The organism is Pseudomonas sp. stari2 (genome assembly GCF_040760005.1).
GTDB lineage: Bacteria > Pseudomonadota > Gammaproteobacteria > Pseudomonadales > Pseudomonadaceae > Aquipseudomonas.
Window position 1 is genome coordinate 3,265,810 of record NZ_CP099760.1, and the last position, 57,671, is coordinate 3,323,480.

The following is a 57,671-nucleotide window of genomic DNA, read 5'->3' on the forward strand; positions in this document are numbered from 1 at the left end:
TGAAGGGCTTGCCGTTCTTGCGAAATGCCACCGTACCTCCGACCAGAATAGTGTTGCCGGCCTTCACGGCTCTGCAGTAACCGGCGAGGCGTTCCCAAGGTGCTCCGGAATAAACACGTTTGAATTTCATGGTTAAGACTCCTGTCCCAGATCGACCGGAAGCGTCTTCAAACCCCGGAATTGCAGGTTGTTGTTTCGCCACGTGCCAGGCCGGCGTGCGATGAGGTGCAAGTGGGGAAAACGTTTCAACAGCGAGGTGAACACGATCTCGGCCTCAAGCCGGAACAGCGCCGTGCCCATGCAGAAGTGTTCACCTCTCCCGAACGTCAGGTGTTCGTTCCTTGGTCGACGTATATCGAAGTTATCGGGATCGGGGAATTTTGTCGGGTCACGATTGGCGGCGGCCCGGACCAGATAAACCAGCTGTCCCTTTTTCATCGTGACGTCGCCGATGGTGACGTCCTCCATGAGCACCCTATGGCTCAGAGAACCGGCAGGATCGAAGCGCAGCATTTCTTCAATGAATGAGCCAATCAATGTCGGGTCTGCCAACAGAGTCTTGAGTTGTCCGGGATGCTTCAGCAAATGCAACAGGCCGAGGCTCAACTGGTCTGCGCTGGTGGTGTAGCCCGCCACCAGAATGAACACGATCTGTGCCAGCACTTCATCGAGACTGGCGGCGCTGTTCTGACCACTCTCCAGTACCCGGCTCACGAGATCATCCCTGGGTTGCCTGCGCCGTTGTTCAATGAGAACAGCGAACCAGGCGTACATCTCCTTGATACCTTCCATGGCCTGCTCCGGTCCTTGATCCGCGTCCTGGCTGCCGCCAAGGAACATCACGATGTCTCGTGTCCAGCGCCGAAGATTCAACGCCTCGTCATCTTCCATGCCATACAGCCTGGCCAGAATCAGTGCCGGAATCCGGTCAAAAAACCCGGTTTTCAAATCGGTCTGCCCGTGTAAACCTGACAGTTCTCGATCAGTGATGTCTTGAATGACCGTCCGCAAGGACTCGATGGAGCGCGGTGTGAAGGCATTACCCAGTAACTGACGGCTGGCTTTGTGAAACTTGCCATCCTGGGAGTACATCCATCCGGACGCCAGCTTGATGAATTCGGTTACGTGCATGCGTTTGTTTCCAGGCACCCGGGAATCAATCAGTTGTTGCATGCGGTCTGAAGAGAATCGCCGGGAATCGGCCTGTGCGGCGAAGACATCGCTATAGCGGGTCAGAAACCAGGCGTGCAAATGTTCGCACCAATAGACCGGCCGATTTTCCCGTAGCCAGGCGTAGGCCTTGTAAGGATTGCGAATCGTATTGCGGTTCGAGAAATTCGGCTCATTGTCGTACAGCGGTTTTGTGAAGCGCTTTACGTAATCCTTTTTGCCGATGGGGGCGCTCACCAGCTCTGACGGTGGTTTGAGCAGCTTGTTGATCAAGAGCAATTGAGCTTTGGTGGAGTGTCGCTCCAGCTCGGTGCCTACGACGAGCCCCCAGTCATAAAGTTTCGAGGAAAAGACACCGACGATGTCCTGAAGTGTCTCGGCTGACACTAGCGAATGGCGTTTGCCTTCTTCGATTATCAGATCCAGCGCGCGGGCGCAGGTGAGCGCAACCGCCTGGCGATGGGTGAACTCACCGGCATTGCGGCACTGATCGACAATCTGCGATTCAATCCGTTGGGCGATGTTTTCGCTGGCAAACCGTGGCCGGTTTATGGCGTCCCGTGCAACCTGACAGCACAGGACGTTGTTATCGCCTGCGAAGGTCGTGCTGATCTCGTGATCCATGCACAAGGTGATGATTTGATTGTCATGGTGAAATCCCTGCGAACCACATAATTCTCTGCATGCCCTCATGACCTCAAGTCCCAGCCATGTGCCGGTGCTTTTGACGATGGCCGCGAGGATATGCAGCTCTGTTCTGCGGGACGGCTGATGCCAGCACGCTTCGAATCGCGCCAGCACTGCATGCTCCAGCAACCTCAAGGCCAAGACTTTGAGTTGCTCGACATAAAGTCGCTGTCGAAACAGAGGCCTGGTGAGGAGAGGTTGGTTGTTGTCGTCAGCCCTGACCAAACGATGGCAAGCGAAGCGGTACGTCAGATAAACACACATACCGGCGGCACCACGTGCGCCAGCGATAAGGAAAAGTCGCTCCTGAATGAAGGTCTGCATCGCACATGTCAGGCGTTCCTTTCGTGGAACCTCACTGGTGAAAACACCGTCGGGAGATAACCTGGCATAGCGTTGCATCATCGCGTCCGGCGATAGCTTCATTTCAGAAAAACGGATGCCGGCAACTTGATTGGCGTGAATGCCACCCTTGGGATCGCAGGAGGTAACGCTGACACCAGGCAGGAGTGGACCGTTCGCTTTCTCGCGAATTCGTACCCGGAACCAATGCAACCCCTCGTCCACGTCATTGACGATCAGACGTCCCAGCACCATTACCACCCCTGCTGCGTGCAATGCGTTGCCGATCCAGAATTTGCAGGACTGCGGTGTGGGAGAGTTCAGAATCAGGCAATGGTTTTGCGGGTCATAGGTGATTGTGGTTTGCAGGTTGCCGACATCGGAGCCGCTGACGATCTCCGTGCAGCCGAAAGCGTAGACCGCACCCAACTCGCAGATTTCTTGGTGGTACTGCGCGGTCTGAAGCTGACTGCCGTGGGCAAACAATGCATCGCCGGCAATGAAGTGGTCGACGATGCAGGCAAGCAATGAATAGTCCCAGGCGCCGATAAACGCTGCTCGCTCAAGCATCAACCTGAAAGCGGACTTATAGCGCTGGCCCAGCCACATGTCATTGGTCATGAGCCCATTGCCGATGATCGCGCGCATACGATCGATATTCAGATCCATGTATGCGCGCAGCGACAGGCGATGACGCTTCCCGGGGTCGAAAAGGGGTGTTTGCAGTAAATGCAGTAGTGGGTCGCTCATGAAACGTTCCTCTCGCAGATTTCGAAACCATGGATTCGAAAACCACCAGATTCGCGGAGCTGGCGAAAAACACACTTGCCCGCCTGCTACAGGCGGGGCATTTGGGCGGACTGCTGATTACGCAGAAATGCGGTGTTTGAGGAAAATAACGGTTCAGTCAAAGCGCAAAGCCAGCTCGCTTCTCAACGGCATTGAGCGTTTTCCTATAGCCAGACTACCGATGTCATCGCTACTGGACATTACAGCGGGCCAGACTTCAAAGTGAAAGGCAGACAGATCTGTGCGGTACAAAGTTGAAAGGTAGTCGTTGGTCATGTCTTGGCAAGGACGTTCGATAACCTTCGGTCGGATCACGTTTTACCCGCGACCACTAAGCACTTCACTGATGCTCCGCCGCTTGGCATGCAACTCACTGGCATGAATCAACTGCTCCAGGTCCTCCGGCGTGACATCGATGAATGCTTCCATGTCGGCCAGCGCCCGTTTCAGGTCTTCGGCGGTGATGGCCTGATTGTCGACCGGCGCCACGGCCGGCGCAGGTTCGGCGGGGCGCTTCGGGTAGCGGATGCGGGTCAGGTTGTTGTAGGCCAAAGCGGCCAGCAGCATGCACGCGGCGCTGAGCATCACCGGTTCCAGGGCTTTCCAGTCCATGGCGATGGTCATCGGATCGGCCAGCACCATCGTCAATGCCACCGCGCCGGCCGGTGGATGCAGGCAGCGCAGCCAGCACATCAGGATCAGCGCCATGCCTGCCGCGAGGCACGCGCTGCCCAAGGTTCGTCCGAGGACGTGGGCCACCAGCAACGCGACGACGCCCGCACACAGGTAGCCGCCGATGATCGACCACGGCTGGGCGAGGGCGCCGGAGGACACCGCGAACAACAGCACCGCCGAAGCACCCAGCGGACCGATCAGGTGGTAGGCCACTTCAATGCCGAACACCTGACTGCATGCCCACACACTGAACAACGTGCCCAGGGCCATGCCGATCGCGGCGCGGCTCCATTCGGTGGGGCGGGTGTTGATGGCAGCGGGCAACCAGCGAGCGAGCATGAAGAACCGATCCTCTTGGGGAAACCGAAGGCAAAAAAAAGGACTTGTCCGTCAACCCGGAAAGTCCTTCGAAGCGTTCCAACTATTGGGGGAGGAACGTGCACAGTGTGCCAAGCAATCATGATGCTGACAAATTCATATAAATGCATCTTCAGTGCATTATTTGTGAAGTAAAGCCACCCGCTGCCCGCTCATGAAGCACAGAAACCCGCCCATCGCGGTCAGCGCGCTGAGCGCGTAGAACATGGTAGGCGCCGGCGTGTGCATCAACAGGAAGCCGCAAATCACCGGGCTCAACGCGCCGCCAAGCGCTGCGAGGTTCTGCGCGCCGTAATAGCTACCACGCAGTTCTTCCGGGGCCAGGGTGTCGACGAACAGGAACTCCGACGGATAAATGATCATCTCGCCAAGGGTGAAGATGAACATCGCGATGCACCACGTCACCAGGCTGTCGGCCAGGCTGAAGCCGATCAGGCCGAGGATGAACAGACTGGTGCCGGCGGCGATCCAGTAGCGCAGTTTTTCCCGGTTGAGAAAGCGGCCGATCTGGTATTGCAACAGGATTACCGCGATGGCGTTGCAGGCGAGCAGGGCGGCCATGGTTTGCAACGCGCGTTGCGAGTCTTCGACCACCAGCAGGTATTGCGACAGGTACAGCGTGAAACGCCCGTGAACCACGGTGCTGAGCAAACAACCGAAGGTGAACATGATCAGCGTGCGGTCGTTTTTCAGGGTAATCAGGGTTTTCAGGAAGCTTTGCGGCTGGCTGATGGCGGCAACCGGGCTGGCGTCCCTGGGAATACCGATCATCAGGAAGATGCTGCCGAAGGCTATGCCGGCGGCAATCAGGAACGGCGCAATCGGGTATACACCGGCGATCACCACACCCAGCATCGGGCCGGTGGCGTAGCCGATGTTGGTCAGGGTGTAGCGCAGGGAAAACGCCTTGGCCCGCTGACCCATGGGCAGGTTTTCACTGAGGATCGCCTTGGACCCGATCAGGAACAGCGCCGAAGCGGTTTCGGTGATGACCAGGGTGGCGGTCGTCAGGTACAGGTCTTTGGCGAAGGTCAGCAGCACGAAGCCGATGGCGCTGGAGAGCATCGCCAGAATCAGCAACCGACGCTTCTCGAGTCGATCGATGATGTAGCCGCCGTACAGCGCAAGCAGGGTGGCGATGAACACCGCGATGCCCAACAACAACCCGACGTCCTGTTGGTTGAGGCCGAGCTTGTTGCTCAAAAACAGCGTGAGCAAAGGGCTGGTGATGGCACGGCTGACGACGATGGTCAACGAAACGATCATCAGACGGCGGATAACGAGCGAGTAGGTGGCCACGGAAAATCAAATGTCCTTATTCGGTTAACAGGTGCTCGAGATCGCGCACGGAATCCAGCGTTTGCAGTTGCCACAGCTGCGCCAAAAGCGGTTCGGCCTTGACCGGTGAAATCACTCGCAACGCCAGACTGAAAAACTTTTCCTCCAGCGCCGCCTCGCTCAGCGGATTGCCCGGCGCACCCAGCGGCACCTCGACGCACAGGCTCGCCTCACGCCCGTCGCGGGTTCGAACAATGACCACCGGCTCGCCATCCTCCGACAGTCGCTCATCCACTTCAAGGCGAATGCGCGTCAGCCATTGAGCGATGCGCGGATCGTTGCGCGGCTGCTCATCGTAAGCCTCGAGTCGACAGTGCCCGTGCACCAGTCGCGCGGCGAGGGCGTAGGGCAGGCTCATCTGCGCGGCGGCGAGGCTGCGGGTGTCGCGACCGCCACACATGTCGAGCAGAAACCCGCACAGGTTCACCTGGACGTCTTCCACCTGATCGGCGCCGACCTGCAATTGCTCCAGCAACAAACCGAGCGCATCGATCGCCGAATGGGTGCCACGGCAGGCGGCGTAGGGTTTGATCGAACAGCGCGCGAGTTTCCAGACCTGTCCCAACCCGGCGTCCAATGCATCCGGTTGCGCGCTACCCGGCGCGAGAGTCTTGAGAAATCCCCCCCAGACATCATCGAACAACACCGACGGCCCGCTGACGCCTTCGCGAGCAAAACGCGCCGCGAGCAGACCACCTTCGGCAGCGCGTCCGCTGTGCAGTTTCTTGCTTTGCGAACCGTCGTGGATGAACGCCCACAACCCGCCGCTGAAACTGCCGGCGATGCCCAGCGCCGACACCGTTTGCCCGACATCCAGCGCAAAGATCCGCGCACAGGCCGCGGCCGCGCCGAACACGCCGCAGGTGGCGGTGGAGTGCCAACCGGCGCTGTTGTGCGCCGCATAACTGCCGCAGGCTTCCAGCACCCGCCGGCCGATTTCATAGCCGATCACCACAGCAGTGATGAACTCGCGACCGTCCACCGGGCGATCCACCAGTGACAGCGCCGCCATCACCGCCGGCAGCACCACCGCGCCGGAATGATCGCAACCGCCGGTGTCGTCCAGTTCCAGCGCATGGGCGGCGATACCGTTGAGCAATGCGGCGTGCCCCGCACCGACGCCCAGTGTTGTACCCCAGACCAGTGCGGTGCCCGGTTCGGCGCCGAACACCTGCCGAGCCTGGAGCGCCACCGCACTGTCGGCCCCGGCCAGCGCTGCGCCGAAGGTGTCGAGAATGTGTCGCTTGGCCTGTTCCACCAACGCTGGGGGCAGATCTTCAAACCGGGTCTCGGCGCAAAACTGTGCCAGCCGCTGCATGCGTTCGGTCATACGAGGTAGTCCCGATAGTGGCGTTCATACACTGACGCTGGGTGATCCTGCGCGACCGGCGCCGCCGTTTGCGCCCACCACTGCGCGACTTCGGCGCCGGTGGCGATCCACACGTCGTCATGCTGCTGAATGCCTTGCAGCAATTCGCGCAGCACGCCGATGCGCCCCGGCGTGGCAATGATTTCCGGGTGCAGGCGCAGCACGTAGCACAGTCCGAAGCGGTGAAATCCGGCGAAGTCCATTTGCAGGTTGCCCAGGGTGTGGCTGTAGGAGGCGATCCGCGATTGCGCCGGCGGCACGGCCGGGCTCAGGTTGAAGGCGAAATAGGGTTCGTCTTCCAGTTCGTAATGCAGCGGCAACTCGACGACTTCAGGCGCGGTTGGATGAAGGAACGGCAGGTCATCGCCGCGCCATGAGGACGACCAGTGGATGCCGTGATCCTTCAAGGCTTCGATGAATCCCGGTGCGCCGTTACCCGCAGGAATCCGGAAACCGGTCGGACGCACGCCGGTCATTGCTTTCAGCGCTGCGCAGCCTTTGGCGATTTCCGCGCTTTGGGCTGCCAGATCCAGCGTGTCGTAATCCTGATGGCGGTAGCCGGCGCAGGCGATTTCATGGCCGTCAGCCTGGATCGCGGCGATATGCTGCGGGTTTTCCTCGGCGACGATGCCGGGCACGAACCAGCTGCTGCGCACCCCGAGTTCCCTGAACAGGCCGAGCAATCGCTCTACACCCCGTTGTGTGCCGTAGCGCCACACCGACAACGTCTTGTCGCGCCCGGCAACTTCCGGGGCCTGGGTGAGAATGCCGTGGATGTCGTTGTAATCGACGGTCAGCACCACCGCGCAGCGTTTGCGGGCGGGCCAGAGATTGTCAGCGTCAGCCATGGTGATGCTCCTTCAGCCACCAGCGTGCTACGTCGCGACAGGTGGCGAACCACACGTCATCGCGCTGGCGCATGTGTTCGAAGAGTTTCTCCAACAACAGGATGCGTCCCGGTTTGCCGGTGATTTTCGGGTGGAACAGGGTGGTCAGGCACAGGCCTTCGTCCATCGCGCCGTCGTACTCGCGCTGCCAGTTGTCGAGGGTCAGCTCGTAGCTGGCGGTGCGGTCGAGCCCGGAAGGAAAGTTCGGTGCGCGGGTGTAGGCGAGGGAGGCGTAGTCGTCCATTTCCCAGCGGCCGGGGATTTCCACCAAGGGCGTGTCGTGGCCGGGGACGTTGACCAGATACGGGCGATCATCGCCGCGCATGCTGCTGGAATAGATGACGCCGTTGTCCGCCAGCATCGCTGGCGTCTCGGCACGCCAGTCGCCGGACGGAGTGCGAAAGCCCTCGGCGCGGATGTGCAGGTATTGCCAGAAGACGTCGCGGGACTTGTTCATCACGGCCTGCTGCTGGTCCAGCGTCAGGGCGTAGAAGGATTCGTGTTTGTAGCCGTGGTAGGCGACCTCATGGCCGCGCTCGACGACGGCCTGGCACTGTTTCGGCCAGTTTTCCACGACCCACGCGGGGACGAAGAAGGTGGTCGGGATCTTGAAGGTGTCGAGCAGATCCAGCAGGCGTGGCAATGCGCGGTAGGGTCCGTAGCCGCCGAAGCCGAAATACTCGGGTTTGTGCCAGATCGAGTTGTTGAGCATGGCATCGCCGGTCGGGCCGTCGAGGTCGAAGGCCAGGGCCAGGCAGGCTTTGTGCTGGTCGGGCCAGGTGGGTTGCAGGGAGGACATCAAAGGCGCTCCGGCTGTTCATGAAAAAGGCGCCGACCGGTTGGGTCGGCGCAGACCGGTTTACTTGCCGGCGTTAATGGTCACTTCCTTGATCGCACCCAGTTCCAGATCCCACTTTTTCAGGATCGCGTTATAGCTGCCGTCATCCACCATGCTCTGCAGCGCGACTTTCACGGCTTCACTCAGCTCAGGCTTCTTCTTGCTCACACCCAGCCCGGTGAACTGCACGGAGATCGGCTGGCCGACCGTTTTGTACATGTCCTTTTCCTGGGTCTTGAGGTACGACAGGGTTTCGCTGCCCTGCATCGCCGCATCGATCCGGCTCTGACGCAGTTGGGCACGGGCGTCGGCCGAGCCTTCGGTGCCAATCACGTTGATCGCAGGTTTGCCTGCGGCCTCACAGTGTTCCTTGCTCCACGCGGCGATTTCTGCCGGGAACGTGGTGCGGCGGCTGGTGCCGACTTTCTTGCCGCACAGGTCGATGATCTCGTTGGTCGCGGTGTTTTTCTGCAAGGTGTAGAACTGCGGGCCGCTGGTGAAGTAGTCGACGAAGGTCACGCTGGCCTGACGCTCGGCGGTGTCGGTCATGCCCGACAGGACCATGTCCACGCGGTCGGTGGTCAGGGCGTTGATCATTTGCTCGAAGCCGGTTTCCTGCCACTTGATCTTGATCCCGAGGCGCTCGGCCAGGGCGTTGCCCAGGTCGTAGTCCAGACCGGTGAGCTTGTTGGTGGCCGGGTCCTTGAAGTCCATCGGCGGGTAGTTGGGCATGATCGCGACGACGATCTCGCCTTTCTCCTTGATGCTGGCCGGCAAGTCGGCGGCCACGGCGAAACCGCAAGACATGAGGGAGGTGAGTACTGCTGGGATAACGAAGTTCTTCATGGACGTTCTCTTATGTGTGTTGTGAAGGCCAAAGGGGCCTCAGGTTCGAACGGCAGAAATGAAGCTTTGGGTGCGCGGGTTTTGCGGACTTATTAGTATTTCTTCGGGGCTTCCAGCCTCCACGATCTGCCCGCCGTCCATGAACACCATGCGGTTGGAAACCTCACGGGCGAAGCCCAGTTCATGGGTGACGACGATCATGGTCATGCCGGTCTGCGCCAGATCGCGCATCACCGACAGCACCTCACCGACCAGTTCCGGGTCGAGTGCCGAAGTGGGTTCATCGAACAGCATCAGCTTGGGTCGCATAGCCAGGGCGCGGGCAATCGCCACCCGTTGCTGCTGACCGCCCGACAGTTCAATCGGGTAGCTGTCGCGCTTATCGGCCAGGCCGACCCGGGCCAGCAGTTCCAGGGCTTCTTCGTGCGCCTCCTTGGGCGAACGCTTGAGGACCTGACACGGGCCTTCGATGATGTTTTGCAGCACGGTCATGTGCGGAAACAGGTTGAAACGCTGGAACACCATGCCGGTGGCCAGGCGCTGGCGGGCGATCTGCGACTCGTTGAGTTCGTGCAGCTTGTGCCCGACGACGCGGTAGCCGACCAGTTCGCCGTCGACCCAGAGGCCGCCCTTGTCGATCTTTTCCAGCTGATTGACGCAGCGCAGCAGGGTGCTCTTGCCCGAGCCGGACGGGCCGATGATGCACAGCACTTCGCCTTGCTCGACCTCGATGTTGATGTCCTTGAGCGCGTGGTACTGGTCGTAATATTTGTTCAGGCTCACGGCCTTGACGATGCTTCTCATGACGGATTCCTCAAGAACGCTTGCCGGCGCCGCGAGCGAAACGACGCTCCAGACGGCTTTGACCAAAGGACAGGACGGTGACGGTGGCCAGGTACCAGATACCGGCGACGATCAGCAGCTCCATGACTCGGGCGTTGGCGTAGTAGATGTTCTGGGCGTTGTAGAGCAGTTCCGAGTACTGGATGACGCTCGCCAGCGAGGTCATTTTCACCATGCCGATGAATTCGTTGCCGACCGGCGGAATGATGATCCGCATGGCCTGGGGCAAGATGATCCGGCGCAGTGCTTGCAGGCGCGGCATGCCGATCGACTTGGCCGCTTCGTACTGACCGGTGTCCACCGACAGCAGACCGGCACGCACCACTTCTGCGGTGTAGGCACCCTGGTTGATGCTCAAGCCGAGCAGGGCGGCCACGAAGGGCGTCATCAGGCTCACCGTGTCGAGTTGGAACAGGCCGGGAATGCCGATGGTGGGGAAGATCAGCGCCAGGTTGAACCACAACAGCAGTTGCAGAATCAGCGGCGTACCGCGAAACAGCCAGGTGTAGGTCAGCGCCACGTAGCGCAGGATCGGGTTGGCCGACATGCGCATGATGGCGGTGATGACCCCGAACACGATGCCCAGCGCCATGGCCAGCACAGCCATGATGATCGTGTTGAACAGGCCCCACATGATTGCTTCGGAGGTGAGGAACTGGCCGATGTACGACCATTCGATCTTGCCTTCGGCGAAGGCCCGCACCAGGCCGATGATGGCGATGACGATCACGGTGGCGAAGAAAATCCGCCCGTAATAGCGCCGTGGCACGTGCTGGTACTGGGTAATGTCGAACTGGTTTTCCGCCAGTTTACGCTCCGCCTGGAGTCGTTCTGCCTGAGTCTGGCTCATGGTGTTTCTCCGTACACTGTACTTTTCGATCACCCCCCTCCCGGTGGGAGGGGGACCCGGCTCAGAGGCGGAAGCCCTGGTAGTTTTCGGTCCACTGTTGCTGTGCGGCGAGGGCGGTTTTCAAGCGGCCGATCTGCTCGCGCACCTGTTGTGGCGCGGTGCCGCCCCAACCGCTGCGGGCAGCGATGGCGGCTTCCAGGGTCAGGCTGTCACGCACGTCTGCCGTGAGGCGCGGGTCGATCTCGGCCAGCAATGCCGGCGAGGCTTCCCACAATTCGAGGTCGTGTTTTTCGCAGGCTTGCACCAGCGCTCCGGTGATTTCGTGGGCTTCCTTGAACGGCACACCGCGCACCGCCAGCCAGTCGGCGACTTCGGTGGCGAGGGTGAAACCCAGCGGCGCCTGACGCCGCAGTTCCTCGACGTTGACGGTCATGGTCGCAACCATTCCGGCCATGGCCGGCAGCACCAGCAGCAGGGTGTCGACGCTGTCGAGCACGCCGTTCTTGTCTTCGCTCAGGTCGCGGTTGTACGACAGCGGCAGGGATTTGAGCGTCGAGAGCAGGCCGGTCAGGTTGCCGATCAGGCGGCCAGCCTTGCCCCGCGCCAGTTCGGCGATGTCGGGGTTTTTCTTCTGCGGCATGATCGAACTGCCGGTAGCGTAGGCGTCGTCGAGATCGACCCAGCGGAACTGGCGCGACGACCACAGGCAGAACTCTTCGGCCAGACGCGAGATGTTGATCCCGAGCATGCTGGCGATAAACAGGAACTCGGCGACGTGATCACGGCTGGCCACGGCGTCGATGGAGTTTTCGCAAACCCCGGCGTAGCCCATTTCCTTGGCCGATTGCTGCGGCTGGCGAGCGATGGCGGAACCGGCCATGGCCGCAGCACCGAGGGGCGACAGCGAAGTGCGAGCGTCCCAGTCCACCAGGCGCTGCACGTCGCGCAACATCGATTGCGCGTGGGCCAGCAGGTGATGGGCGAACACGATCGGTTGCGCCTGCTGCAAGTGGGTGAAGCCCGGGCAGATGCTTTCGACGTGCTGCTCGGCCTGATCCACCAGCGCCGTTTGCAGGGCCAGCACTTCCACAGCCAGGGTGCGCACGTGATCGCGCAGGAACAGGCGCAGGTCGTTGGCGGTCTGGTCGTTGCGCGAGCGGCCGGCGCGCAGCTTGCCACCCAGTGCGCCGAGGCGCTCGGTCAGCAGGCGCTCGATGAAGGTGTGAACGTCTTCGTCGTCCATCGTCGGGGCGATGCGCCCGGCAGCGAAATCGGCACCGATGCCGTCCAGGGCTTCGATCATCGTGCGGGTTTCCTGCTCATCGAGCAGGCCGGCACGTTGCAGTTCCCCGGCGTGGGCTTTGGAACCGGCCAGGTCGTACGGCGTCAGGCGGAAATAGCGCTCGGGGCAACGGGACAGGGCCGCCAGGGCTGCGGAAGGGCCGCTTTTGAAACGGGCACCCCAGAGACGGTCGGTGGTTTGAGACATTTGTTGTTTTCCTCGTCGGTAACGCGAACTGAAATCGGTGTGCTGGGCCCTGAAAATCGCGCTGACTATTTAGCGGACAGCAGCGGACAGAATCAGGCCAAAGCAGTTTTCAAGAGGGCAGTTGCAAAGAGACAAGAGCTGATCGAAGTGTCAGCTTTTAATGTTTTGCGATCAGTGAGTTGGCACTGATGTTCGGGATTTTTTGGCGGTTGCCAAGGCCTGTTTTCTGTGGTCATTATTATTAGTCGGCGATGTTTTTGTTGTTGGACACAGATTGTTGAACATTGCGCCAGAGGTAAATCAGCATTATGGAAACCCCACTTTCCAATTCCGGAAACCCGCCGCTGAAAACGGCTCACCGAGCGCCACTGGCCCTCAGCGGACTGGATTTCAAACTGCTCAAGGTGTTCAAGGCCGTGGTCGAGGCGGGAGGCTTCAGCGCCGCGCAAAACGAGCTGAACGTGGGCCTTGCGGCCATCAGCAAGCAGATCTCCGACCTGGAAATCCGCATCGGCATGCGCCTGTGTACCCGGGGGCGCGAGGGGTTTCACCTGACCGAGGAAGGGCGTCTGGTGTATCAGGCGTCGATTGATCTTTTCGCGTCGGTTGACAACTTTCGGGATCGGCTTAGTTCAGCGCAGAATGAACTTATCGGCGACCTTGGAGTGGGCGTTATTGATAATACGATCAGCGACCTTAATTCGCCGTTAGTTGCTGCGCTTAAAAAGATAAATGAAGAATCTCCGAAAGTAAGATTTCAACTTCAGGCCACCCAGCTGGATGAAGTGGAAAGAGGTGTGGTAGAAGGGCGCCTGGTAGCGGGAATAGTGCCGGTCTATCAAAAGCGCGAAGAGTTTGATTATTACCCGTTATATGAAGAACGTTCGGAGGTTTACTGCGCTGTGGGCCATCCGTTGTTCGACATGCCGGAAGCACAAATGAACAGCGACGTGCTGCAGGATTACGAGTGCATCAACCACCGCTACGCAATCCATCGCGACAAGCTCAACTTTGCCCGCTACGACAGCTTTTCCGCCTCGGCGACCCAGGTCGAAGCTGTGGCGCTGCTGATCAAGACTGGGCGCTTCGTAGGTTTCCTGCCCCAGCATTACGCAGCCACACTGGTGGCGGCGGGGCAGTTTCGTGCGGTGCTGCCGGAGCGAATCAACATCGCCACGCCGTTCAATCTGATCCTGCGTCACAACACCGTGCGCAGTCCGTTGGTGAAGGCATTCGCTCAGGCGTTGGGCGTTGATCTGAAGGCGCCGCTGTAATTCAGCCGAGCATCAATCGCATCGCGCAACGTCGCTCACCGGGCAAACCGTAGGCGATTTCGTCGTTGAGTACTTCGATCAAACGCGGTCCGGCGTCCACTTCGTTCAATGGGATAAAACCCATGCGTTGATAGAACGGCGCATTCCACGGCAGGTCGCGGAAAGTGGTCAGGGTGATTGCCTCAAGTTGCTGCCATCGCGCACGTTCAATCACGCCCAACAGCAACTTGCGACCGATGCCCCGGCCCTGAAAGTCTTGACTGACGGACAGTTCCTCGACGTGTAACTGGTTGTCGATTTCGACTGCCCTTAAAAAACCTGCAAGTTGTCCGACAGTAGTGTCTGCAACCCATACATGTCCCTGCTCGATGGCCTGTAAATGCTGCGCGGCGTCGGGTACATCGCTGTCGGCCAGCCAGGCCAGGTTCGGGTCGAGACGAAACAGTTCGGCGGCCGAACGTTCGATGGCGGGGAGGGCGGCCGCGTCAGCGGGCCGGGCGAGGCGAATAATGAATGTCATGCGGGAACTGCCGAAGGCTGTGATCCTGGGAAAATCCGCAAGATCGCAGCCTTCAACGAGGTCTACAAGGGTTTCAGGTACAACAGTACGTAATCATTCTTGTCGAAACGCCCGCTCAAGACCGGTTGCAGGCTGGCCAGCGGCGTACCTTGCAGCGATTGCAGGTCTTTGCTGTCCATGATCAGCCAGGCCGGGCCATCGAGCGCTTCCAGTTGCTGAACAGTTTCGGTGAACTGCGGTTGCAGGTCCTGTTCGACGTTGACCATGAACTTGATCGCCTTGGCGTCCTTGCCCATGCCGTGCAGCACCAGTGGCGCCGGGTTCTGTTGAATCTGAGCGAACGCAGCACGACTGAAAGAACGGGTGTCATAAAGCGCGCGTTCCACCGGCTCGAATACGGCGGCATAGACCGTCCACAACGCCAGTACCGCGCTCAGGGCCAGCACCTCGGCGCGCCCGCGTGGCTTCCACAGTCGTGACAACGCCAGCAGTTGCAGCAGGCCCAGCACGATCAGCACCGGCATGACACCGGTCAACAGCTCCGGGAACTTGCGTCGCGCAACCAGCAGGGCAACGATCAACAACAGTGGCGTCAGCAGCCACAGGGCCTGAATGATCCCGCGCAGCCAAGCGAATATCCGTCCGTGAGCCACCTGGAACGGATACGCGGCGATGATCGCTGCCATCGGCAACATCGGCAGCAGGTAACGCGCCTTCTTCGCCTGTGGAATCGACAGGCCGACCATGACGATCAACCCGGCTGCCGCGCAATATTGCACCAGCCGCAAGGCCGGCCCGCGCTGATGCGGTTTGCTCAGCCATGCCGCCGCCAGCACCAGCAGCGCCAGTGGATAGGCCAGCGCGTAGTTGCCCAGTGAACTGGTGAAGTAATACAGCGAACCGCTGACGCCCTCACTGCCATCCATGCGCCCCATGAACTGCATGCGGATCACGTCTTGCAGAAAGGCCTCTCCACCGCTGAGCTTGGCCAGCAACAACAGTAGACCGACGCAGGCGGCGAGCAGTATCGACGCCAGTGCACCGAACACCAACAGCCGTGTCCACTGACGGTTGAGCAGGTAGTAGCTGCAGAGCATGCCGGTCGGCACCACAAGGCCGATCGGCCCGCGAATACCGAAACCCAGTAACAACAGGGCAAAGATCAACGGCCAGCGTCGGCCGGAACCGAAATGGTCGTGGGCATAGCCCAGGTAGAACACCGACAGCGCCACGGCGGCCAGCATCAGGTCTTGCGACACCGCGCGGACTTCAGTGATGAAGGTGCTGGTGAGCATCAGCAGCGCAATGCTGATCAATGCCCATCGCTGCGAATGCACCGCCAGCAAGCGGTACATCAAAGTCACGATCACCCCGCCGGCGATGGCGCTGGGCAGCCACGCGGTCAGGGTATTGATCGCGCCGAAGGGCAGCGACAACAGCCAGATGAACAGCGTCGAAACGGCTGAGTAATCGGCGTACGGCTGGCCATACGTGGTCGGGAAAACCGTCGGCCCGTGTCTCAACATCTCCTGGGCAAACAGTACAAAGCGTGAATCAAAGCCAATGGGTGCCTGTCCGTAAACCCCGGCGACAAACAACAGCAGTGCCAGCAGCCCTGCGATCAGGGACTGCCGGCGGATGGCAGGCGACAACGTAATCAAGCGACGTCCGCGGAGTTAGGCCATTGTTGCAGCGGGATCGGCAGCTTGCGCGAATCCCCACGGCCGATCGGGAAGTACTTGAAGCCATTGCGCGCCAGACGTTCGGCGTCGTAAAGGTTACGGCCGTCGAAGATCACCGGATCCTTGAGGCGTTGCTGGATCAGGTCGAAATCCGGCGCCTTGAACTGCTGCCATTCGGTGCAGATGATCAGCGCGTCGGAACCGGACAGCACCGATTCAGGGGTGCCCATCAGCATCAGTTTTTCTTCGTTCGGGTACAGATGCTGGGTTTCCTGCATCGCTTCCGGGTCGAAGGCACGAACGCTGGCGCCGGCGGCGAACAGCGAATCAAGCAGAACGCGGCTTGGCGCATCGCGCATGTCGTCGGTGTTCGGCTTGAACGCCAGGCCCCACAGGGCGAAGGTCTTGCCGCGCAGATCACCTTTGTAGAACGCATTGATGCGGTCGAACAGTTTGTGCTTCTGGCGTTCGTTGATCGCTTCGACCGCTTGCAGCAGGTCGCTGGAGCAATGGGCCTGTTCGGCACTGTGGATCAGCGCGCGCATGTCTTTGGGGAAGCACGAGCCGCCGTAGCCGCAGCCCGGGTAGATGAAGTGGTAACCGATGCGCGTGTCGGCGCCGATGCCCTGGCGTACCGACTCGATGTCGGCGCCCAGGTGTTCGGCCAGTTCGGCGATCTGGTTGATGAAGCTGATCTTGGTCGCCAGCATGCAGTTGGCGGCGTACTTGGTCAGCTCGGCACTGCGCAGGTCCATGAACATGATGCGGTCATGGTTGCGGTTGAACGGCGAGTACAGGTCGCGCATCACGTCGCGCACTTCATCGCCTTCACAGCCGATGACGATGCGGTCCGGACGACGGCAGTCGGAGACCGCCGAACCTTCCTTGAGAAATTCCGGGTTGGAGACGATATCGAACTGCAGCGCGCGACCGGTCTTGTCCAGCGCGGCCTGAATATGGGCGCGCAGGGTGTCGCCAGTGCCGACCGGTACGGTGGATTTTTCCACCAGGATCAGCGGTTGCTCGCGATGACGGGCAACGGCGTCGCCTACCGACAGCACGTATTTCAGGTCGGCCGAGCCATCCTCGCTGGACGGTGTGCCCACGGCAATGAACGCCACGCGACCGTGAAGTACGGCGGTCTTCTCATCGGAAGTGAAGTGCAGACGACCGGAATCCAGGCCTTCACGGACCAGGCTCGACAGGCCCGGTTCGAAGATGCTGACGTGACCCTGGCTGAGCAGCTCGACCTTCTTCTGATCGATATCCATGCACACGACATCATGGCCGACCTCGGCCAGAACCGCGGCTTGCACCAGGCCGACGTAACCGCTTCCAAATACTGTGATTTTCATGGAGCACTCCTCAAATCGGGCGCTTGTGCCGGACGAGTGTTGATAGTGATGACACCGAGCATGACCAGTGCCACGCCCAGTGATTTGGTGAAACTGAAGGATTCGTTGAAGAGCGGCAGACTGGCCGCCAACAGGTACACCAGCGCATAGCTGATGCTCAGCAGCGAATAAGCACGGCCCAGCGGCAGGTCGCGCAGGGCGGCGAGCCAGCAGAGCATCGACAGTGCGTAGGCGAGAATGGCCGTGACGACCACCGCTAGCGCTGACAGATCGACGCTGCCGCCGCTCAGGGCTGACAACCATTGTTCAGGCTGCGGAAGGCGCGTCATGCTCCAGCGCATACCCAGTTGGGCGCCGCTGACCAGCAATACGCTGCCCAGGGCGAAGCCGATGCCGCGTCGCTGGCTCATGATTGTTGCCCCAGCAGTGCCACGCCGCCGATCACCAGTGCGACGCCGATCCAGTGCTGGCGATCGATCGGTTCGCGAAAGACGAAACGCGCGATCAAGGTGATCAGCACAAAGTTGAGGCTGAGCATCGGATAAGCGATGCCCACTTCAAGGCGTTGCAACACCAGCAGCCAGACCAGCAGGCCCGAACCGAGTGCGAACAGCGCCAGCCACAGCCACGGCGAGCGCAGTTTGTCGGCCCAGGACGAGTCGACACCACGCCAGCTCTCCACGGCGTACTTCTGTGCAACCTGGCCCAGACACGTCAGCAGACACGCCGTCAGCAACAGCAACCAGCTCATGACGGATCCTTGGGCAGGACGATGATCACCAGGTTGCCTTGCTCATAACGGGTGCCGTCCTTGGGCAGCAGGTCGACTTCATGCAGCTCGTCGTCGCCCTTGACCCGCATGACCACGCCGACCGAGCCGGTGCGGCGGGCATCGCGTACCCACTGCTGGACTTCATCGGTGGTGATCCGCTGTTCGGCGCCTTCGGGATAGCTCAGGCCATACTTCAGCTCGCCCACGGTGTTGTACAACGCCACCTTGGGTTGCTTCAGGCGCCAGGCCAGTGCCGAAGCGGCACCGAGATCGTTGCTCAGCATGTGCGTGGTGCCGGACAGTTCGTCGAGGTGATGCAGGATGAACTGGTCCGGAGTCTTGTTGGCCACCACCGACTTCGGCAGTGCGGCCGGCAGCACGCCGATCAGCAGCAGACTGCCGAGCGCCGGAGCGGCCCAGCACTGCAGCGGTAGAAACGCTTGCGCAAGGTTGGCGATGATCCAGCCGATCAGGGCAATGAACACCAGCACCATGCTGTGCAGCTCATGGTCGTACACCGGTTTTTTCAGTTGCAGGTAAACCAGTGCGATCAGCGTGACGACACCCAGCACCAGGTTAAGCAAACCGTTGATGCTCAAGGCCCGGCCTTGTTCCAGACGCAAACGGTCGGCCAGGGCATGACCCAGCAACAGCGCCAGCGGCAGCAGACACGGCAGGATGTAGGTCGGCAGCTTGCCGTTGGCGGTGCTGAAAAACGCCAGCGGCATCACCAGCCACAGCAGCAGGAAGGCGATGCCCGGTTGGGTACGGGTCTGCCAGGCTTGCTTGAAGGCCGGCACCAGCATGCCGACCCACGGCAGGCTGAAGGCAACCAGCAATGGCAGGTAGAACCACCAAGGCGCGTCGTGTTGGGCATCGTCACCGGCAAAACGGCGGATGTGTTCGTGCCAGAAGAAGAACCGCCAGTAATCCGGTTCCTGACTGTGCACGGCCAGCACCCACGGCAGGCTGACGACGATCGCCACGGCAACCGCCACCGGGCCGTAGATCAGCAGCTCACGCCAGCGTTTCTGCCAGAGCATCCAGGGCAGGGCGACCAGCACCGGCAGCAGCCAGGCGAGAAACCCCTTGGTCATGAAGCCCATGCCGCAGGCTAGCCCCAGGACCGCCCAACTGATCACGCGTTGTCGGGTGCTGCGACTGTCGACAGCAAACCACAGGGCCACGAGGCTCAGGTTGACCCAGAAGGTGAATTGCGGATCGAGGTTGGCATAACCAGCCTGGCCGGCAACCACCGTGAAGCTCATGTAGAGGAGGGCGCAGATGAAGCTTTTGCGCGGCTCGTTCCACAGGCGACGGGCAACCAGGAAGCACAACAGCACACTCAATCCGGTGCTGAGGGCCGAGGCGAAACGCACACCGAACAGGTTCTGCCCGAACAATTCCTGACCGAGCGCGATCATCCAGTAACCGGCAATCGGTTTCTCGAAATAACGCAGGCCCATGAAATGCGGGGACACCCAGTTGCCGCTCAGCAGCATGTCCTGGCTGATCTGGGCGTAACGGGTTTCATCGGGAATCCACAGACCATGGGTGCCGAGCGGCAGCAGGTAGGCAAGCAGAAACAATCCGATCAGCAGCGGCAATGCCCAGCGTTTGCTCATGCCCCTTGCACTCCCAGCCAGCCTTCACGGCCTTCGAGGACGCCACGCTGCACACGGCCGACAGGCAATGTGTTGAGAAACTCGGGCAACAGATCGCCCAAAGGCTTGAACTCGATTTCTCGCTGGCGTGCATCGGCCAGCAAACGGCGAAACTCTTCGGCCATCAGAATCCCTTCTACTTCGGCATGAATGGTGTAGTTGTTGAGGTTGTCCGGGCGGAACCGGTCAAGAATGAAGGCGTTGAAGTCCTTCGCCGCCACGGTCGGGCCGACCACTTCGTCGAAGGTCGGCATGTCCACCGGAATCTGCGGCGCACCCACTGAACCATCGGCCAGCAGTGGTCGAAACAGCCGATTCCCGCGGCAGTCGCTGTTATAGCGAAAACCGAAGGTCTCTTTGGCTTCGACCACACGCTCGTCCGCGCGCCATCCGGCGGCGGCCGAACACTGGATTTTCTCGCCGATGATGTCGCTCAGGGTGTCGACGCCGCGACGGATCTGTTCGATCAGTTGCGCGTCGCTCCAGGTGCCGGCATTGGCCTGCCAGCCGTGGTGATCCCAGGCGTGCAGGCCGACTTCATGGCCGGCGTCCCGGGCCTGACGCATCAGGTGCCCGAGGTCGCGACCGATCGGTTTGCCCGGCCAGGCTGTCCCGGCCAGCAGGATGTCCCAGCCATACAGGCCGGCGGCGTTGGAACGCAGCATTTTCCAGAGGAATTGCGGGCGGATCAGGCGCCACAGATGTCGGCCCATGTTGTCCGGGCCGACACTGAAGAAAAACGTTGCCTTGACCTGCGCTTCGTCGAGGATTTCCAGCAACCGGGGCACCCCTTCACGGGTGCCTCGGTAGGTATCGACATCGATACGAAGACCTGCCTGCATTAACGCTTGTCCGCGATTTCGAGCATGGCTTCACGCAGGAAGAAGTCCAGGGTGTTGCCGATGGTTTCGCGCATTTCCACGGTTGGCTCCCAGTTCAGCAGGCGCTTGGCGTTGGCGATGCTTGGCTTGCGGTGTTCCACGTCCTGGTAACCGGCACCGTAGAACGCCTTGCTTTCCACGTCGCGGAAACCGGCGAACGGAGGGAAGTTGCTGCGCAGCGGGTGAGCTTCGAACTGACGCAGCAGTTCTTCGCCCAGCTGACGGATGCTGGCTTCGTTTTCCGGGTTGCCGATGTTGATGATCTGGCCGTTGCAGACATCATTGTCGTTGTCGATGATGCGGGCCAGCGCCTCGACGCCGTCGGCGATGTCGGTGAAGCAGCGCTTCTGCTCGCCGCCGTCGAACAGACGGATCGGAGTGCCTTCCACCAGGTTCAGGATCAGTTGGGTGATGGCGCGGGAGCTGCCGATACGGGCCGAGTCCAGACGGTCCAGACGCGGGCCCATCCAGTTGAACGGACGGAACAGGGTGAAGTTCAGGCCTTTGGCGCCGTAAGCCCAGATCACGCGGTCCAGCAGTTGCTTGGAAACCGAGTAGATCCAGCGCTGCTTGTTGATCGGGCCGACGATCAGGTTGGAGCTGTCTTCGTCGAAGTTCTTGTCCTGGCACATGCCATAGACTTCGGAGGTCGACGGGAAGATCACGCGCTTGTTGTACTTGACGCAGTAGCGAACCAGTTTCAGGTTCTCTTCGAAGTCCAGTTCGAACACGCGCAGCGGGTTGCGGGTATATTCGATCGGTGTGGCGATCGCCACCAGCGGCAGGACCACGTCGCATTTCTTGATGTGGTACTCGATCCACTCGGAGTGAATGCTGATGTCGCCTTCGACGAAGTGGAAGCGTGGGTGGTCGCGCAGACGGTCGATGGCGTCGGAACCGATGTCCAGGCCATAGATCTCGTAGCGGTCGTCACGCAGCAGGCGCTCGGACAGGTGGTTACCGATGAAGCCGTTGACGCCCAGGATCAGCACGCGGGTGCGACGTGGCGCACGGCCGGATTCAGCACCGCGCAGCAGCGAACCGTCTACCAGACCCAGTTCATTGGCCAGTTGCGGGCCGCTCAGGTACAGACCGTTGTCGTTGCGCTGACCGGCGTTGATCACCAGCGAATCTTCACCGCAGGCGATGCGCAGCGGATCGACGCTGATCACACGGCCAGGGGCCTGGCCTTCGTTGCCCTTGACGACTTCGGCGCTCCAGACGATCAGCTTGTGTTCGCCTACGGCGCAGAAGGCGCCGGGGTACGGACGGGTCACGGCGCGAACCAGGTTGAACAGCTGCTCGGCCGGTTTGGCCCAGACCAGTTTGCCGTCCGCCGGCGTACGACGACCGAATACGGTGGCCTTGGATTCGTCTTGCGGGGTTTCGGTGATTTTGCCTTGCAGCATGTTCGGCAGGGTGTCGCGCAGCAGGTCGCTGGCGGCAGTGCGCAGTTTGGCGTGCAGGGTCAGACCGGTATCGCTGCGCTCGATGGCAACGCGTTGCTGGGCAACGATGGCGCCGGCATCGGCGCGCTTGACCATGCGGTGCAGGGTGACGCCGGTTTCGGTTTCGCCGTTGACCAGCACCCAGTTGGCCGGGGCGCGGCCACGGTAGCGTGGCAGCAGCGAGCCGTGCAGGTTGAACGCGCCTTTTTTGGCCAGTGCCAGCAGCGGCTCGCTCAGCAGGTTGCGGTAGTAGAACGAGAAAATGTACTCAGGGTCGAGCTTGGCGATGCGCTCGATCCACAGCGGGTGGTTGGCGTCTTCCGGGGCGTGGACCGGAATGCCTTTGCTGGCGCACAGCTGTGCAACCGAGGCGTAGAAGGCGTTTTCTTTCGGATCGTCGGCGTGAGTGAACACTGCTGCAATGTCGTAGCCGCTGTTAAGCAGGGCTTCAATGCCGGCGCAGCCAATATCGTGGTAAGCGAAGACAACAGTTTTTGCACTCATGAGAGAACCTGATCGGAAGTGGAATTGGAAGTAAGGCCGTCAACGGTGACCGCAGGTGCCGGGGAGGCCGGCTGGCTGCGCAACACCTTTTCAATGAAGAAGCGCGGGCGGGCGCGCACGTCGCTGTACATGCGTCCCAGGTATTCACCCAGCAGACCCATGCCGATGAACTGGCCACCGGTGAACACGAACAGCACCGCAAACAGTACGAATGTGCCGTCACCGGCCCAGACTGCACCGAACGCCAGGCGCAGGACGATCAGCGCAACGGCGAACAGTGCGCCCAGGCCTGCCATCGCGAAGCCGACGATGCTCAGCAGGCGCAGCGGCGTGGTGGTCATGCACGTGACCAGATCGAACATCAGGTTGATCAGGCGCATCGGGCTGTACTTCGAGTCGCCGTGTTCACGCTCGGCGTGGGCCACGACGATTTCGGTGGTGTGGCGAGCGAAGCTGTTGGCCAGGATCGGAATGAACGTGCTGCGTTCGCGGCAGGCGAGCATCGCGTCGATGATGGTGCGGCGATAGGCACGCAGCATGCATCCGTAGTCGCTCATGGCCACGCCGGTGGAGCGTTGCACCGCCAGGTTGATCAGCTTCGACGGATAGCGGCGCAACGCCGAATCCTGACGATGGCCACGCACGGTGCCGACCACGTCATAGCCTTTCTCCGCCTCGGCCACCAGGCGCGGAATTTCTTCCGGCGGGTTTTGCAGGTCGGCGTCGAGGGTGATCACCACGTCGCCCTTGCACTGTTCGAAACCGGCCATGATCGCGGCGTGCTGGCCATAGTTGCGGTTGAGGATGACGGCTACGAACGGACTGTTTTCACGCCCGGCGGCTTCCTCGAGCATGTTGGCCGACTCGTCGCGACTGCCGTCGTCGACCAGCACGATTTCGTAGTCATGTTTGAGCTGGGCGCAGGCTGCCTCTGTGCGCCGAAGCAGCTCAGGCAGACTGTCCTGTTCGTTGTAGACCGGGATGACGATCGACACGCATTTAATCGGGTAAGGTCTCACGAGCGTTTGTCCATAAGGGTGGCGATGGCACCGACAACACGATCCAGATCCTGGTCGGTCATGTCGGGGAACAGCGGAATTGAGCATAGCCGCGCCGAGTTCCATTCGGTGTTGGGCAGATACAGATCAGGGTCACGCTGGCGGTACCAGGTGTGCAGATGGGTGGCAATGAAGTGAATGCCGGTGCCGATACCTTGCTCCTGCAGGCCCTTCATGAAGGCCTCGCGATCCATCCCGCAGCGCTCGCTGTCGATGCGCAGGATGAACAGGTGCCAGGCGTGTTGCTGGGCGTATTGCTGTGGCACGGCCAGCGGCTGCACTGGCAAGCCTTCGAGCTTTTGCAGGTACTGACCGGCCAGCTCGGTGCGGCGGGCATTAATGGCGTCCAGGCGCTCCAGTTGCACCAGGGCAATGGCGGCGTTGATGTCGGCCAGGTTGTACTTGAAGCCCGGCTCCATGACCTGAGCTTGCGGCTTGCGGCCACCGGTCAGACGATCGTAGGCATCGACGCCCAGACCGTGGAACTTGAGCATGCGTACACGGCTGGCCAGGGCTTCGTCGTCGGTGACGAACATCGCGCCTTCGGCGCAGGTCATGTTCTTGATCGCGTGGAACGAGAAGATCGCCGTGCCGTGGGAACCGACGTGGCGGCCCTTGTAGCGGGTACCGGCAGCGTGAGCGGCGTCTTCGATTACGGCGATGCCGTGCTTGTCGGCCAGGGCATACAGCGGATCGAGATCGAACGCGGCGCCGGCGTAATGCACGGGAATGATGGCTTTGGTGCGCGGCGTGATGGCCGCTTCGATGCGGGCCGCGTCGGTCATCAGGGTGTCGCGGTCGACATCGACGAACACCGGTGTGGCGCCCAGCAGGGAAATCATGTTGGCGGTGGAGACCCAGGTCTGCGACGGCGTGATGACTTCATCGCCGGGACCGATGCCCAGGGCCAGCAGGGTGATGTGCATGCCGCCGGTGGCGGAGGAGAGAGCAACGGCGTGCTTGCAACCCACGTACTGCGCGAACTGTTCTTCAAGTGCCTGGTTTTTCGGCCCGGTGGTTATCCAGCCCGAACGCAGTACCTGCTCGACGGCCGCAATTTCTTCATCGCCGATACTCGGGCGAGAGAAGGGGAGAAACGCCTGACTCATGGACACCTCATTGCGAAAAAAATGGACAGATCCATCTGTTCATCGGATCCAATCCCAGCGTAGCTACAAAAAACGGGTTTTGCATCAACGAGTTGCTTGGTAAGCATGACGTCGGGGTTTGGTTGACTTTTCAGGCGTTGCCCGGCAGGTTGGGCGGTACCGACTGAGGACCTATCTAGCTAAGGTTATTCCCGATTTTGTGAAAGGAATATGAAAAACCGGTCGGCGAATCGTTTATCTGAAATTCATACAGCCGCTGTTCAGACTTCCGCGGCTTTTGTTGGAAAAGTCCTACTAAAAGACTCTTCTTTATATCAAGTTCATTGCAGTTGTTAGTTGTTGTGCTGGACTGTTTTTACTCAAGGCCTTTCGTTTGAGCAGCTTATCCGTTACCCCTTCAGAATCCATCAGAAGTAATCCGTTGTCCTTGTATCTGGCGCGTTTGGCACCTTCCAGCCAACTCACCATGCGTTACGTTTTGCAGGATGCCGCCGACCGTCTCGGCTTTGAAGACATGAATGTCGAGGACATTCCGTGGCATGCCTTACAACCCGAAGATGTTGTGGCGTTAGTCGCAGCATTGCGTGCAGACAACTATGCCCCCAACACCTCTTCACTTTATGTAAATGCCATTCGCGGTGTGATGAACGAAGCCTGGCGCATGAGCCTGATCACTCAGGATCATCTTTTGAAAATGCGTTCGGTCAAGGGCATGGCCGGCACGCGACTGTCTCAGGGGCGCAATCTCAAGCGCACGCTGATTCATGAACTGATGGAAGTCTGCGCCGCCGATCCGCGCCCGCAGGGGTTGCGTGACGCGGCTGTGATTGCGCTGTTGTACGGCACCGGCATGCGTAAATCCGAGTCGGTGGATCTGGATTTGAACCAGGTGGACTTCACTGAACGCAGCCTGTGCGTCACCGCCAAGGGCAACAAGCAACTGATCAAGTACGCGCCGGCCTGGGCGTTCGCCAAGCTGAATGCCTGGCTGGAGTTTCGCCGTTCAGAACTCAAGGAAGGCGAAAGCGACGATACGTTTCTGTTCAACCGCATTCGCCGTGGCAGCCACATCACCCGCGAGCGCATCACCAAACACGCGATCTATTACATCGCCCGCCAGCGCGGCACGCAGGTCGGGGTGAAGATCATGCCCCATGATTTCCGGCGCTCATTCATCACTCGGGTCATCGAAGAACACGATCTGTCGATTGCCCAGAAACTGGCGCATCACAGCAATATCCAGACGACCGCCAACTACGACGTGCGCGACGACAATGAACGGCGTCGCGCCGTGGATCGTTTCGATCTGTAGCTGAACGTCAGGATGCCTCGAAAACGTGGGCGGCCCCGAGTATCGACAGTTGCACCGCGCTGCCCGCCGGTGGCGCGTGCATTCCGGTACTGCGCACCAGTAGCGAACGGCCGGCTTCTTCATTGATGCTGGCGCGCAGTTCAACCGTCAGGGTGCAGGTATTGCCACCGAAGTCGCGTTCGGTGACGACAGCATTGCAGCCCCGTTGATCGGCAGGCGCATCGGACAGCTGAAGCTGTTCCGGGCGCAGCATGATCTGCGCCGGCCCGGAGAAACCGTTGCTGTTCACCGCGATCCGTCCAAGATCGCAATGGGCCCAGCCGGCCGCGATTCGCGCCGGCATGACCACCGCTTCGCCGAGAAAACGTGCGGTCTGCTCGTCGTCCGGATAACGGTAGAGGTCCATCGGATGCCCCGATTGCACGAGTCGTCCGTCACGCATGACCGCCAGTTGATCGGCAAACGACAGCGCTTCGCTTTGGTCGTGGGTGACCAGAATTGTGGTCACGCCGGCCTCTTCGAGCAGGCGGGCGACCATTTTGCGCATGGCGCCGCGCAGGCCGGTGTCGAGGGCGGAAAAGGGTTCATCCAGCAGCATCAGGCGTGGTTGTTGGGCCAGTGCCCGGGCGAGCGACACCCGTTGCTGCTGGCCGCCGGACAATTCATGAGGCCAGCGTGCGGCCATGCTGGCGTTCAGGGCCACGCTGTCCATCAACGCCTGAATGCGTTCAGTTCGAGCGCTGCCGGTTTCGCTCAGTCCGAAACCGATGTTGTCCGCCACGGTCATGTGTGGAAATAGCGCGCCATCCTGCGGAACATAGCCGATCTGCCGCTGGTAGGCGGGCACGGCGTGGGTGCTGTCGACCAGCGTCTGGCCGTTGAGCATCAGGCTGCCGGCGTCGGGAAACTCGAATCCGGCGATCATCCGCAGTAGCGTGGTCTTGCCGGAGCCAGACGGGCCGACGATCACGGTGCGACTGCCGGTCGGGACGGACAGGTTGATGGTGTCCAGCGCGGTTTGCGCGCCGAAGGATTTGCTGAGATTGATGATGTCGAGAGCGTTCATCGGCCGGCACTGCGCCTGGATTGGTGATAGAGGATGGCCGTGAGCGGCAGCGAAAGCACTACCATCAACAGCGCGTAAGGCGCTGCGGCGGCGTAGTCGATTTCGCTGGTCATGGCCCAGAAACCGGTGGCCAGGGTGCGCGTGCCGTTGGGCGCGAGCAACAGGGTTGCGGTCAATTCATTGGTGATCGCCAGGAACACCAACGCGGCACCTGCCGCTGCACCCGGCGCGGCCAGGCGCAGAGTGATCAGCCACAAGGCGCGCAGGGGTGAACGGCCGAGGCTTTGCGCGATATTTTCCAGTTCCACCGGCGCCTGGGCGAAACCGGCACGCAGGCTGACCAGCGCCCGCGGCAGGAACATCAAAAGGTACGCCAGCAGAACGGTGATGGTGGTCTGATAGATCGGACGGGCGAAGTGGATCGTTACGGTGACCAGCGCCAGTGCCACGACAATCCCCGGCAGCGAGCTGGTGATGTAGTTGCAGCCTTCCAGCACACGTTGCAGCTTGCCGGGGGCGCGAATCGACAGCCAGGCAATCGGAATCGCCGCCAGACTGGTCAACACTGCACCGGCCACGCCGAACGACAGGGTCTGAAGCAACGCTGGCAACAACTCTTCGCCTTGCCAGACTTCCGCGCCGCCGGCGATCAGCCATTTGCCTAGAGTCAGCATCGGGACGCCGAGAGCCAGCAGGCAGGTCAGAACTTGCAGGCACAGGCCCAGCGCGGCGGTGCCACGTTTGAGGCGCACGGTCCGCTGTTCGCGGGCGCTGCCGGAACCGACCCGGGCATAACGCGCGTGGCCACGAGCGGCGGATTCCACGGTCAGCATCGCCAGACAGCACAGCGCCAGAACACTGGCGAGCATGTTGGCTGCCGGGCCATTAAAGGTGGATTTGAACTGATCGAAAATGGCCGTGGTAAAGGTGTCGAAGCGGATCATCGCGTACAGGCCATATTCGGCCAGCAAGTGCAGGCCCACCAACAGCGCACCGCCACAGATCGCCAGGCGCAATTGCGGCAAGACTACCCGGAAGAACACGGCCCACGGTTTCAGTCCGAGGGATTCGGCCACGTCTTCAATTGCCGGGTCGAGGCGACGTAACGTCGCCGCAATCGGCAAATAAAGAAACGGAAAGTAAGCGATCACAGACACCAACACACCGGCCGGCAGTCCATTGATCGACGGAACCAGACTGACCCATGCATAGCTGTGCACGAACGCAGGCACGGCCAGCGGTGCAACCGCAAGCACTGACCACAATCTCCGGCCGGGCAGGTCGGTGCGTTCGGTCAGCCAAGCGAGGGTCATGCCAAGCACAATGCAGATTGGCAGGGTGATCAATACCAGCAATACGGTGTTGATCAGCAGTTCGGCCACCCGAGGGCGGAAGATCAAGGCTTCGATGGTCGCCCAACCGGTGTACCACGACACGCCGATGACAAAGCCGATCGGCAGTAACGACAGCAGTGATACACCGATCGCTAGCACGACCACCCAAGGGCTCCCGCGCCCATTGAGGGCGCGGGGTCTGCGTGAAAGGTTGGCGGAGGGCGCCGCAGCGATCCCCGCCGGCAGAGTTTCTGGCATCAATTAAAGCAGTCCCGCCTGAGTCATCAGTTCAACGGCTTTCTTGCTGTCGAGCTTCGATGCGTCGACTTTTGGCGCGTCCAGATCCTTCAACGGCACCAGTTTCGGGTTGGAAGCCGAGTCCTTGCCCACGGCGTACTCAAAGGAGTTGCCGGTGCGCAGCACTTCCTGGCCTTGTTTGCCGGTGATGTACTGGAGGAATTTCTGTGCTTCTTCCTGGTGTTTGCTGGACTTCAGCACGCCACCACCGGAGATGCTCACGAACGCGCCCGGATCCTGATGCTTGAAGTAGTGCAGGGCGGTGTTCTTGCTGTTTTCGCCGGTCTTGGACTGATCGACGAAGTAGTAATAGTGATAGATCACGCCGCTGTCGATCTGCCCGGCATTGACCGCTTTGAGCACGGAGCTGTTGCCACGGTAGGCGGTGAAGTTGGCTTTCATGCCCTTGAGCCACTCAAGGGTGGCAGCTTCGCCTTTCTGTTCCAGTACGGCGGCGACGATGGCCTGGAAGTCCGCACCGGCAGGGGATGCGGCCCAGCGGCCTTTCCAGGCTGGGGAGGCGAGGTCCGTCAGGGATTTTGGCAGGTCTTTTTCCGCCAGTTTAGCCGGGTTGTAGACGAATACGGTGGAGCGAGCGGCGATGCCGACCCATTGGCCGTGCGCCGGACGATAGGCTGCGCCCACTTGTTCAAGGGTCGCCGGAGCGACTGGGGCGAACAGCTTGGCATTGTCCACCAGCACCATGGCCGGGGAGTTTTCCGTCAGGAACACGTCGGCCGGAGAGGAAGCACCTTCCTGCACGATCTGGTTGCCCATTTCAGTGTCGTCGCCGTTACGGATCGTGACCGGGATCCCGGTTTCTTCGGTGAAGCCGGCGACCCACGCCTTGGTCAGGGTTTCATGCTGGGCGTTGTAGACCACGATACCAACCGAGTCGGCGGCAAACACCTGGCCGGCAGCGAGCAGCGCCGTCGCCAGAGCAGCGTGCTTCAGAAAGGACGGGATGGATGAACTCATGACGGGGCAGCTCCTGTTTTTTAGACGTTATGGGCAACAGATCGCAGGGTTTTCAATGCGAATGATTTGCATATGTTGGCTGGCTGGCAATGTAGAGAGGCAAATGAGAAAAAAACGTCAAACAAACCGTTAATACATGTCATTGTCATTCAGGTTAGCAGTCACTTGGCGGGGACGCCGGGCGAACCCGGCGTTGTCTTTCAGGAGCCTTGGGGCAGGTAGGCGACGCTTTGATCCTCGCGGCCATGGAACACTTGTTCGCCGCGGGTCGGGGTGGTCGTGATGACTTGATGGTCTTGACCGAGCCTGGAGAGCGGCACGGGATCGCCGGTGCGGTACTGGGCGACGAAGATCGTACGCTTCGGATCCCAGTGCTTGCCGCTGGTGCGTTCCAGCCATTCGAACATCGCGGCAGCATCGCCGTCGCGAGGGAAATCACGGGTTTCCGGCACGTAGTAGAACGGTTCGCCGCCGGTCTGCAGGTACATCGGGACCTTGTTGTCCACCTCGACCATGACGAAGTGCCATTGACTCAACGGCGCGCGCTGGCTGGCTTGCAGGCGCACAGTCTCGCCGAAGCGGATCGCGCCGCCACCGCTGTTGGTCCAGGGATAGAGCACGCCGAGAATCCCCAGCAGCAAGACCGTGGTCACGGCAAAACCGATTTTCAGGCCGCGCCCGCCAAACGGACTCTCGGCATTGCGCGCAGCCATGCGCCGGGTGATCCACCAGGCCCCGAGCAGTTGCGCGAACGGCACCAGTGGCAGCACGTAGTAACTGCGTCGGCTGCCGCTGGCGGTGAAGAACAGCATCAACAACCCGAGGCCCTGGATCAGCCAGCGGGTGTCCGGTTCGATGTGTTTCCAGTTTCGCGCGGCAACCCACAAGGCGATGATCCAGCACGGCGCCCAGGGCAGGGTGTAGACCGGCAGGTACAACAAATAGGTGTAGATCGGGCCGATGTTGTCGAACGGCTGGAAAAACCGCACGACGTTTTCCCGCAACACCAGTCCCAGCCCGCTTTCCCCGTAGTTCGGCGCGCCGTAGAGGTGGGACAGCAGGAACGGCGTCATGTAGAACGCGCCGGCAATCACCAGCGCCGCGAGCAGGCGCAGATTCAGATGACGTTTCCAGCGGCTTTCATTCAGCAGGTGCGGCAGCAGCACCAGCCCGGGCAGGATGAAGCCGATCAGGCCTTTGAACAACGAGGTCAGGGACAGCAGAACGCAGAACACCAGATAGCGCGAAAACCGCGTGTCGTCCGGCCCGCGCCAGTACCACCAGACCGCTGCCAGCACGCCGCAGACCGTCAGGATGTCGGCCGTGGCGACCCGCGCCCAGAACACGAAATAGAAGGTGGTCGCCAGCATCCAGCCGGCGATCAGCCCCGTGCCTTTGCGAAACAACTGCTCGCCCAGCAGATACACCAGCCAGACACTGAGCCACGCGGACACCACCGAAGACAGGCGCAGCGACCAGTGATCCAGACTGCCGGTCAACCAGGCGGTCGCGGTGATCAGCCAGTACGACAAAAGCGGCTTGTCGTAGTAGGGATCACCCTTGAGGTACGGGTCGAAGTAATCGCCGCTTTGCATCATCTGCAACGCGATGTTGGCCCAGCGGGTTTCCGCGCCCCACAATTCGCGGCTGCCCAGCCCGAGCAGCAACATCAGGGCGCTGGCCGCCAGCAGGAGCAGCAGGGCGCCCCGGTCGTTATTGCGCAAGGTCATGGCTGGCGCTGCGGGAAGATGAAGATCTGCAGATTGCCGCGACGATAATGCTTGCCATCTACCGGCAGCAATTCGACTTCCTGCTCTTCCTGCGTACTGTTGACCCGCAAGACCACACCGACCGCGCCTTTCTTCCGCGCTTCGGTCATCCACTGGCCGACGCCGTCCATAGTGACTTTACGTGCTTCCATGGCCGGGTCTTCGAGGCCGTACTTCAGTTCACCGATGGTGTTGAACAGATCCACTTGCGGGCGCTTCAAGCGCCACGCCAGTGCCGAGGCTGCGCCGAGGTCGTTGCTCAGCAGCGAAGCGGTTTCACTCAATTCCTGTTGATGTTCGGCAATGAACTGGTCGGGCATCTTGCTGTTGACGATCTGCCCCGGCATGGCCGCCGGCAGCAACGCCACGAGCAGGCCGATACCCAGCGCCGGCATGGCCCACAGCGTCAGCGGACGCAGCACTTGCAAGGCGTTGGCGATGATCCAGCCCACCAGCACGATATAGGCCAGCGACAGGTTGAACATCTCTGTGTTTTCGTAGATCTCCTTGGTTGCCTGCAGATAAAGCAGCGCCACCAGCGCCGCAGTAGCGATGACGGTGTTGATCACGCCGTTCAGGCGCAGGACACGGCCACTGTTCTGATCCAGCCAGTTGACCACGGTCTGCCCCATCAACAGGGCGATTGGCAGCAGGCACGGCATGATGTAGGTCGGCAGCTTGCCGCTGCTCAGGCTGAAAAAGGCCAGTGGCAGCAGGAACCACAACGCAAGGTAGGCGGTTTTAGGATCACGCTTTTCACGCCAGGTGCGCAGGAGCGTCGAAGGCAGCAGCACAGCCCACGGCAGGGTGGAGGCAAACAGCAACGGCAGGTAGAACCACCATGGGCGAGCATGTTGCGCGGCATCGCCGGCGGCAAAACGACGGATGTGTTCGTGCCAAAAGAAGAACCGCCAGAAATCGGGTTCCCGGTAATGAACAGCCAACACCCACGGCAGGCTGATCAGCACACAAACCACCACGGCAACCAGTCCGTAACGCACCAGTTCGCCGAAACGGCGTTGCCAGATCATGTAGGGCAGGGCGATCAGCACCGGCAACAATAACGCCAGGAATCCTTTGGTCATCAGGCCCATGCCGCACGCGACACCGAGCAGCGCCCAGCCTCCCAGACGGGTGCGAGGGGTCTGGCTGTCGATGGCAAACCACACGGCGACCATGCTCAGGTTGACCCACAAGGTGAACTGCGGATCGAGGTTGGCGTAGCCGGCCTGGCCGGCAATCAGCCCAAAGCTCATATAAAGCAGGGCGCTGGCGACGCTGATGCGCGGGTTGTTCCACAGCCGGCGGGCTATCAGGTACGTCAGCCAGACGCTGACACCGGTACTCAGGGCTGAAGCGATACGCACGCCGAACAGGTTTTCACCGAAGATCGCCTGGCCGATCGCAATCATCCAGTAACCGGCGATCGGTTTTTCGAAATAGCGGATCCCCATGAAATGCGGCGCGACCCAGTTGCCGCTGAGCAGCATTTCCTGGCTGATCTGGCCGTAGCGGGTTTCATCGGGGATCCACAGACCGTGAGTCATCAACGGCAACAGGTAAAACACGACGAAAGCCAGAATCAGGCCGGGGATGGCCAAGCGTTCGAAAGTCGTGGTGGGGGAGGAATGACGGGCAGCGTGTCGCAGCGGGTTGTTTTCAGACGTCATGACAAAGCCTTGGTGCCAAACGAAGTTCTTGTGTCGATGGCCTGCCCGGCGTGTTCCTGAGCGGGCGGATCATCGTGTTGAATGAATGCAGGTGTGCGATCGGGGGACGGGCGTTTCCTGTATCCAGAGAGCTGCCGTACCTCCAGGCCGGAGTTCTCGCACTATAGCCAAGCTTAAAAAAAACCGTTGTCCAGTAAATCGGGGGGCAGATACATCTTTCATTACAAATTAATGAACCCCGTCCCTGGTTAGTTAAAAAGTGCAAACTTGCCGGTCCGCCCCAACTAAAGCATTAATGACTATTGAGTTGTGACCATGCATCGGCATTCATGATGCCCAACACTTTAAGTTGGCCCTTGTCATCGATGCGTGCAAACAGGGTACTGCCATATTCGGCGGCGACCGCGTGAGGAAAACCGGTCTGCTTTTCGAAATCACTGATGCATCCGCTGTGGGTGACCAGCACCAGATTTCGCTTGGCAACCTTGTGCGCCACCACGTCGTTGCGCAGAGAAGAACCGCAGGATTCGAGCCAGGTCTGGGTCGTGGCGTCCTGACCGAACATGGCGCGCGCGGTCTGCACGGTACGGGTCAACGGGCTGGTGAACACCTGCGCCTGCTTCATGCCCAGCCCCACGAAGCCTTTGCCTACAAGCGCTGCAGAGTCGTTGCCGGCCTGGGTGATGCCGTCGGCCGGGCCCAGGCAGAGGTTGACGGAGCGGTCGCAACGTTCGGCATGACGCACCAGCGCTACTACTTCACCAGCCTGCCAGGCCTGGGTCCAGTCAGCCCGGGCGGCCTTGCCGGCATGGCCCAGATCAACGGGCGAGCGGGTCACCCAGACGAAGCCGCTGACCAGCCCGATAGCGACCACTACACCGATGCCGGTCAACAGTTTTCCAAGTCGCAAAGTACGGCGTTGTTTAAATGTCGCTGTTAATTGCATCTGTCGCTCCACGGCATGCCCCTTGACGTCGCAGGCGAGTTGGGCCGGCGATTTAACCAACTTTTATAGTTATGTACTTGAATAATGGCTGAACATTACGTTCGTGCACGTCGGGGGGCGGTGAAGAACATGTGAAAATTTCGCGAGAGTCGATAAAGCACAACTAATCCAGTGTTTGATAACCAGACTCAAATACCCTTTTTTTTGGGGTCAGTCTTAACAAATGTTTATGTTTGCGGTGAAGCTGCGCAGGTTCGGTCAATATCGCGGTGCTCGCCTGTTTTTGACCGTGAAGTCTGAATTCAGCAGTGGAGTCCTTGACCCGAATGGATCTCAAGCAAAGCCTGACGAAACGGATCGTCATCGTGTTCGCTTTGATGAGCGCTCTCGTCGCCGGGGTGTTTGCGCTGGGCATCGTTGCCGCTGTGCATGTGGTCGAACACAAACTGGCCACCAGCACCCTGAGTGGCGGTCTGCATCGCTTGCTGGCGATGGATGACATCAATCGCTGGAGTCATCAGCCGGAAAAGAGTGAACTGTTTTTCTTTGAAGGCGGGCCCGGGCCCATGGCACTGATTCCGTCACTGGCTGCGCTGTCACCCGGCTTCCAGGAAATCATGTTCAACGGCGACGATTTTTTTGCGATGGTCGAGGTGGTCGGCGGGCGCAAATACGTGCTGCTGCGTGATCAGGAAAGCCTTGAGCAACGCGAGCGGTTGCTGTTCATCGTGGTCACGGTCGGTTTTCTCCTGAGCATCCTGCTGGCGATCATGCTTGGCCGATTGCTGGCTCGACGGGTAATGGCACCGGTTATTCGACTGGCACGCCAGGTTCGCCACCGCGATCAACTGTTGGTGCTGGCGCCCCCGCTGCACCCGGATTATGCGGCGGATGAAGTGGGGGAGCTGGCGTTGTCGTTCGATCAGACGCTGGGTCGTTTGCGCGAAACCCTGAGCCGCGAAAAACTGTTCACCAGCGATGTCAGCCATGAACTGCGCACGCCGTTGATGGTGCTGGGCGGCGCCTGCGAATTGTTGCTCGCCAATCCGTCGCTGGATCCCCGTTCGACCGCACAGGTCAATCGCATCGCCCGGGCCAGCCATGAGATGCGCCAACTGGTGGATACCTTCTTGATGCTGGCTCGCGCAGAGGATGATGTCGGAAATGATATTTGCGTCACGCTCAAGGAAGTCGCTGATGCACAGTGCGAGATCTGGGGCCGGCTGATTCGTGAAAAGGGACTGGAGTTTTTCTACGAGGTGGAGCAGCCCTGTATGGAGCGTTTCAACCTGACGTTCCTGCAATCGGTGATGGGTAACCTGCTGCGCAATGCCTGGCATTACACCGATCAAGGGTTCGTCCGGCTGACCCTGACAGGCAACGGTTTTGTGGTGGAAGACAGCGGCATCGGCATTCCGGAGGAACAACGTCAGGCGGTGTTCCAGCCGTTCGTGCGCGGCGATGAGGGCCGTGGTGAAGGCCTTGGCCTGGGGTTGTCGCTGGTGCAGCGGATCTGCAAGCGCCAGCACTGGCGGGTGCAATTGAGCAGCGGCCAGTCCAGCGGCAGCCGCTTCAGCGTTGAATTGAAACCGGCGACTCAGGACGGCGGGCAGCTGCGCGCATTGCCGGCGGCCTGATGGATCAGCGCCGCGAGACGTTTGACGTTGTTCTGCTGAGCGTTCACCAAATCGTCGATGCTCGATCCGGATGGCGTCTGCAGAATCGAGCGGCAGGTGAGCAGACCGCTATCGCCCGCATCCGCCGGACGCAGGCGCCATTTCACGTCCATCAATCCGTATTGCCCGGGAACCGAATCAAAACGCTGCACATCGATGCGCACCGATGTTTTGCGCGGGACTCCAGCGTTGCTCAACTGATCCACCAGTGCGCTGCGCAGCTCATCGCTGAGGCTGGCAGCCCACCACTGGGTTTCCAGAATCGCCAGGCCGCTGTTGCCCTGGCGGATGACGATTTGCGGGCGGTCGACCTGGGGCGGCACGCTGATGCTTTCAATCGCGATGTCCTGTCCGGATCGGCCAGGCATCGGCTGTGCCGGGGTCAAGGTGTGGAAGCTGATCGGGTCGCTGCGACAGGCACCCAGCAACAGGCATGCGGCGAGCACGGTGAACTTCAGCGGTAAGGCCATGGCAAAGCTCCTGTGCTCAATTGCGCGGCGGTCCCTTGAGATCGAGTGGCGCAGCGTTGTCGGGGCGACCGCGAATCAGCGATTCCGGATGGCGTCCGAGGTAATCCGACAGCTCACGCAGCGAACGCGACATGCGCCCGAGTTCGTCGAGCGTCTGGGTGAGCTTTTCTCGCTGCGGCGAATCTTCGGCCAACGTCGAATTTGCCGATTGCAGGGTCTTGCTCACGTCCGCCAAAGTGTTCTGAACAGCGGGCAGAGTCTTGGCATTGAACTGGGTCAGGCTTTTGCGCAGTTCAACGAGATTGCCGTCGAGATTGCCGGCAATGCGTTCCACCGGCAGTTTGTTGAGCTTGTCGACCATGGCCTCGAGTTTTTCCTGCAACTGTTCGAGGCTGCCGGGAATGGTCGGAATGACGATCGGACGCGCCGTCGGATCAAACGCGACTTTCTCGGCTTTCGGGAAAAAATCCAGAGCGATATACAGCTGACCGGTCAGCAGATTGCCGCTGCGGGCCTGGGCCCGCAGACCGTTGTCGATGAAGGTGCCGATCAGACGCACGGCGGCGGCTTCGTCTTCCGGGTTGTGGTTGAGCACCTTGAGCATCTTCTCGTGGGCCCGTCCCAGACGTTGCGGGTAGATCACAATTCCGACGTTGACCGGGAAGCTGCGTTTCTTCTCGTCGTAGTCCAGGTTGATGCTCACCACACGGCCGATTTCCATGCCGAGGAATTCGACCGGCGCATCGACCTTGAGGCCGCGCATGGCCTGATCGAAACGCAGGCTCAGGTACTGCGGTTTGCCGGCGGGCGGGGCGAGGGCGGTCTGCTGGTCGTCGAACAGGTCGAAGGATTTTTCATCCGCTGCCGCCACATCGTTGGGGCTGTAATCCGGCGCGCGGAAGGCAATGCCACCGACCAGCAGGGTCGAGAGCGATTCGGTCTTCACCGCAAAACCATTGGCGCCGACGTTCACGTCTATACCGCTGGCGTTCCAGAACCGGGTGTTCTCGGTGACGAAGGCATCGTTCGGCGCGTGGATGAACACTTCGATATTCACCCCTTTGCCATCGGGATCCAGTGCATAGGCCACGACCTGGCCGACCGGGATCTTGCGGTAGTAGACCGGGGAACCGATATCCAGCGAACCCAGGTCCGAGGCGTGCAGGTTGAAACGCCTGCCCGGTTCGCCGTAGGTAATGGGGGGCGGATTTTCCAGGCCTTTGAAGTACCTGGCGCGATCTTTCGATTGGCCGATATCGGCACCAATGTAGTCGCCAGAAAGCAGCGTATCGATACCCGACACGCCGCCGGCACCGATTCGCGGCCGGACTACCCAGAACTTCGAATCTTCGCGGGTAAAGGTTTCGGCCTGCTTGGCCAGCTTGATCGTGGCGTTGACGCTCTTCTGGTCGTCGCTCAGTTCGACATCCGAGACCTGGCCGACCACCACGTTGCGGTATTTGACTTCGGTCTTGTTGGCCGTCAGACCGCTGCCGGTCTTGAAGGTAACGACGATCGTCGGGCCTTCCTGCATCAGGTTGTGCACCACCAGCGAAATGCCCACCAGCACGGCAACAATCGGCACAATCCATACCAGCGAAATGTTGAAGCGCCGGGTCTTGATCGGTGCCTGGCCGGGTGCTCGCGGTTGATCGGCGGCTGACGACTCCATCCATGACCTCCAGAGTGTGTTGGGCACTGAGCGTCAGGAACGCAAAAGCACTTCATCAATATAGAAGTGCTTTGCGATAGAGCAAATGTGCAGGTCGCTTCAACCCGCGAGATTCAGCCGAGTATTTCCCGCAGGCGATACCAGAACATGCCCAGTGCCAACAGCGGTGAGCGCAACGCCGGGCCGCCGGGGAAGGTCATGTGCGGCACGCCGCTGAACACGTCCAAGCCCTGGCTGTGGCCTGCGTGAATCGCTTCGCCCAGCAATTTGGCGCACCAGTGCGTGACGTTCAGGCCATGGCCGGAATAACCCTGGGCGTAGAACACGTTCGGGTGCTGCTTGAGCCGTCCGACCTGCGGGAAGCGGTTGGCGGTGATGCCGATCTTGCCGCCCCATTGGTAGTCGATGCGCATATCCGCCAGTTGCGGGAAGACTTTGAGCATCTTCGGTCGCATGTAGGCAGCGATGTCCGCCGGGTCTCGGCCGGAATAGTGGCAGGCGCCGCCGAACAGCAAGCGTCGGTCTGCCGAGAGCCGGTAATAGTCGAGGCCGACTTTCTGGTCGCAGAGCGCGAGGTTTTGCGGGATCAGTTCGGCGGCGCGTTCTTTGGACAAGGGCTCGGTGGCGATGATGTAGCTGCCGGCAGGCAGGACTTTACCGCTTAGCTGTTGCTCGAGTTCATCGAGGTGCGCGTTGCAACCGAGTACCAGACTGCCGGTCCGCACAGTACCAGAAGCACAGCGCACCTGAACCGTGGCGCCGTGGATGATTTCCAGCACCGGGCTCTGCTCGAAGATCCGCACCCCGAGCGACGCCGCCAGTCGCGCTTCGCCCTGCACCAGATCGAGCGGGTGCAGGTGGCCCGAGCCCATGTCGATCAGGCCTCCTTTATAGACACCCGAATTGACAACTTGCCGACGCATGTCTTCAGGGCCGACCAGTCGCGTTTCATGGGCATAACCCGAGGCCGCGAGACTCGCCTGTTCAGCCTTGAATGCCTCGAACTGCGCCGGGGTGTTGGCCAGTTCGCAGAAGCCCCAGCGCAGGTCGCACTCGATGGCGTTGTCTTCGACGCGCCGGCGCACCAGTTCCACTGAGTCGACGCCGGCCTGTTGCAGATAGCGCACGCCTTCGGCGCCGACATGACGGGCGAAGCCCTCGACTTCATGGCCGATGCCACGGATCAACTGGCCGCCGTTGCGCCCGCTGGCGCCCCAGCCGATGCGCCGGCCTTCGAGCAGCACCACCGAGAGGCCGCGCTGGGCCAGCTCGATGGCGGTGTTGACGCCGGTGAAGCCGCCGCCGATCACGCAGACGTCGGCGATCAGGCCGCCTTCAAGCGTTGGGTAGGTTGTGCTCGCCCGAGCCGATGCGGCGTAGTAGGAGCGGGCGTGTTCCTGGGTGTACTGATTCATTTGTTCGACTTCACTTTGCTCCAGGAACGGGTCATCAGACGCATGATCGACTGGGGCGGGGTGGTGGAAATGTAGAGTTTGTCGAGCACTTCCTGAGGTGGATACACCTCTGGATTGCTGACCAGTGCCACGTCCATGTATTGCTTGGCCGGCGGGTTCGGGTTGGCATAGCCGACCGAGGCGCTGACCTTGGCGATCACTTGCGGATCGAGCAGGTAATTGATGAAGGCGTGGGCCTCTTTGGTGTTGCTGGCATCGGCGGGAATCGCCAGCAGGTCGAACCACAGGTTCGCGCCTTCCTTGGGAATGGCATAAGCGATGTTCACGCCGTTCTTCGCTTCCTTGGCGCGGTTGGCGGCCTGGAATACGTCGCCGGAGTAACCGAAGGCTACGCAGATGTCGCCGTTGGCCAGGTCCGACACGTATTTCGACGAGTGGAAGTAGGTGATGTACGGACGGATGCTCAGCAGTTTGGCTTCGGCTTTCTTGAAGTCTTCCGGGTTCTCGCTGCGCGGGTCCATGCCCATGTAGTTGAGGATCGCCGGGAACACCTCGTCGGCCGAGTCCATCATCGACACGCCGCACTGGGTGAGCTTCTTCAGGTTCTCCGGTTCGAAGAGCACGGCCCAGGAATCGATGTGGTCGACGCCCAGCACCTGCTTGACCTTATCGACGTTGTAGCCGATGCCGTTGGTGCCCCACAGGTACGGTACCGAGTGCTCGTTGCCCGGATCGTTTTTCTCGAGCAGGGCCAGCAGTTTCGGATCGAGGTTCTTCCAGTTCGGCAGTTGTGAGCGGTCCAGTTTGAGGAACGCCCCGGCCTTCACCTGACGGGCCAGGAAGTGATTGGACGGAACAACCACGTCGTAACCGGTGCGACCGGCGAGGAGTTTGCCTTCGAGGGTTTCATTGGAGTCGAAAACGTCGTAGATCACCTTGATACCACTGCCGGCCTGAAAGTCGGCGAGGGTGGTTTCGCCGATGTAATCGGTCCAGTTATAGACGCTGACCTGGGGTTGGGCTTGCGCACCGGCGCTGCAGGCCAGGGCCAGGGCGGCGGGGATCAGGGATTTCAACAGACGCATATCGACACCTCTTCGAGTTGGATTTTTTTATGCTCGTAAAGTCGGTAGGGATCGCTCCCGGACAGTGTCCGGGAGCGATCAGGTCGCAGGCTTAAACGCTCAACAACAGGAACTCACGCTCCCAGGAGCTGATCACGCGCTTGAAGTTTTCATGCTCGGCGCGTTTCACCGCCACGTAGCCGCGCACGAATTTGCTGCCCAGATACTCGGCGACGGTGTCGCACTCTTCCATCTGGGTCAGCGCTTCTTCGATGGTGATCGGCAGGCGTAGATTGCGGCGCTCATAGGCGCGGCCTTCGACGGCGGCACTTGGCTCGATGCCTTCGACCATGCCGATGTAACCGCACAGCAGGCTCGCAGCAATCGCCAGATACGGGTTGGCGTCGGCGCCGGGCAGGCGGTTTTCCACGCGCATTGCTTCAGGGCCGGACGTTGGAACTCGCAGGCCGACGGTGCGGTTTTCTTCGCCCCATTCGACGTTGACTGGCGCCGAGGTGTCGGGCAGGAAGCGGCGGAACGAGTTCACGTTCGGCGCGAACATCGGCAGCACTTTCGGGATGAATTTCTGCAGACCGCCGATGTGATGGCGGAACAGGTCGCTCATGGTGCCGTCGGCATTGGCGAAAATCGGTTTGCCGGTGGCGATCTCCACCACGCTCTGATGCAAGTGCATGGCGCTACCGGGCTCGTCGCCAATCGGCTTGGCCATGAACGTCGCGGTTACGTCGTGCTTGAGTGCGGCTTCACGCAGGGTGCGCTTGAACACGGTGATCTGGTCGGCCAGATCCAGCGCGTCGCCGTGACGGAAGTTGATTTCCATCTGCGCCGGGCCGTCTTCGTGGATCAGCGTGTCGAGGTCCAGGCCTTGCAGCTCGCACCAGTCGTAGACGTCTTCGAACAGCGGATCGAATTCGTTGGCGGCATCGATGGAGAACGACTGACGACCGCTTTCAGCGCGACCGGAACGACCCAGTGGTGCCTTCAACGGCAAGTCCGGGTCTTCGCAACGCTGGGTCAGGTAAAACTCCATTTCCGGCGCAACGATCGGCTTCCAGCCCTTGTCGGTGTACAGCTGCAAGACTTTTTTCAGCACGTTGCGCGGCGACAGTTCGATCGGGTTGCCGAACTTGTCGAAGGTGTCGTGGATCACGATGGCGGTCGGCTCGATGGCCCATGGCACCACGTACACCGCGTCGCTCACCGGTTTGCAGACCATGTCGATGTCGGCCGGGTCGAGCAGGTCGTAGTAGATGTCGTCGTCGACAAAATCCCCGGTTACCGTTTGCAGCAACACACTTTCCGGCAGGCGCATGCCTCGCTCATGCAGGAACTTGTTGGTCGGTGCAATTTTGCCGCGGGCGATGCCGGTCAGGTCGCTGACCACGCATTCCACTTCGGTAATCTTGTGATCTTTCAGCCATGTGAACAGCTGATCGAAAGGGGCATTCATAAAGACCTCGTCGTTGGTTTTATTGACGCGGGGGAAGTGCGATTTCATCTTTCGCAGGCTTCCCCTGTGGCGCGTTGACGACTATCTTGGGCGGGCCTTGCCGTTCCATCTATCCACTTTCAGCAGCACCAAAGCGCACCAAAAGAGTGCGCAAGGTCTCCCATGACAACGTGTAATCCGCTACAGGTTCAAGCTTTCAACACCGCCGATGTCGCCGAGCAGATCCGCGCGACACCGGGCTGGGTCCAGCATTACCAGCAGATGTCGCCGGGGCATTTCGCCGGGCAAATCCGCTATCTGGACCTGGAAGGCGTGGAGGTCTACGAAGAACAGATGAACACCCGTGTGGAGCAGAATTTCAGTGCACCGTCGGGGTCTCTGGCGTTCTGTTTCGATCGCAGTGACAACGCGCTCTATCTGCTGAACGAAGAGAGCCGCAACATCTGGATCACTCCGGAGAACTACCAGGAAATCGCCGTGGTGTTCGGCCCCGAGTTCGTCCGCCGCAACGGCCTGGACGTGGCCCGGCTGGAAGGTTTGTTCATGGCGCCGCTCAATGGCGCGCAGAATGCGCTGTTCAGCCGCTGGTTAAGCTCGACTCTCACGAAGTTGTCGCAAACCCTTGATCAGCCAAGCAAAGAAGCATTGACCCAGCAGTTGCTGGAGGACTGCCTGTTCATCCTCGATAACGCCAGGGTGTGTCTGGACAGTGGTGGTTTGCAGCGTCGCGCCGAAGAGCGGCAAACCATGAAGCGCGTGGGGGAATGGGCGGCGGACTCGCCGGAAGAAACCCTCAATCTGCTGGAGCTGGCCCAGGTGGCCGGGGTGTCGTTGCGACAGTTGCAGCAGACCTTCAAGGCCTATACGGGGATGTCACCGACTCAATGGTTGCGTTTGCGCCGGCTCAACAGTGCCCGCCGGGAACTGCTCAAGGGAGCATCCTCGGGCACCACGGTGGCTGAAGTCGCGATGAACTGGTCGTTTTGGCATCTGGGGCGGTTTTCCAGCAGTTACCGGGCTTTGTTCAATGAGCTGCCAAGTGAGACATTGAAGCGATCAAGCCGCTAACGGAGGAGATAAAACCTTTCAAGCGCCGTTCCTGAGTAACTGGCCGAACGCCTCCAACTCACTTTTCTCTACATCCGAAACCAGCACGAAACGCATGTGAGCGGCCTGCCATGAAACCACATTGAAACCGCGAATCGACTGGCTCTGCGTCGGCTTGTCGGCTTCCGTAGTCGGCAGGATAAACACATTGATGATGTGTTTGGCTCGGCCGTAACTCAGGGCCGCGGTGGTCTGGTGCTGCAAGTAATCCAGCCGGCCGCCGAGCAGTGGAAAGCCCTGCGCCGAGTAGTCGACGACGGGCGGCGAGAAGTCGAGTTTGCCGGTGAACCAGGGTTTTACGGTGTGCCGATCGGACGACACCACATCGTTCAGGTGCTGGCCCATCAACGAGCGCACATGGCTGGAGACGGCTTCGTCCATCAACGGTTGTTCGCTGCCCGGTGTTGCCACGTAAAGCACCATCGCCAGGGCCAGGGCCGCTGCGGAAAAAACCGGGGCGAACCATTTTCGCCAGCGTTCGATCGGGCCCGGTGATGCCGGAGCAACAGCGGCAAGCACGCTGGCAGTCAACGAAGCCGGCGCGGAGTAATAGGGCGCATGACGTTTCACGCTGACCTTCAGCAGCTTCGCCTCATCATGCAGCCGCGCGCAGTCGGAACATATGGCCAGATGCGCAGCGACATCCGCCGCCATCGCCGGATCAAGTTCCTGATCCAGATAGCCCTGCAGTTGTGTCTGGCAAACCGTGCAGTGGAGTTCATTCATGATCGTGCAACTTCAGTAGTTCGAGCTTGAGCATGGCGCGGGCCCGGGCCAGTCTCGACATGACAGTGCCGATGGGAATGTCGACCACCAGGGCTATGTCCTTGTAAGGCATGTCTTCGAGTTCCTTGAGCACAATGACCTCGCGAAACGCTGGCGGCAAGACACTCAGCGCCTGCTGGAGCAGCGCCGCGTTTTCCGTGTGAATGGCCAACAGTTCCGGGCTCTGGCCGTGACTCAGTGCGCCGTCGATATCACCCGTTTCGTCATCGATGGTGACCCAGTGGCGCCCGGCCGAGGCCTTGAGCCAGGTGTAGCTTTCGTTGCGCACGATGGTCAGGAACCAGGCCTTGGCGTTGCCGTCGGCAAAACGCTGCAGAAACCTGAAGGCGCGCAGGGCGCTTTCCTGCACGACATCCCGTGCGGCGGCGTCGTTGCCCGTGATCCAGCGCGCGAGGTTGTAAGCCGCGTCCAGGTGCGGCGCAATCAGTTCCTCGAATCGATTCATAGTGGCTTCCGCACCGTCACACCCCTATAACCGTGATGCGTCGTGTTTTATTCCCGGAAAAGAATTTGTTTTGCGGCGTGGAATAAACGTTCGTCCCGCAAGGTTCTTCCTGGTGTCAGCTACATCACTGTAGTCCGCCAGCGAGGACCTACCGATGGACAATCAAACAAAACATCCACTGCGCACCGACGGTTTTCTGAGCAACCCGGACCGGCGAACGCTGCTCAAATGTTCGGCGTGGGCCGGGGCCGGGGTGCTCTGGGCCCTGAGCGGCGGCATTCCCAGAGCCTTTGCGATGGATGAAGCGGGCAACGTCAGAGATCCCAAGGCGTTGGCCAGCACCTTTCATTTCGTGCAGATCAGCGACTCGCACATCGGCTTCAACAAGGAAGCCAATCCGGAGCCGGTGAAAACCCTGCAGGTGGCGATCGACAAGGTCATTGCACTGCCGAAACGGCCGTCGCTGATCCTGCACACCGGCGACATCACCCACCTGTCCAAGGCCGAGGAATTCGACACCGCGGCGCAGGTACTCAAAGGCTTGCCGTCCACGGTGCATTACATCCCCGGCGAACACGACACCCTCGACGAGGGCGGCGGCAAGCTCTATCTCCAACGTTACGGCAAGGGCACCAAAGGCAACGGCTGGTACAGCTTCGATGACCACGGCGTGCATTTCATCGCGCTGGTCAATGTCTTCAACTTCCAGGCCGGACATGAAGCCACCTTGGGTGCGGATCAACTGGCCTGGCTGGCCGATGATCTGCGCGCGGTATCGACCAGCACGCCGATCGTGGTGTTCACCCACATTCCGCTGTGGACGATCTATCAGCCGTGGGGCTGGGGCACCGAGGATGGCGATCAGGCGATTGCGATGCTGCGCAAGTACGGCTCGGTGACGGTGTTGAACGGGCATATCCATCAGGTGATCCAGAAGGTCGAAGGCAATATCACCTTCCACACCGCCCGTGGCACGGCCTACCCACAACCGGCACCCGGTGCGGCGCCGTCACCGGGCCCGATGACCGTAGCGGCGGACCAGTTGCGCAACTATCTGGGGATCACCGAGGTGCGGGCGACACAGGGCGAACATCCGTTGGCGCTGATCGATTCGACACTGGTCTAGGGGAGGGCGACCCAATGAAAGCACGACTGTTGGCAGTGCTGTGCCTGTTTTTGTCGATTCCGGTCTGGGCACAGGAAGTGAAGGTCGACATCAAGGAATTCATGTTCGGCCCCAAGGATCTGACCGTGGCTGTGGGCACCAGGGTGACGTGGGTCAATGATGATCAGATTCCGCACACGGTGGCTGAAACCCACAAGGTGTTCCGCTCGGGGGCGCTGGACACTAATGACAGTTTTTCCTGGGTGTTCAATACGCCGGGCGAGTTCGAGTATTTCTGCGTGCTGCATCCGCAGATGATCGGCAAGATTGTGGTGACTCAGTAAACAGGGGCGCGGCTTCAATGAGGCCGCGCCCTTTTTCTGTTTTCAGAGCTGTACCCGACGCAGCCTGCCGCTCAATGCAACCACCTTGTTATCCGGCGTGGGCAAGGGGCGCCCGGTTAACCCCATGCCTTCGCTCACCAGTACCGCATCCTGCACCAGACACAGGTTGGACGGGGTATCCAGGTCACGGGCGAGCACCGTTACTTCACTGGTTTGCAGGTTGCAGCTCAACAGTCGCCCGCTGAACCGGGTAAATCCGCCGTGCAGGGGTTCGCCATTCCAGTCAGGCGGCAGCGGTTGTTGCAGACGGCTGCAGAGTTCCAGCACCAACACATTTCCTTGCGGACACAGCGCCAGCCCGGTCGGCAGTTGCAGACCGCGAATCAGCACTTCGATCCGGCCGGTGTCGGGCCAGACCCGAATCACCTGACCGGCCTGATCATCAAAGTCGATGCCTTTGCGGGCCGGGTCGCCTTGCAGCTCCCCGGAGAACAGGCTGATCAGCACAGCGTCTGTCGCCGGTTCGTGCACCAGCGTGACGGGGACGGCTTCCTGGCCCATGTCCAGATCGGGCAACTGGACCAATACCTGTTCATCCTCGCCAGTGCTGAACTCCACCAACTGATTGGTATCGGGTTTGACCGCCAGCCAACTGCGGCGGGTCGGGTGATAACACAGCGCATTCAGGTTGCCCCGACTGTGAAACACCGGCTCCGGCGGGGTGTATTGCAGGTCCAGCAGTTTCGAGCCCGCGACATAATCGGTCTGGCTGACCAGACAGCGCCCGTCACCGCAGGCGATGTCCGACAGGCCCATGATTTCATCGCGTAGCATGCGGGCCTGCATGTTCATCGAGCGAAAACCCTGAACCACGGTTTCCCGGGCGAGCCAGGCGCCGGGGTGGAGCGGGTCGGGTTGCAGCCGGCTGATACGGCCGCTGAAGGGCTGATCCGGCAGACCTGAGCCAGCCTCGGCCAGCAGCAGGCTGCCATCGGCTTGCACGCAGGCGCCGCGTGGGTTCAGCAGGCCTTCGGCGATGATCGTGCTGGGGCGCAGCGTCTCGCGGGGGCGCGCAGGAATATGAACAGTCATAGGTGTCTCTCCATGGTCTGAGGGGCGCGATCACTGCGGCGGTTGCCACGGCTCGCCCGTGAGATAGGCCCGCAACAGTGCCCGCTGACAGGGCGACATTGACCTCACCACGGGCATGAACAGCGTGGTGCCTTTGTAGGCATCCGAGGTCCGCGCGAGGATCGGGTTCTTCGCGCCCATGATCGCGTCCGGCTGGTTCAGCGGGATGTAGCGAGACATGGCCGGGAAGGCCAGATAGTGAAAACGCAGGACGTTCGGGTACATCTGTTCCCACGTGATGGTGGTGCCTCTGGGGATGCCGAAGTCGGTCTGGGCGTATTTGCGGAAGTTGGTGAAATACGTGCCGCTGTCCTGACCGTTGACGGTGTAGGTCAGGGCGACGAACCCGGCGAGTGGCGCCGCTGCGGGTTTTACGTTGACGGAGAACGTGACGGACAACTGACCGGGGCTCAGCGTCAGGGCAGGAGGGAAATAAAGGAAGTCGCAGTAGCGCTGTTGCGTGTAATACGGCCCCGAGGGCGCGGCGGTTAGATCGATTTCGGTTGTGCTGGGCACCGCAGCCCCCAGATACCGGACCTGCAGCGTAATCGACAGGCCCTGCGGGTAGTCCTCGGTATAGACGCTGCGTTGATCGGCATAGATCCGATAGACAGACTCTGTCGCCTGCAACTTAGTCCCGGCGACCGAGCCGGGGGCACTGATGGCCAGCGCCGAGGATCTGACCGCCGACTGTTGGGCTGTATTGAGTGGCAAATCGACAATGCCGCCATACACGTAGTAGTCGAGCAGGGGACTGCTGGTCGGATCGAGTGTACCCAGGCTGGTGTTGCCGGCTGCCACGGTGACAGTGCCGTAATTGCCGTTAGGTCCGATAGGGCTGGTGATGTCATCCCGGACGGCCCTGAACGTCTGCTTCGGAATGATATTGACCATGTCGACGCTCAGCATTGCGGGGTTGCTCAGGTCTGCATAGCCGGTGCCGCCCGTGCCCTGATTGACGATCTGACGGCCCGCCTGACAGTCCAGCGGCTCATTGGCGAACGCCGGCGCCAATGTACCGATGACCCGGCCAATGCTCGGGTTCGGGGTGTCTCTGCCGGCGGCATAATCGGCTTGCAGCTGGGACGTGGTCATCGTCGGGCACATTTCGAACATCACGAAGCGCAGGACGATACCGGTGGCGCCCGGTGCCTGGATGATCGATCGCAAACCGCTGCTGTTCTGGTTCCAGCTGACAATACTGCTCAGCGGGAAGGTCAGCTGGAAGGTGCCACTGATACGGCAAGAACCAGGTGCATCCAGCTCCTTCGGCGTCGGTTGCAGCACCCGCTTGCCGAGATCCTGGCTGCTGCAAACCGTATTGGCGTGAATCAGCAATTGGATGTTGCTACTGCTACCGATTTGCAGGCCACCGACAAATATCTGGGTGGTGGTGGTCGAGGTGGGGTCGAGGTCGACCATCATCGGGCCTGATACCGGCGCTTGCCCGGTGACCGGGTCCACGGAGCCCAGCAGATAGACCGGCTGGCCCACCATATCCCCGGTGGTACTGACGCTGCCCGGGCTGCCTTGAGAACTGATCAGCGCATTCTGCATGTCGACGACATGTTGCCCGTAATGATTCCAGCCACCGGCGGTGTAGTAGTCGCCCGTAGGCGCATTGATCATGCTGTTCAACTGATCGTCGGTATAAGACTGAGACCCCGATGCCAGGGTCGAAGTGGTCAGGTCAAAGATCGGCCAGTTGTCATCGCCGTCATAAGGAATGGTGGGTGAATTGTTCGGCAGGCTGACATCCGTGCGGATACCACCCCAGAAATTCAGTCGCGGGCCGTTGAGGATGCTCATGATTTATTTCCCGTCCTTGATGGTTTTGCCGAGCGGCGAATTGGCGAATTTGAACAGGTAGGAGTAATCGGACTTGTAGGGACTCTTGACCGGCGTCGCCATGGAATGGCAGTTCATGCAACTACTGTTGGGCTGGATGTAGCTTTCCATCGTCACGTTGGCCGAGAGTGCCGGTGTCGGCTGGCCCAGCGGGTTGCCGGGGTTGTCCGGCATCAGCGGGCGTTGGGTGGTGATGAGCTGGTAGTACTTCAACACGCTGTTTTGCAGCCCCGGGTCGGCCTGGTAACTGGCGTTGATCTGGTTGGTGATATCGGCAATCGGCGTGACCCGGTTCAGCGGGTTCGGGGTCTGGAACGTGGTGCCGGGTTTGGGCACGCAGACCTGGTGCGGGCCCTGAGTCTGCCAGTCGCACGGCGATTGGTTGAGGGATGCGGAGGGCGCGGCGGCGTTGAAGTAGGAATAGGCCGTGCCCGCGACCGGCTGATCGACCCATTGGCCGTTCACCAGTGCCTTGGGTGGAACGTTGTCGACCTGCTCGAACGTCGACCAGATCCACTGCGGATAACCGTTGGCCTTGGTGATGATGTGCAAGCCCACCAGCCCCAGAAATGCCTCGGTGACACCGTTCTTCTGGCCCTGTTCATTGAAGGTCGCCACCTGGGCGAGCATGGTCAGGTAACGGCTGGCGTTGTCATGGACGGTGAGTATGCGCCAGCTCGACTTGATCTCGATGACGCCCCACGGAAACGTGATGTTGTTGGCTTTGGAGACGACGTCGGCGTTATAGAAGTTATTGCCCACGATGTAGTTGTATGAAGTCTCGTTGGCCGAAATATCGTAATAGGTCGGGTTTTTCGCCTGATCGATCAGCCAGCCGCCGACCGCCTGATCGACGGCGTTGACCTGAGCGCTGTTTTTCAAAGAGGCGATGTTGATGATGTTGAAGCTTTTTGCGATCTGCGGGGAATTCCACGGCCCCGGATTGGCGGCGTTCGGCAGAAAGATTTCCCCCACGGTCTTGTAGGTCTGCCAGACGGTGTAGCCGGCCGCACCGGGCTGCTTGGTGCAGTCGGGATTGCCGCGCTGCCCGCTCTTTGCCGGCCAGCTCAGGGCGATGAACATCTGCCAGCTGTATTGATCGAACTGATCCTGACCGGCCGTGGCGGCCGGTGCGGTGCTCGGCGGCTGGCAGTTCAACTGGCTGGTCTGCATCGATGGCATGGCTTGTTCCCTGGCCAGCACCGGCAGGCTGGCCAGACCCAGCAACATCACGGAAAAACAGAGTGTGGTTTTCATGGCGATCCTTCGTCGTTGATCACGGTTTACGCTGCATGAGCTTGTTCCACTGCGCCTTCTGACCGTTGCTCTGCGATTCCGGTGGCTCGAACAACTGGCAGGGTGGCGGATTCGACGGGCACATGGCGGCGACCTGCGCCCAGGTCTTGGCCGGGTCCGGTTTGGCGATGTGAAAGTCGGTGTAGTTCTGGCTAACGATCGGCGCGTTGGCGACGCTGGTATCGCCCGAAAAGAAGAACGATTGCGGCGGCCGGTAGGGCGGTTGCCCCGACATTTTTTTGTAGAAGGCATAACCGAACAGAATCGGACCTTGTGGCGAATCGAGATCCAGGGCGTAAGCCTGCACGCTGCCGTTGAGGTTTTTGCTGCGCTCGGCGCTGTAGGGCAGGTGTTCGATGAAATCCTGCCGTGGCGGATGATTCATCGGGGAAAACATGCAGCAGGCCGGCATGTCTTTCGGGCGATCCTGCGGATAGGTGAGGAAGTACGCCTTGTTGCCCAGAGATACGAACGAGCAGGTGTAGTTGTTGTTCTTGATCGGGAAGATCGGCAGACAGTATTTCTCGTAGTGCTCCATCATCGCGCCGAAGCCGTCGCCGTCCGGTGGAATGTACGTCGTGTCGTAGTAGCTGGTTCCGCGAGAGACGGTGTAGTCCGCAGGCTTCAGGGTCGTTGGCGGGTTGCTGTAGGGCGGCGGGTTGTTTTCGTAGTTGTGCATCACCCGGTACATGGTCCAGTTACTGATCCAGAACGCCGGAAAGAACGGGTCGGAAGGCTCACCCGGATTGCGTTTGGCGATGCAGTTGCCGTTCTGTTCATTACACCCCAGCGTGTTGTGTACGCCATTGGTGAAGTAGACGGCGCCGCTGTCCTGGGCGAATGCAGACGGGCAAAACAACAGGATCAACAGCAACAGACGGTTCAAGAGGCTGACGTTCATGGGTCACTCCCTGGCAAGGCGCACTGCGGGCGCGAGGCCCGCAGTGGCTCATCTTTCCTGATGGATCAGAGGTCGTCGTAATCGCTCATCTTGAGTTGCATGGGCGGGAAGTTGCGCTTGACCAGTTTCTGCGCCCACAACTCCAGCACGGCGCGACGGCTTTGCGACAGGTCACGGGTGATAGGCATCGCGAGGGTGCTTTCTTCCTGGTACTCCTTGCTGATCAGCCGGATCAACTGATCGACAGCGCCTTCCACCCGCGTGCGGGAGTTGAGCGGCATGAACTTGTTCATGATCGGGTACAGGTAGTAGAAGGTCTTCAGGACCCGTGGGTAGATGAAGTCATCCCAGATCGCTTCGGGCGCATCCTTGTTCTTGTAGATGTCGTTCCAGTAGTTGACGAAGTCCTGTTGCAGCTGCATGTCCAGTGGCAGGACGCGTAGCGGGGCGAGGAAGTCGACTTGGGCGTCCGTGAGCGCGAAGCTGAAAGGGATGTCCGGGTCGCTGGTGCCTTCCTTGACGATGAAGCGCAGCGTAGGGAAACCCGGGGCCACAGCCTTGAAACTCACCTGGGCGATGCCGTCGGCATTGGTGGTGGTGGCGACGTAGGAGTAATCCACCGTCTGATCGTTATCCAGCGTTCCGCTGACGTAGACGCCGGCGTCGAATTCCAGGCAAGGGGTTAGCGGGACCGTGATCGGTTTACTTGAGCCGTTCATGAATGACTGATAACTGACCTCAACGCCCACCGGTTTGTCTTTGGTTTCCAGATTGACCAGTCGACGACCGCTGCCGGTGGCCAGGTAGTTCGCTACAGGCGCCGTGCCCTTGAACTGTGGCAGGTTGGCGGTGTTTTTGTTGCGGTCTGCGTTGTCGTAGAACAGCGTGAAGTCGGGGTTATTCAGGAACGTCAGGTAGTAGTCGCTGGTGGTCACGTTGTAAGGGTTGCCGTATTCCACAACCCAGAGTGTGGTGTTGGCGGCCGGTTGACCATTTTTCTGCACCATGATGTTCAGCGTCTTGCGGTCGTTCACGTCGACGAAGGTGCCGCTTTCTACTACCTCGGCGGTCCAGACTTGCTGAGTGGCGGCTTTCACTGGGCCTGATGAAGTCTGTTGTTGCAGTTCCAGCGGGCCGGATTGCAAGGTGGTCGCTTGCGTGGCGCTGAGGGGTATATCCAGCAGGCCCGAGCGTTTGTCGAAGGCCGACTGTCGATACTGCTCGAAACCGATGTCGACCACCGGCACGAAATTCCCGTTCTGCGATACACCCAGCTTAAAGTCGCCGGCCTGGAACTTCTCGGCAGTCAGGATATCGGCGTTCTTGTTCAGCGGATAGAACGGAAACGTGTTGGCCAGATCCAGCGACACCGTGTTGTTGGTGATCTGCGCCGAGGTCACACCCAGATTGGTGCTTGTCGGCTGAGACATGCCGGGGCGAGTGACCATGATCTTCTGGTCGGTGACCAGACGCGGGCCGGCGGGCGCCGTGGGGTATTCGTGATCGAACCACAGACCCAGGGTCGCTACAGTACGGTTGTAAGCGGGGTTGAAGAAAATATCGGAAACGTTGTCCAGCCCCTTCTGATACATCGCCGTCAAACGGGCCTGCGCCGATTTGACATTGTCGCGGGTGTCGACGTACGGGAAGTCGTTGAACACACCGTTCCTGTCGTAACAGGTGAGGTACGTGGCGAACCTGAACATCAGACCCTGAGCGTTTTGCGCCTCCATCTGTTGCTGAAGATTGCTCAGCAGGACGGAATCGCCAATGACCCATTCCAGATTGTCCCGGGGAAAGCAGGTCTGCCAGGTGGTGGTGACATACGCGAGACCACCGAAGTCGCCGGCCCAATTGAACGTCAGGAAGCGGTCGAGCATCCGGTATTGACGGTTCAGGGTCAGGCCACAGGTGGCATCACCCAGCTGCAACTTGTCGAAGTACAGCGCCGTGAAGGTGTTCTGCCACGGGCTGATATCGACGAAGCGCGCGGCCGTCGGGCTCTGACTGCCAAAAGGATTGCCGAGCAACTGGAAGTCCCTGCCGACCAGTGCATCCTGAGCAATGTAGGTGTTGGCCTGCAACTCGCCGCCAATAATGGTCGAGCGGGTGCTCTGGTAACTCACCGTCCCGCAGGCGTTGTCGCCAAACAGGTCCCATTCGGCGGGTATGAACGGGAAGGTGTTCGGGCCTCCGTTGGTCGGAACCTGCTGCACATAGGGCGGCAGGTCATTCTGCTGCACGGGTGAAATGATCCAGGGCATCAGGGTGGTGGGAGCGTTCTCCTGGGTAATGTCGTAGTAGCGGGTGAACGGCCAGTTGATATCCATCTTCACCGCGTCATACAGCGGCAGCACGTCGTTGTTGTTGGCCGTCGGCGGGTTCCAGAACATATGGCCGTTGAGGTAGATCCGGGGGAAGTTCAATACGCTCATGTCGTGCTCCTTAGCGTTGCCACTGGGCGCGCTTCAGCGACCAGACAAAGTCCAGTTTTTTGTAGCCTTCGAAGTCGGAGGCCGGCAGCGGAGTGGTCGGGTAGACGATGCCGCCATCCTGTTTCATGGCGAAGTTGTAGTAGCCCTTGTCGTTCGAGTAGGCCGCAGTGCCGTGGCAGGCCAGACAGGACGAAGTGTTCTGGAACGCCGACTCCAGCTGCGAGTTGGCCAGCACCTGGGTGACGGGCTGGTACTCGACCCCGATCAGTTCGTACTTCGACAGTGTAGGGTTGCTCGTCTGGAAGCTGGCATTCACCGGTTTGGCGGCCGGGGTCGGCCCGGTGGTGTTGGTCATCGGCGTCGGTGTGGGGGCGTTGGTCACCGTGTATTTGCTGTTGTTGACGTTTTCGAAGGTAGTCCAGACCCAGTTGGCGTCCAGCTTGTTGACCACATGCAGTCCGCTCAACGCCGCATAGCCGACCTGGTAGGTGCCGTCATCCTGCTCGTAATAAGCCTGGCCAATGTAGTAACCGTCGTTGGCCAGGGTTTGCCGGTAGGTCGTGTCCGAACCGATCCACAGCCACGCGGCCTTCAACTCCCACGCAGTGGCCGGGAAGTTCAGGTTATCCGGCAGCGCGGCCTGACCGTTCATGTTGTAGACCTGACGCGCCACGATGTAGTCGAAGGTGTCCTGTCCCATCAATAGTTGAAAGCGCACCGGGTTGCCTCGCTGAGAAGCAGGCACGGCGCCGCCCATGTGCAGCGCCAGACCATCGACCTGTTGCGTGGAATTGATATTGTGGAAGGTCCGGTTCAGGTCCATCCCCAACGTTCGGGCCTGTGTCAGCACCTCGGCTGGAGGCGGCACGGGACTGGCGTAGGCGCCGGGAGCAGCGCCATCCGGCAGGTAGACCTGGTCCGAAGGCTTCATGGTTTCCCACACCCGGTTACTGGCCTGGGTGGGGCTGAACTGGTTCAGACAGACGAACCAGTTCCAGGCCATGGTTTCGGGACTCTGCTCGAACGCCGCCCGGGTCTTGGCAATGTCGGTTCCAAACTTCAGGAATTGATTGCAATCGAAACTGTTGGTGTCCTGTGCCTGAGCCAAACCGGCCAGTGCACTGAGAACGGTTAAAGAAATGGCTCGCCGCATGGAAGCTCCTTGGCATTGGCCGAGTGGTGGTAGAGGTGCCCCAGGAAATGCTGAAGGAGCAGTTGTTTCACTGCCGTGGCCGCCAGGGTTTGTGGCAGCGGCAGATCGCAATTGGTGATGAGCAGCGGGCCGCTTTCCTCGCGCTCGGGCAGGCGACCGTGACTGCCACGGACCAGTCCGGTGTCCAGTGGAATCAGGTCCATGTAGTAGCGAAAGCCGAGCTTTTTCTGCAGCAGGCGCCGCGCGACTCGCAGTTTCGGGAAGCGAATGGCCGGGTCGATGAACAGTTCCAGCGGGTCGTAGCCCGGCTTTCGGTGGATGTCCACGGTGCGGGCAAAGTCGGGCGCCTTGTGGTCGTCGAACCAGTAGTAGTAATCGAACCAGTAACCCGCGGCGGCCACGGCCACTAGTTCGCCGCTGCGCGGGTGATCCAGCGCAAAGGTCCGTTGTTCGGCCTTGTCCAGCACCTGCTCGATGCCGGGTTGGCGCTGCAACAGGGCTTTGACGCGGGGAATGTCCCGGGCGTTTTTCACGTAGACATGCGCGATCTGATGATCTGCCACGGCAAATGCCGCACTCGCGCCGGGGTCGAGCAGTTCCCAAGTCAGTGATTGGCGTACTTCCAGCAAACCTTCCGAGCGCAGCACGCGGTTGATGGACACCGATTGATTGACCGCTTCGATGCCGTATTCGGACAACAGCATCACCGCTGCGCCTTGCGCCTCGGCGAAGGCCAGCAGCCGCCCGACTTCCTGGTCGATGGCCTGCACCTCATCGGCAATCGACGGATGATCGGGCCCCACCCGCTGCAGGCTGTAGTCGAGGTGCGGCAGGTAGATCAATTGCAGGTCGGGCCGGTCGAGCTGGAATTCGGCAATGGCGCAATCGACGATCCAGCGGCTCGACGCAATACCCGCCGCCGGCCCCCAAAAGCCCGGAAAGGGAAACTCGCCGATCTGCCGTTCGATGGTTTCGTGCAACGAAGCCGGTGACGAATACAGGCCGAACAACTTGCGGCCATCAGCCGGGTAGTGAGGACGCGGGGTGATGGCGGCATCCACGTCGGCGTACATGTTGTACCACCAGAACAACTGGCTGCAGCGAAACCCGGGGATCTCGCGCTTGAGCGTTTCCCAGACCTTTTCACCCTGGATCAACGCATTGGGCTGCAACCAGAAGCGCACTTCGGCCTGATCGCGAAAGTACCAGCCGTTGCCGACGATGCCGTGTTCCGACGGCGGCCGTCCGGTGAGAATCGAGGCCTGCACCGACGACGTGACCGCCGGGAACACCGGTTGCAGGCAGGCCATTTTGGCGGTTTTGAGCAGGGCATTGATGTTCGGGGTCGCGTCACCCAGCAACGATGGCGTCAGCCCGACCACGTTGATCAGCAGCAGCGGTTGGCGTGGTTGTTCAGAGGGCATCGGCGTACGCCTCCTGCGCTAGTGGCTGCAGCAGTTGCCGTTGGCGCAACTGCTCCTCGACCCATTTCAGTTCCGCCGCGATACCCTGCAGTTGGGCGTGTTCATTGGTCGGACGCAGTTGGGCGGGGAGGACGCCCCAGCTGTAGGTTTCCACTTCCAGCACGGGGCGAAACTCCCGATGGTCGGCGAGATAGTCAAAGGTCTGCGCCAGAGCGATCTGACTGCCACTCAGCTCGGGCAACACCAACTGTTCGCTGAACAGCGGGATATGGAAATGAATACGCAACTCGGCATAGCGATCCGGGTGCTGTGCGCATTCGTCGAGGGCGGCGGGCAGATCGGCCCAGGCCACCATGCGGTCCTGCGCGTCCAGCGCCTTCACCTGATGCAGATAGGTGGTTTCGCAGAAGTCGCGCAAGGTCTCGAGGACCTGTTCGCGACGGCTGTCTTCCGCGCAGGGCAAACGACAGACCAAGGCATTGGAAAGCTGGATCTTGCCGATCGGCACCCGTGCCTGACGCAGCCTCACCAGCGAGCGATAACAATCTTCGAACATCACGGCCTGGTGGCAGACGTCAAAACACAGCGCCAGATACTCATGATGCGGATCCGTGGTTTGCCAGCGGCGGAAAAAGGCGATGGCCTGATCGGTGTTTTCCAGCACGCAGTCCGGTTCCATCTCCAGACAGAACACGATTTTCTTGCCGGTCTCCCGATGCAGCCTCGCCAGTGACGTCGTGAGTTCGCGCAGTTGAAACTCGGCACGCAGCTGCAGCGTCGGGCTCCAGGTGGCGGCGTACCCCAGCGGCACGGTGGAAATCACCCCTTGATGACAGTCCGCTGGCAACGCCTGCGCGAGGATCTGCGCCAGTTCGAGGCTGTACGCCAGGCGCTTCGGCTCGGCCCAACTGGGCAGGTACACGGCGGCTTTTACCGCACCCTCATGAAACTGCCCGTAGGGGAAACCGTTGAGCGAGGTCAGTCGCAGCCCACTGCGTTGAAGCAGTCCGAGAAATTCCGTCCGCGCGGTTTTCTGCTGTAACCCAGTGGCGGCGAGGGCGCTGATCCACAGTCCACTGTCCTGTTCTTTCAGCCCGCGTTGCGTGCGCACGCCCTGAAAGTGCTGTTCGATGGAGGCCTTCAGCCTGGCCAGGTCATGGGTCGGGTGCACATTGCTGCAATACCCGACCTGCGCGGCAGCCCAACCCATGCCGGCACTCATTTGATCACCGGCTCCTGCCCGCGCAGGGCAGAGTTGTCCTGCCATTGCCGGCGCTGATCGATGGGTAGCGGCGTGCTGATCAGGGTTTTGTCGAGTTGGCCACTCTGAGCGAAAAAATCCACCGGATTGTGGAACAGCACTTGTTCGACCTGAGCCTCGCTGAAACCCGCCGCGGACATTGCCTGACCGGTTTTCGGCACCTTGAGCGGATCGCTGATGCCCCAGTCGGCGGCGCTGTTGACCACCATTTTCTCGGTGCCGTACTGCTGGAGCAGGGCGACCATGCGCTGTTCCGACATCTTGGTGTTGGGGTAGATCGAGTGACCGCGCCAGCAGTCGCTGTCCAGCACCAGCGGCAGCGTCAGTTCGTTGAGGTGATCGATGATCACCAGATTCTCATTGATCCCCACCTCGCGAATCACCGCCAGCGTGCGCTTGGTGCCGCCGATCTTGTCGCGGTGCGGCGTGTGCACCAGCACCGGTAGATTGAATTGTCTGGCCAGCTCCAGCTGTGCGGCGAGAAAACGGTCTTCCTCGGGCGTAATGTCGTCGTAGCCGATTTCACC

General features: G+C 60.4%; 49 protein-coding genes (2 of these 49 only partly in view). 6 read left to right on the forward strand and 43 right to left on the reverse strand.

Going from position 1 to position 57,671, the window contains the following annotated elements; all coding sequences use genetic code 11:
- The 11 genes from NH234_RS14730 to argH all read right to left on the reverse strand — a co-directional run.
- Positions 1-130: the beginning of a RidA family protein gene (locus NH234_RS14730; RefSeq protein ID WP_367253199.1), read on the reverse strand. Its footprint begins 275 nt before the window's first position; only the first 130 of its 405 coding nucleotides appear in the window; it begins with the start codon at positions 128-130; its stop codon lies off the left edge, out of view.
- A gap of 2 nt (positions 131-132) precedes the next feature.
- Positions 133-2,949, reverse strand: a complete 2,817-nt coding sequence (locus tag NH234_RS14735) for a cytochrome P450 (RefSeq protein ID WP_367253200.1) — start codon at positions 2,947-2,949, stop codon at positions 133-135.
- Positions 2,950-3,306: 357 nt separating this feature from the next.
- Positions 3,307-4,002 (reverse strand): HPP family protein, encoded by a 696-nt coding sequence (locus NH234_RS14740; RefSeq protein ID WP_367253201.1) that lies wholly within the window; start codon positions 4,000-4,002, stop codon positions 3,307-3,309.
- 159 nt (positions 4,003-4,161) lie between these two features.
- Positions 4,162-5,340, reverse strand: a complete 1,179-nt coding sequence (locus NH234_RS14745) for an MFS transporter (protein WP_367253202.1) — start codon at positions 5,338-5,340, stop codon at positions 4,162-4,164.
- A gap of 16 nt (positions 5,341-5,356) precedes the next feature.
- The gene (locus tag NH234_RS14750) at positions 5,357-6,709 is read right to left on the reverse strand and encodes an MmgE/PrpD family protein (RefSeq protein WP_367253203.1); all 1,353 of its coding nucleotides are present in this window, start codon (positions 6,707-6,709) and stop codon (positions 5,357-5,359) included.
- Positions 6,706-7,596 carry a polysaccharide deacetylase gene (locus tag NH234_RS14755; RefSeq protein ID WP_367253204.1) on the reverse strand — a complete coding sequence of 297 codons (891 nt, stop codon included), beginning with the start codon at positions 7,594-7,596 and terminating at the stop codon, positions 6,706-6,708. The genes NH234_RS14750 and NH234_RS14755 overlap by 4 nt, the downstream gene beginning before the upstream one ends.
- The gene (locus tag NH234_RS14760) at positions 7,589-8,437 is read right to left on the reverse strand and encodes a polysaccharide deacetylase (protein WP_367253205.1); all 849 of its coding nucleotides are present in this window, start codon (positions 8,435-8,437) and stop codon (positions 7,589-7,591) included. Before NH234_RS14760 ends, NH234_RS14755 begins: the two co-directional genes overlap by 8 nt.
- 57 nt (positions 8,438-8,494) lie before the next feature.
- Entirely contained in the window at positions 8,495-9,319 is an 825-nt protein-coding gene (locus tag NH234_RS14765) for an ABC transporter substrate-binding protein (protein ID WP_085730858.1), read from the reverse strand.
- Between the two features lie 39 nt (positions 9,320-9,358).
- Positions 9,359-10,123: an amino acid ABC transporter ATP-binding protein gene (locus NH234_RS14770; protein ID WP_064381510.1), complete on the reverse strand. Its 765-nt coding sequence runs from the start codon at positions 10,121-10,123 to the stop codon at positions 9,359-9,361.
- A gap of 10 nt (positions 10,124-10,133) precedes the next feature.
- Positions 10,134-11,012: an amino acid ABC transporter permease gene (locus tag NH234_RS14775; protein ID WP_085730859.1), complete on the reverse strand. Its 879-nt coding sequence runs from the start codon at positions 11,010-11,012 to the stop codon at positions 10,134-10,136.
- 61 nt (positions 11,013-11,073) lie between these two features.
- Entirely contained in the window at positions 11,074-12,501 is a 1,428-nt protein-coding gene (gene argH / locus NH234_RS14780) for an argininosuccinate lyase (protein ID WP_085730860.1), read from the reverse strand.
- Positions 12,502-12,809: 308 nt separating this feature from the next.
- Between argH and NH234_RS14785 the strand changes: the two genes are divergently transcribed.
- A complete protein-coding gene (locus tag NH234_RS14785) occupies positions 12,810-13,775 on the forward strand; it encodes a LysR family transcriptional regulator (RefSeq protein ID WP_085730861.1) in 966 nt (321 codons plus the stop codon).
- A gap of 1 nt (position 13,776) precedes the next feature.
- Here NH234_RS14785 and NH234_RS14790 read toward each other — a convergent pair whose 3' ends face one another.
- From NH234_RS14790 to arnB, 10 genes are all read right to left on the reverse strand, one after another.
- On the reverse strand, positions 13,777-14,295 hold the full coding sequence (locus NH234_RS14790; RefSeq protein ID WP_085730862.1) for a GNAT family N-acetyltransferase: 519 nt from the start codon (positions 14,293-14,295) through the stop codon (positions 13,777-13,779).
- Positions 14,296-14,357: 62 nt separating this feature from the next.
- Positions 14,358-15,956 carry a glycosyltransferase family 39 protein gene (locus tag NH234_RS14795; RefSeq protein ID WP_085730863.1) on the reverse strand — a complete coding sequence of 533 codons (1,599 nt, stop codon included), beginning with the start codon at positions 15,954-15,956 and terminating at the stop codon, positions 14,358-14,360.
- Entirely contained in the window at positions 15,953-17,332 is a 1,380-nt protein-coding gene (locus tag NH234_RS14800) for a UDP-glucose/GDP-mannose dehydrogenase family protein (RefSeq protein WP_367253206.1), read from the reverse strand. Before NH234_RS14800 ends, NH234_RS14795 begins: the two co-directional genes overlap by 4 nt.
- Positions 17,329-17,742: a 4-amino-4-deoxy-L-arabinose-phosphoundecaprenol flippase subunit ArnF gene (gene arnF, locus NH234_RS14805; RefSeq protein ID WP_367253207.1), complete on the reverse strand. Its 414-nt coding sequence runs from the start codon at positions 17,740-17,742 to the stop codon at positions 17,329-17,331. Before arnF ends, NH234_RS14800 begins: the two co-directional genes overlap by 4 nt.
- Positions 17,739-18,083, reverse strand: coding sequence for a 4-amino-4-deoxy-L-arabinose-phosphoundecaprenol flippase subunit ArnE (gene arnE / locus NH234_RS14810; RefSeq protein ID WP_065257283.1), 345 nt, complete (start codon positions 18,081-18,083; stop codon positions 17,739-17,741). Before arnE ends, arnF begins: the two co-directional genes overlap by 4 nt.
- The gene (gene arnT, locus NH234_RS14815; protein ID WP_367253208.1) at positions 18,080-19,729 is read right to left on the reverse strand and encodes a lipid IV(A) 4-amino-4-deoxy-L-arabinosyltransferase; all 1,650 of its coding nucleotides are present in this window, start codon (positions 19,727-19,729) and stop codon (positions 18,080-18,082) included. The genes arnE and arnT (NH234_RS14815) overlap by 4 nt, the downstream gene beginning before the upstream one ends.
- The gene (gene arnD, locus NH234_RS14820; protein ID WP_085730867.1) at positions 19,726-20,610 is read right to left on the reverse strand and encodes a 4-deoxy-4-formamido-L-arabinose-phosphoundecaprenol deformylase; all 885 of its coding nucleotides are present in this window, start codon (positions 20,608-20,610) and stop codon (positions 19,726-19,728) included. Before arnD ends, arnT (NH234_RS14815) begins: the two co-directional genes overlap by 4 nt.
- A complete protein-coding gene (arnA, locus tag NH234_RS14825; RefSeq protein WP_085709967.1) occupies positions 20,610-22,601 on the reverse strand; it encodes a bifunctional UDP-4-amino-4-deoxy-L-arabinose formyltransferase/UDP-glucuronic acid oxidase ArnA in 1,992 nt (663 codons plus the stop codon). The genes arnD and arnA overlap by 1 nt, the downstream gene beginning before the upstream one ends.
- Positions 22,598-23,620: an undecaprenyl-phosphate 4-deoxy-4-formamido-L-arabinose transferase gene (gene arnC / locus NH234_RS14830; RefSeq protein ID WP_085730868.1), complete on the reverse strand. Its 1,023-nt coding sequence runs from the start codon at positions 23,618-23,620 to the stop codon at positions 22,598-22,600. Before arnC ends, arnA begins: the two co-directional genes overlap by 4 nt.
- The gene (arnB, locus tag NH234_RS14835) at positions 23,617-24,768 is read right to left on the reverse strand and encodes a UDP-4-amino-4-deoxy-L-arabinose aminotransferase (protein ID WP_085730869.1); all 1,152 of its coding nucleotides are present in this window, start codon (positions 24,766-24,768) and stop codon (positions 23,617-23,619) included. The genes arnC and arnB overlap by 4 nt, the downstream gene beginning before the upstream one ends.
- Positions 24,769-25,141: 373 nt before the next feature.
- Here arnB and xerC point away from each other — a divergent pair, with 373 nt between their 5' ends.
- Complete coding sequence (gene xerC / locus NH234_RS14840) at positions 25,142-26,080, forward strand: tyrosine recombinase XerC (protein ID WP_367253209.1); 939 nt, start codon at positions 25,142-25,144, stop codon at positions 26,078-26,080.
- 7 nt (positions 26,081-26,087) lie between these two features.
- Here xerC and NH234_RS14845 read toward each other — a convergent pair whose 3' ends face one another.
- The 6 genes from NH234_RS14845 to NH234_RS14870 all read right to left on the reverse strand — a co-directional run bounded on the left by NH234_RS14845 (position 26,088) and on the right by NH234_RS14870 (position 34,140).
- Positions 26,088-27,146, reverse strand: a complete 1,059-nt coding sequence (locus NH234_RS14845; protein ID WP_367253210.1) for an ABC transporter ATP-binding protein — start codon at positions 27,144-27,146, stop codon at positions 26,088-26,090.
- Positions 27,143-28,738, reverse strand: coding sequence for an ABC transporter permease (locus NH234_RS14850; RefSeq protein WP_367253211.1), 1,596 nt, complete (start codon positions 28,736-28,738; stop codon positions 27,143-27,145). The genes NH234_RS14845 and NH234_RS14850 overlap by 4 nt, the downstream gene beginning before the upstream one ends.
- Before the next feature lie 3 nt (positions 28,739-28,741).
- The gene (locus tag NH234_RS14855; RefSeq protein WP_367253212.1) at positions 28,742-29,755 is read right to left on the reverse strand and encodes an iron ABC transporter substrate-binding protein; all 1,014 of its coding nucleotides are present in this window, start codon (positions 29,753-29,755) and stop codon (positions 28,742-28,744) included.
- A 200-nt stretch (positions 29,756-29,955) separates the two neighbouring features.
- Complete coding sequence (locus NH234_RS14860) at positions 29,956-31,485, reverse strand: ArnT family glycosyltransferase (protein WP_367253213.1); 1,530 nt, start codon at positions 31,483-31,485, stop codon at positions 29,956-29,958.
- On the reverse strand, positions 31,482-33,194 hold the full coding sequence (gene arnT / locus NH234_RS14865) for a lipid IV(A) 4-amino-4-deoxy-L-arabinosyltransferase (protein ID WP_085730875.1): 1,713 nt from the start codon (positions 33,192-33,194) through the stop codon (positions 31,482-31,484). The genes NH234_RS14860 and arnT (NH234_RS14865) overlap by 4 nt, the downstream gene beginning before the upstream one ends.
- 292 nt (positions 33,195-33,486) lie before the next feature.
- Positions 33,487-34,140, reverse strand: a complete 654-nt coding sequence (locus tag NH234_RS14870) for a histidine phosphatase family protein (RefSeq protein ID WP_367253214.1) — start codon at positions 34,138-34,140, stop codon at positions 33,487-33,489.
- Between the two features lie 326 nt (positions 34,141-34,466).
- On the opposite strand from NH234_RS14870, the gene NH234_RS14875 reads away from it, so the two are divergent.
- On the forward strand, positions 34,467-35,777 hold the full coding sequence (locus tag NH234_RS14875; protein WP_367253215.1) for a sensor histidine kinase: 1,311 nt from the start codon (positions 34,467-34,469) through the stop codon (positions 35,775-35,777).
- Here NH234_RS14875 and NH234_RS14880 read toward each other — a convergent pair.
- The 5 genes from NH234_RS14880 to NH234_RS14900 form a co-directional block, all read right to left on the reverse strand.
- On the reverse strand, positions 35,738-36,286 hold the full coding sequence (locus tag NH234_RS14880; protein WP_085730878.1) for a membrane integrity-associated transporter subunit PqiC: 549 nt from the start codon (positions 36,284-36,286) through the stop codon (positions 35,738-35,740). The two genes, NH234_RS14875 and NH234_RS14880, sit on opposite strands and share 40 nt — an antisense overlap.
- A 16-nt stretch (positions 36,287-36,302) precedes the next feature.
- Positions 36,303-37,958, reverse strand: coding sequence for an intermembrane transport protein PqiB (locus tag NH234_RS14885; protein ID WP_367253216.1), 1,656 nt, complete (start codon positions 37,956-37,958; stop codon positions 36,303-36,305).
- A 113-nt stretch (positions 37,959-38,071) separates the two neighbouring features.
- A complete protein-coding gene (locus NH234_RS14890) occupies positions 38,072-39,373 on the reverse strand; it encodes an NAD(P)/FAD-dependent oxidoreductase (RefSeq protein WP_367253217.1) in 1,302 nt (433 codons plus the stop codon).
- Positions 39,370-40,458: a polyamine ABC transporter substrate-binding protein gene (locus tag NH234_RS14895; protein WP_085730881.1), complete on the reverse strand. Its 1,089-nt coding sequence runs from the start codon at positions 40,456-40,458 to the stop codon at positions 39,370-39,372. Before NH234_RS14895 ends, NH234_RS14890 begins: the two co-directional genes overlap by 4 nt.
- A 91-nt stretch (positions 40,459-40,549) precedes the next feature.
- Complete coding sequence (locus tag NH234_RS14900) at positions 40,550-41,908, reverse strand: glutamine synthetase family protein (RefSeq protein WP_085730882.1); 1,359 nt, start codon at positions 41,906-41,908, stop codon at positions 40,550-40,552.
- A 162-nt stretch (positions 41,909-42,070) separates the two neighbouring features.
- Here NH234_RS14900 and NH234_RS14905 point away from each other — a divergent pair, with 162 nt between their 5' ends.
- Positions 42,071-42,976 (forward strand): helix-turn-helix domain-containing protein, encoded by a 906-nt coding sequence (locus NH234_RS14905; RefSeq protein ID WP_085730883.1) that lies wholly within the window; start codon positions 42,071-42,073, stop codon positions 42,974-42,976.
- Between the two features lie 18 nt (positions 42,977-42,994).
- Here NH234_RS14905 and NH234_RS14910 read toward each other — a convergent pair whose 3' ends face one another.
- Both NH234_RS14910 and NH234_RS14915 read right to left on the reverse strand, forming a co-directional pair.
- Complete coding sequence (locus NH234_RS14910) at positions 42,995-43,741, reverse strand: anti-sigma factor (protein WP_367253218.1); 747 nt, start codon at positions 43,739-43,741, stop codon at positions 42,995-42,997.
- Complete coding sequence (locus tag NH234_RS14915; RefSeq protein ID WP_367253219.1) at positions 43,734-44,246, reverse strand: sigma-70 family RNA polymerase sigma factor; 513 nt, start codon at positions 44,244-44,246, stop codon at positions 43,734-43,736. The genes NH234_RS14910 and NH234_RS14915 overlap by 8 nt, the downstream gene beginning before the upstream one ends.
- Before the next feature lie 154 nt (positions 44,247-44,400).
- On the opposite strand from NH234_RS14915, the gene NH234_RS14920 reads away from it, so the two are divergent.
- Entirely contained in the window at positions 44,401-45,372 is a 972-nt protein-coding gene (locus NH234_RS14920; RefSeq protein WP_367253220.1) for a metallophosphoesterase, read from the forward strand.
- A gap of 14 nt (positions 45,373-45,386) precedes the next feature.
- Positions 45,387-45,695: a cupredoxin family copper-binding protein gene (locus NH234_RS14925; RefSeq protein ID WP_367253221.1), complete on the forward strand. Its 309-nt coding sequence runs from the start codon at positions 45,387-45,389 to the stop codon at positions 45,693-45,695.
- Between the two features lie 42 nt (positions 45,696-45,737).
- Here the strand turns inward: NH234_RS14925 and NH234_RS14930 are convergent, their stop codons facing one another.
- From NH234_RS14930 to NH234_RS14970, 9 genes are all read right to left on the reverse strand, one after another.
- On the reverse strand, positions 45,738-46,787 hold the full coding sequence (locus NH234_RS14930; protein ID WP_367253222.1) for a hypothetical protein: 1,050 nt from the start codon (positions 46,785-46,787) through the stop codon (positions 45,738-45,740).
- A gap of 30 nt (positions 46,788-46,817) precedes the next feature.
- On the reverse strand, positions 46,818-48,635 hold the full coding sequence (locus NH234_RS14935; protein WP_367253223.1) for a hypothetical protein: 1,818 nt from the start codon (positions 48,633-48,635) through the stop codon (positions 46,818-46,820).
- 3 nt (positions 48,636-48,638) lie between these two features.
- The gene (locus NH234_RS14940; protein WP_367253224.1) at positions 48,639-49,931 is read right to left on the reverse strand and encodes a hypothetical protein; all 1,293 of its coding nucleotides are present in this window, start codon (positions 49,929-49,931) and stop codon (positions 48,639-48,641) included.
- Between the two features lie 19 nt (positions 49,932-49,950).
- Positions 49,951-50,871 (reverse strand): hypothetical protein, encoded by a 921-nt coding sequence (locus NH234_RS14945; protein ID WP_085730891.1) that lies wholly within the window; start codon positions 50,869-50,871, stop codon positions 49,951-49,953.
- A gap of 65 nt (positions 50,872-50,936) precedes the next feature.
- Positions 50,937-53,306, reverse strand: coding sequence for a hypothetical protein (locus NH234_RS14950; protein WP_367253225.1), 2,370 nt, complete (start codon positions 53,304-53,306; stop codon positions 50,937-50,939).
- Positions 53,307-53,316: 10 nt separating this feature from the next.
- On the reverse strand, positions 53,317-54,459 hold the full coding sequence (locus tag NH234_RS14955; protein WP_367253226.1) for a hypothetical protein: 1,143 nt from the start codon (positions 54,457-54,459) through the stop codon (positions 53,317-53,319).
- The gene (locus NH234_RS14960) at positions 54,438-55,883 is read right to left on the reverse strand and encodes an alkaline phosphatase family protein (protein ID WP_367253227.1); all 1,446 of its coding nucleotides are present in this window, start codon (positions 55,881-55,883) and stop codon (positions 54,438-54,440) included. The genes NH234_RS14955 and NH234_RS14960 overlap by 22 nt, the downstream gene beginning before the upstream one ends.
- Positions 55,873-57,105 carry a metabolite traffic protein EboE gene (eboE, locus tag NH234_RS14965; RefSeq protein ID WP_085730895.1) on the reverse strand — a complete coding sequence of 411 codons (1,233 nt, stop codon included), beginning with the start codon at positions 57,103-57,105 and terminating at the stop codon, positions 55,873-55,875. Before eboE ends, NH234_RS14960 begins: the two co-directional genes overlap by 11 nt.
- Positions 57,102-57,671 carry the 3' portion of a TatD family hydrolase gene (locus tag NH234_RS14970; RefSeq protein ID WP_367253228.1) on the reverse strand. The gene runs 315 nt beyond the window's last position, so the window shows 570 of its 885 coding nt (coding positions 316-885); its start codon lies off the right edge, out of view; it ends in the stop codon at positions 57,102-57,104. Before NH234_RS14970 ends, eboE begins: the two co-directional genes overlap by 4 nt.

Bases quoted from the DNA above. Each gene is read 5' to 3' on its own strand.
- NH234_RS14920 (WP_367253220.1), top strand. From the start codon at position 44,401: ATGGACAATCAAACAAAACATCCACTGCGCACCGACGGTTTTCTGAGC.
- NH234_RS14955 (WP_367253226.1), bottom strand. From the start codon at position 54,459: ATGCGGCGAGCCATTTCTTTAACCGTTCTCAGTGCACTGGCCGGTTTG.
- NH234_RS14940 (WP_367253224.1), bottom strand. From the start codon at position 49,931: ATGAAAACCACACTCTGTTTTTCCGTGATGTTGCTGGGTCTGGCCAGC.
- NH234_RS14900 (WP_085730882.1), bottom strand. From the start codon at position 41,908: ATGAATGCCCCTTTCGATCAGCTGTTCACATGGCTGAAAGATCACAAG.
- NH234_RS14850 (WP_367253211.1), bottom strand. From the start codon at position 28,738: ATGCCAGAAACTCTGCCGGCGGGGATCGCTGCGGCGCCCTCCGCCAAC.
- NH234_RS14750 (WP_367253203.1), bottom strand. From the start codon at position 6,709: ATGACCGAACGCATGCAGCGGCTGGCACAGTTTTGCGCCGAGACCCGG.
- NH234_RS14910 (WP_367253218.1), bottom strand. From the start codon at position 43,741: ATGAATGAACTCCACTGCACGGTTTGCCAGACACAACTGCAGGGCTAT.
- NH234_RS14800 (WP_367253206.1), bottom strand. From the start codon at position 17,332: ATGAAAATCACAGTATTTGGAAGCGGTTACGTCGGCCTGGTGCAAGCC.
- NH234_RS14880 (WP_085730878.1), bottom strand. From the start codon at position 36,286: ATGGCCTTACCGCTGAAGTTCACCGTGCTCGCCGCATGCCTGTTGCTG.
- arnE (WP_065257283.1), bottom strand. From the start codon at position 18,083: ATGAGCTGGTTGCTGTTGCTGACGGCGTGTCTGCTGACGTGTCTGGGC.
- NH234_RS14875 (WP_367253215.1), top strand. From the start codon at position 34,467: ATGGATCTCAAGCAAAGCCTGACGAAACGGATCGTCATCGTGTTCGCT.
- argH (WP_085730860.1), bottom strand. From the start codon at position 12,501: ATGTCTCAAACCACCGACCGTCTCTGGGGTGCCCGTTTCAAAAGCGGC.
- NH234_RS14885 (WP_367253216.1), bottom strand. From the start codon at position 37,958: ATGGAGTCGTCAGCCGCCGATCAACCGCGAGCACCCGGCCAGGCACCG.
- arnA (WP_085709967.1), bottom strand. From the start codon at position 22,601: ATGAGTGCAAAAACTGTTGTCTTCGCTTACCACGATATTGGCTGCGCC.
- NH234_RS14960 (WP_367253227.1), bottom strand. From the start codon at position 55,883: ATGCCCTCTGAACAACCACGCCAACCGCTGCTGCTGATCAACGTGGTC.
- NH234_RS14925 (WP_367253221.1), top strand. From the start codon at position 45,387: ATGAAAGCACGACTGTTGGCAGTGCTGTGCCTGTTTTTGTCGATTCCG.
- NH234_RS14765 (WP_085730858.1), bottom strand. From the start codon at position 9,319: ATGAAGAACTTCGTTATCCCAGCAGTACTCACCTCCCTCATGTCTTGC.
- arnB (WP_085730869.1), bottom strand. From the start codon at position 24,768: ATGAGTCAGGCGTTTCTCCCCTTCTCTCGCCCGAGTATCGGCGATGAA.
- NH234_RS14855 (WP_367253212.1), bottom strand. From the start codon at position 29,755: ATGAGTTCATCCATCCCGTCCTTTCTGAAGCACGCTGCTCTGGCGACG.
- NH234_RS14950 (WP_367253225.1), bottom strand. From the start codon at position 53,306: ATGAGCGTATTGAACTTCCCCCGGATCTACCTCAACGGCCATATGTTC.
- NH234_RS14895 (WP_085730881.1), bottom strand. From the start codon at position 40,458: ATGCGTCTGTTGAAATCCCTGATCCCCGCCGCCCTGGCCCTGGCCTGC.
- arnD (WP_085730867.1), bottom strand. From the start codon at position 20,610: ATGCAGGCAGGTCTTCGTATCGATGTCGATACCTACCGAGGCACCCGT.
- NH234_RS14860 (WP_367253213.1), bottom strand. From the start codon at position 31,485: ATGACCTTGCGCAATAACGACCGGGGCGCCCTGCTGCTCCTGCTGGCG.
- eboE (WP_085730895.1), bottom strand. From the start codon at position 57,105: ATGAGTGCCGGCATGGGTTGGGCTGCCGCGCAGGTCGGGTATTGCAGC.
- NH234_RS14740 (WP_367253201.1), bottom strand. From the start codon at position 4,002: ATGCTCGCTCGCTGGTTGCCCGCTGCCATCAACACCCGCCCCACCGAA.
- NH234_RS14935 (WP_367253223.1), bottom strand. From the start codon at position 48,635: ATGAGCATCCTCAACGGCCCGCGACTGAATTTCTGGGGTGGTATCCGC.
- NH234_RS14915 (WP_367253219.1), bottom strand. From the start codon at position 44,246: ATGAATCGATTCGAGGAACTGATTGCGCCGCACCTGGACGCGGCTTAC.
- arnF (WP_367253207.1), bottom strand. From the start codon at position 17,742: ATGAGCCAGCGACGCGGCATCGGCTTCGCCCTGGGCAGCGTATTGCTG.
- NH234_RS14735 (WP_367253200.1), bottom strand. From the start codon at position 2,949: ATGAGCGACCCACTACTGCATTTACTGCAAACACCCCTTTTCGACCCC.
- NH234_RS14945 (WP_085730891.1), bottom strand. From the start codon at position 50,871: ATGAACGTCAGCCTCTTGAACCGTCTGTTGCTGTTGATCCTGTTGTTT.
- NH234_RS14845 (WP_367253210.1), bottom strand. From the start codon at position 27,146: ATGAACGCTCTCGACATCATCAATCTCAGCAAATCCTTCGGCGCGCAA.
- NH234_RS14785 (WP_085730861.1), top strand. From the start codon at position 12,810: ATGGAAACCCCACTTTCCAATTCCGGAAACCCGCCGCTGAAAACGGCT.
- NH234_RS14890 (WP_367253217.1), bottom strand. From the start codon at position 39,373: ATGAATCAGTACACCCAGGAACACGCCCGCTCCTACTACGCCGCATCG.
- NH234_RS14790 (WP_085730862.1), bottom strand. From the start codon at position 14,295: ATGACATTCATTATTCGCCTCGCCCGGCCCGCTGACGCGGCCGCCCTC.
- NH234_RS14930 (WP_367253222.1), bottom strand. From the start codon at position 46,787: ATGACTGTTCATATTCCTGCGCGCCCCCGCGAGACGCTGCGCCCCAGC.
- NH234_RS14770 (WP_064381510.1), bottom strand. From the start codon at position 10,123: ATGAGAAGCATCGTCAAGGCCGTGAGCCTGAACAAATATTACGACCAG.
- arnT (WP_367253208.1), bottom strand. From the start codon at position 19,729: ATGAGCAAACGCTGGGCATTGCCGCTGCTGATCGGATTGTTTCTGCTT.
- NH234_RS14755 (WP_367253204.1), bottom strand. From the start codon at position 7,596: ATGGCTGACGCTGACAATCTCTGGCCCGCCCGCAAACGCTGCGCGGTG.
- arnT (WP_085730875.1), bottom strand. From the start codon at position 33,194: ATGACGTCTGAAAACAACCCGCTGCGACACGCTGCCCGTCATTCCTCC.
- NH234_RS14905 (WP_085730883.1), top strand. From the start codon at position 42,071: ATGACAACGTGTAATCCGCTACAGGTTCAAGCTTTCAACACCGCCGAT.
- NH234_RS14775 (WP_085730859.1), bottom strand. From the start codon at position 11,012: ATGAGCCAGACTCAGGCAGAACGACTCCAGGCGGAGCGTAAACTGGCG.
- NH234_RS14870 (WP_367253214.1), bottom strand. From the start codon at position 34,140: ATGCAATTAACAGCGACATTTAAACAACGCCGTACTTTGCGACTTGGA.